Genomic DNA, 56814 nt, shown 5'->3' with positions numbered 1-56814 from the left:
TCTTGTCTCCCAGCCGGAGAATTGTTCGGCCGATGGTGCTTTTTCCGCAGCCCGATTCGCCCACGAGACCGAACGACTCGCCTTTGCGGATGTCGAACGAGACGCCGTCGACCGCCTTCACATACCCGACCGTCCGTTGAAAAACGCCGCCCCTAATCGGAAAGTACTTTTTTAACCGATCAACCCGTATGAGAGCTTCGCTCATGGATTTCCCTCTCTTCCTCGTACAACCAGCATGCCGTTTTGTGTTTGTCGTTGCCGTGCGCGCGAAACGGCGGCGGCTTGATTCGGCAAATCTCCATGCAATATTCGCAGCGGTCATGGAAATGACAGTTATCCTCGAGCTCGATCGGGTTCGGGACCTGCCCCGGTATCGAATATAAGCGCTCCCGCTTCTGGCCGAGAATCGGCTTCGCGTTGAGCAGCCCTTTCGTATAAGGATGCTGCGGATTTTGAAACAGCTCCAACACAGGCGCTTCCTCGATGATTTTGCCCGCGTACATGACGACCACGTAATCGGCCATCTCGGCCACGACGCCCAGGTCGTGCGTAATCAGCATGATCGCCGTACTAAACTTCTTTTTGAGATCCCGCATCAAATCCAAGATTTGCGCCTGGATCGTCACGTCAAGCGCGGTTGTCGGCTCGTCGGCGATCAGCAGCTTCGGATTGCAACTCAAGGCGATGGCGATCATCACCCGTTGGCGCATGCCGCCGCTCAATTCGTGGGGGTAGGCGTCGAAGATGGCTTCCGCGCGGGGAATGCCGACGAGCCGGATGAGCTCGATCGCTCTTTTCTTTGCCTCCTTGCGGTCCATCAGCAGATGGCGCGCCAGCGGCTCGGTGATTTGTTCGCCGATCGTCAGCACGGGGTTTAGCGAGGACATCGGCTCCTGGAAAATGATCGAGATGTCGTTGCCGCGCAAATTCGACATTTCCTTTTTGCTCAGCTTCAATACGTCCTTGCCGTCAAACCATATTTCGCCGGAGATTCGCGCCGGCGGCGATTCGACCAGCCTCATCAGCGACATGGCCGTCACGCTTTTGCCGCAGCCGGACTCGCCGACGACGCACAGCGTTTCGCCTTCCCGGATGGAAAAGCTCACGTTGTCGACAGCCTTTACGATGCCCGCGGGAGTATGAAAATGGGTTTCCAGATTGCGGAACTGCACGATCTCTTTCGCCATATCGCACCTCCCACTTTTATTTCTTCGATTTCGGATCGAGCGCGTCGCGAAGTCCGTCCCCGATCAGATTAATGGCCACGGTCGTAATCAGAATGCACATGCCGGGAGGAATCCAAAGCCACGGTCTTTTGCGGAAATCGATCAGGCTGTTGGCGTCGGCAATCATATTCCCCCACGACGGAGTGGGCGGCACGACGCCGATCCCGAGGTAGCTCATCGCGGATTCGTACAGGATGGCGCTGGCCACGCTTAGGGTTGCCGTTACGATGATAATCGGGACCGTATTCGGCAGCAGATGGCGGAATATTTTCCTTCGATCCCGGAGCCCGAGCGCCTCCGTCGCCTGCATGAATTCCTGTTCCCGCAGCATCAGCACTTGTCCGCGAACCAGCCTGGCGAGCGTCGTCCAGTTGAGCAAGCCGATGATCAGCATCAAAAAATAAATGCGGTAAGACGGATGCACTTTCAGATCCGACAGCACGGTGCCCAAAATGATAAGAATGGGCAGCGTCGGCAGCGACATAAAAATATCCGCCGTCCGCATAATGACCGTGTCCACAAACTTCCGGTAAAACCCGGAGAGCGCCCCCAGAATCGAGCCGATCAGCACGGTTACCAACGTGGCGACAATGCCGACCAATAAGGAGATCCGTCCCGCCAGCATGAGACGCAGCAGCACGTCGCGTCCGAGCTTGTCGGTGCCGAGCCAATAATGGGCGTTCGGTGCCAGGTTTTTGTCCTTTATGGAATAGTCGTACAAATTATAGGGCGAGAACAGCGGGCCGATGAAGCAAATCACCGCCATGACCAGCAGGATGATAAATCCGGCGACCGCAAGCCGGTTGCGGGAAAACTGCCGGAATGCCAGTCTCCACGGCGAATCCGCCGATTTGGCCAGGTTAGCTGCGGCTTTGGTTTTAACAGGCAAACTTTCCGTCGACATGGCCTCTCCCCCTCTACTTCAGACGGATTCGGGGATCCGCCACTCCGTAAAGCACGTCGGACAGCATATTCCCGAGGAGCGTCAGCGCGGCAAGGATGATGGTGAATCCCAGCATAAATGGATAGTCTCTCATCGAGATGGAGCCGAGATAGACCTGACCGATCCCCGGCCAGATGAAAATATGCTCCAGGATGATCGCACCCCCGAACAGGGCGGGCAATTCGAACCCAAGGAGCGTGATGGCCGGAATCATGGCGTTGCGAAGCGCATGCTTGAAGATGACGGTCCGCTCCTTGAGGCCTTTGGCGCGGGCCGTTCGAATGTAATCTTGACGGATCACTTCCAGCATACTTGTCCGGAAATAACGGGTCAGGCTTCCCGTGCTCAGCATCGTCAGCACAAGAATCGGCAGGAAACCGTGATAAGCGACGTCTTTGACGTATGCCCAGCCGGTGGCGTTCAGCCCCCCGGTCGTCATGCCGCCGACGGGAAACCAATTGAGCGTCAGCGCGAATATTTTGATCACGAGAAGTCCGATGAAAAAAGAAGGCAGCGACATGCACACGAACACGAACAGCGTAATCAGCTTATCTAATAGAGAATATTGGAATTTGGCTGAAAACACCCCGGCGATGATCGCGAAAAACCAGCTTAACACGAGCGAACAAAAAGCGATGATAAAAGAGTTCCAGACATACGTATTAATCACTTCCAGCACCGGTTTTTTATGCTGAAGCGAATCGCCGAATTTTCCCTGCAGCATATTTCCCGCCCAGATGAAGTACCGCTGGATATCGGGCTTGTCAAGACCGTACAGCCTTCTTAACTCCTCCGCTTTTTCGACCGTCATATTGGGGTTGTTGCGGGCCGTAATGTAATCCCCCGGAACCAAGGCGGTAATCGCGAACACCACAATGGAGATGCCGATCAACGTAGGAATCATCTGGAGCAGACGTCTGATGATATACTGCCTCATCCCTATTCCTCCCGGCTGTAAAGGGATATGTCCGGCCCGATGCGAGCCGAACATATCCCTCTGCCCTTATTATTGCTGCAGCTCCACCTGATACAGGCTGAACGGGAATTCCTTGTACGGCGAAATGTCAAAGCCTTGCGCGCGGGCGTTGATCGCCATCAAGTTCGCACGTTGATACAGGAGGATATCGGGAACGTCCTTGTTCAGCTCCTGATACATTTGTTTGTAAATTTCTTTTCTTTTCTCGATGTCGAGCTCTTTCTTGCCGGCGGCCATCAGCTCGTCGACCTTCTTGTTGGAGTAGCCGGTGTCGTTTTGCGCTCCGTTGGTGATATACACGGTGTTGTCGGGATCGGGCGTCAAGCCCCACGCCGCAAAGAACATTTCGAAATCGCCTTTGTCTTTCTTATCCATAATCGCGTTGAAATCGAGCGTTTCGGACACGACTTCGATGCCCAAGTCTTTGTAGTTCTTGGTCATAATCGGGAGCAGCGCGTCGACGACCGGATTGTCGGCCGTTGCGGAGAAGTTGATCTTGAACTTCTCTCCGTCCTTCTCGCGGATGCCGCCCGAGCCGACGACCCAGCCGGCTTCATCGAGGAGCTGCTTGGCTTTTTCCGGATCGAATTCGTATTTTTCGATATTTTCTTCCGTATAAGCCCAGGATACGTTCGATTGCGGAATGTTGATCACCCGGGCATACGGCCCGTAAATGCTTTCGACGATTTCGGCGCGGTTCAGCCCGTACGTGAGCGCCTGGCGAACCTTCGCATCCTGGAATTTCTTCAGCTTATGATTCATGGCGATATAGCCGTATCCGTTGTTCGGCAAAAGGCTGAGATCGACAAAGCCGAACGCTTTCAGTTCTTCCACGTTGTCTTCCGTTACCGTAACGCCTTCCTGCGCATCCGTTTCGCCGTTGCGCAGCATTTCCAGCTGGGTTGCTTCGGTCGTCGGCTTGTAGATCACCTGCTTGATTTTCGGCGCGCCTCTGAAATAGTTTTCGTTCGCTTCGAGCACCACTTCCTGACCGGGTTTGTACGAAGCGAGTTTATATTGGCCGCTGCCGAGCGGTTTGTCGTTGAGCGCCTTAACCGTTTGAAGGTTGCCTTGTTTGTAGCCTTTACCGTAATAAGCCTCCGGCAAAATATAAATATTGCCCAGTTCGTCCCGCGTCAGCGCCGATTTCTCGGTTACGGTCACTTCGACGGTATAATCGTCGATGATTTTGACGCCCGAGATTTCGCTCGCCTTGTTTTCGTGATATTCTTTCGCGCCCACAATGTTATAGCTAAGCGGATCGAGTTCTCCGTCGTAACTCGAATCCAGCAGAAGTTTCAGCGTAAAATAATAGTCTTTGACCGTCATCGGCGTGCCGTCCGTGAAGGTGACGCCCGGTTTCAGGTGGAAGGTATATTTGAGGCCGTCTTCGGAAATATCGACCTTCTCGGCCAGACTTTCGGAATACGTACCGTCGGGGTTGACTTCGAGGAAAGAGTCAAAAAGAGCGTAGCATACGTAGAAATCGTAGGCGGTTTGCATGTAGATTGGATTGAAGATCCCTTGAGGGGCCTGCATGCCGATGATCAGCGTATCGGTCCGGTTTTTGGACACGGCGGGGATTTTGGACGTGTCGGTCGCTTTGATCAGTCCGAACGTCTGATCTTCCCCCGTCGCCGTCTCCGAAGGCGAAGAGCTTGCGCTTGCACTTGGGCTTGCGTTTTCCGAGGGCGAGGCGCTCGGGCTTTCCGACGCGGTATTGTCGTTCTTGTTGCCGGTGCATGCGGCAAGCATCATGGATAACGCGAGAACGACCACCATCAACCAATTCCATTTCCTTTTCATCCTCATCTTCCTCTCTCCTTGCATTTCAATATTGAAACGCAATATATTAATTAATAAGTAAAACACAATATTGTGGATGCATAGGAAAATCTAGGATGTATAGTTGAAAAAGAAGACCGCCAAGCGCCCTTAAGTACCAAAAAGCCCAGAGATTTTTTTAATTTTTAGACAATTATAGGAAGACTCTGGTTGAAAAGTAGGAAGGAAGTCGTATGAAGGAAAACTGAGGTGTTATGGGATATTATAAGTAAGAAGTAATTTTATGTAAAGATATTATTTAAAAAACAATTGTTCCATTCATTCTCCCCGATTCATTTGCTTCGCTCGGATCGGGAGCAATTTCGGAGTATACGATAAACATATCAGAAATTCCGTATAAAGGGAAAACATTTCCGCAACCTCGCGCGCATTTTCTTATCGGCGGTTTCTTTTTTTGGCCGCGAGCAGCCGGCTCATGGCATCCGTAGAATCCGCAGCTTCCGAAGAATCCGAAACGCTCGCAGTTTCCCTTTTCGCAGGCTCCGGGGTCGGCGGAGTTGCCCGGATAGAGGGATGGCTCCGCGCCGGATGCGCAGCAGGCTGAGAGGAAGAAGATTCCTCCCGCTTGGCTTTGACGGTTGACGGCAACCCGCTGCGAAGATGCGCAACGATCCGGCTCCAAGGCAGCGAAATCCGCCGAACGGCGATATCGATCAGCCACAGCAGCAGCGCCGTCAGCTCTCTTTTTCCGTCCAACGTCGTCCCCCTCCTGCCTCCCGCTACGCCTAAACTCCATGCCGATAATGATTAACGCAATAAATCATTAATTGCGCAAATCATCATGGAGTCCTTTTCGGAATCCAAGGAATTTCAAGGGTTTCGCCTTTGTTTAATGCCATTAATTTTCTCAGACGATCAGAGTGCCGCCTTGCTGAATCCAGGTGAGTACCGCAGCGATTCGGTTCTCGTTCCAACCGGCCGTCGCCGGATCGTTCAGGACGAAGAAGCCTATAGTTACGAATACAGCCCCTCTCGCTTCCGCCTGTCTCCGAATGAACACTTCAATCAAAGTCGACGTATAGAAGATGTAAAATCCCCTAAATTCTATATAAACGAAAAGAATATACGATAGATTATATATTTTATGCATATAATGACAAAATTATATTTTTACATAATAAATATTATGTAAACTTAAACTCGAAGAACAAAAAAACCTCCGATGCCGCCGTCAAAGCGGGATCGGAGGTTCCTCAAGCCTGCTTTCATTTCAATCCGTAATACTGTTTTAGCGCATCGGCGACCCCGAGCGGGTTGCGGAGCAAATCTTTGGCGCTGAAAAAGACGTCGCCCTTTACTTTCGGCACCGATTCGTTGTACTTCAACTGATTGACAATTTCCTGAGCCGTCTGCCAGCCCGCCTCCGACGTTCCGAGCTTGTACGGGGCATGCCCGATGTACAGGTCGACGTTCGTCCCCTTGACCTCGTTGGCCCACCAGTCGGTCAAAATATCGTATCTGGCGGCGGAAAAGGACAAGCTCCAGTAAATTTGCGGAACGACGTAGTCGATCCATTCCTCGCGAATCCACGTTCGGACGTCGGCGTACATATTGTCGTACGCGGAGACGCCGGCTTTCGTATCCGATCCGGTTTTGTCCGCGCTTTTGTTGCGCCATACGCCGAACGGACTGATGCCGAATCTCACCTGCGGTTTCGCCGCGTGAATCGCCTCTCCGAGCTCGCGCACGAACCGGTTGATGTTGTCGCGCCGCCAGTCCGCCTTGTCGGCGAAGCCGCCGCTGTTATAGGCTGCAAAAGCGTCGTCGTCCGCAAAGGCAACGCCTGACGGATAAAAATAATCGTCCAGATGCACGCCGTCGATCTCGTATCCGTTCACCACTTCCATGATGACATCGATAATATGCCGACGCGCTTCGGGAATGCCGGGGTTGATGTAATCTTTGCCGCCGGCTTTAACGATCCACTCCGGATGCGAGAGCGCGACGTGGCTCGGGTCCAGCGCGGATGTGTTGCCGTCCGTCGTCGCCCGGAACGGATTGAACCAGGCTTCGAATTTCATCCCGCGGAGATGCGTTTGCTCGATCATGTACGCCAGCGGATCGTAGCCGGGATCGGCTCCCTGAACGCCGGTGAGCGCTTTCGACCAGGGAACGAGCCTGGACGGATACAGGGCGTCCGCCGCCGGACGAACCTGAACGAACACGGTATTGACCCCCATGGCCTGGAGCTTGTCAAGCAGAGCGGCAAATTCCGCCTTCTGCATTTCGGCATTTCCGTACGAGGCTGCGGAAGGCCAGTCCAAATTATAGACCGTCGAAATCCAGGCGCCGACGACGCCTCCGGATCGGCCCGATCCCCCGCCGGCCGCTGCCGACAGCAGCGTAATGGTGCGCGAAGCCGAATCCCAGTTGACGGCAAGGCCAAGCTGCTCGCCGACAAAACGCAGCGGCACCATCGTCCGTCCCTGCTTCGTCTGCACGGTGATATCCAGCATAATGTTGCCGCCGTTGACCGTGGCGTATTTTTGGCCTGTGCGCATGACGATTGTCGTCCCCGACATCCGGATGGTCACGGACTTGGCGCTTGGGTTCCAATCGACCGCAGCTCCGATGCTCTCGCTGATGACCCGCAGCGGAACGAGCGTCACATTGGCTTTGGGTACGATGTACGGAGCGACGTCGCTCGTCAGCCGTTTTCCATCCAGAACAATGGCGATCGGCGATGAAGCGGCCTGGACGGAAGCTGCGAGCACCCCCGTGCACCACAATAACAACGCCATGACCCATACCGAACTTCTGTAAACCCGTTTGCGAATGTTCATGAATGCGATCCTCCAATACCGGCACCGAAATGAAGCGTCTTCCCGACGCCTCCGTTCATTAGACGCCGATTCGCCGCGATGGTTCCGCTGCTTGGACGCATGAGACGATTTTTATTTTCGGAAAAACGCGCGGGATCGATAGATGGACATTCCCGTTTTGCCCCCGCGCCAAGCGGACCATCCATGCTATACTATTCTATGGTTATACCGTTTTTTGCCGCATACGCGGACGTAAATATACATAACAATAATTATGTAAACTTAACCGACTTCACTTTTTCAAACGGGTGATCTTATGAATCTTCAAAAAAAGAAAGACCGCGAAGAACTCGAACGGCGAATTCCCGGCATGCCTTGGTATGTGGAGAAGTTCGTCAACTATAAATTGCCCGACCTGTCCCCTTCCTCCCTGCTCGAATATGTGCGGGACTACGAGACGTTTTTCTCCTGGCTCATGGCGGAAGGCCTCACGGAAGCGAAAAGCATGACCGCCATTCCGCTCGAGGATCTGGAAAAGCTGCACATGGACAGCATCGACAACTACCGGATGTTCCTCGCCACGCGCAAGGAGCAGGCCAACAGCCGGACGACGATCTCGCGGAAGCTTTCGTCCCTCCGTTCGCTGTTCCATTATTTGAGCCAGATCGCGGAGGACGAGAACTTCTATCCGCTGCTGAAGCGCAATGTCATGGCCAAAGTGTCGATCAAGCGGACGCACAAGCCGAAGGATACCGCGGCCAAGCTGGAAGGCAAGCTGCTCCAGGACGAAGAAATCGCGGAGTTTATCGCGTATATCAAGCACGATTACGCGGCGGACGTTGCCGGCAACAAGCAGGCGCTGCATGCGCACGAGCTGAACCGGACGCGGGACGCCTGCATCGTCAGCCTCATCCTGAACTCCGGGCTGCGCGTGTCCGAGGTGGTGAATCTGAACGTCGACGATCTCGATCTGAAAAAGAAGCTGGTTCACGTGTACCGCAAAGGGAAAAACGACGACACGTTCAAAACGCCGGTATACTTCCGCCAGGATGCGGTGGCCGATCTGGAAGCGTATTTGCAGCAAAGAGAAATCCGGTACAAAGCCCCGAAACGCGAAAAAGCCCTCTTTCTCGCCCTGGCGAACGGCAAAAAAGAAGGCTCCCGCATGACGAAGCGCGCGATTCAGGAAATGGTCGTCAAATACGCCAAGCGGTTCGGCAAGCCGTATTTGTCCGTGCATAAGCTGCGCCATTCGTTCGCGACGGATTACTATCTGCGCAACGATCTGTACAAAACCCAGGAGCAGCTCGGCCACGCCTCGCCGGAGACGACGCAAATTTACGCGCACTTGACGGACAAAACGATGGAGGAAGCGATCGACCGCAAGCGTCCGGCCGGAACCGAATAATCGGCGTTACGGCGGCCCGATCAGCTCCCGGCACCGTGCCGCCAGCTTGCCGCGGCGGCGGCGCAACGTTTCGAGGCCGGCAGCGGCGGAGTCGATCTGCTCGCGGAGCGTATCTTCCGTATCCACCCCGTCCAGCAGCCGGCCGAGAAAGTGCACGAACACATCCAGCTTGCGCAGCGTCATCAAGGGAACAATCGCTTCCGCTTCCGCTTCGGTTAGCCGGACATGCCGGCCAAACCCGCGGACGAACGAGGCGACGGCCTCCTCCCAATCCCCGCCAACCTCACGGGCTTCCGCCGATTGAGCAGCGGCTGAAGCCCGTCCGGACCTCTTCTCCGTGCCAAGCAATCCGGATAGAACGACGGCCGGTTCCATCGCTCGCGCGTCCCATGTGCAAAACTCGAAGTCGAGCACGGCGGCGATCCGTTCGGGATCGTCCGCGGCTGCAAGCAGATTCGAGTCGTTCACGTCGCCGTGGATGAGCTGATGCGGCAGCTTCCGCAGCTTAGGCGCGTATCGGCGGAATTGCCGGAGTTCTTCGGCAAGCATGGCCAGTTCCGCGCGCTGGCCGCGGAACGCCGGCGGCGGCGAGGCGCAGAACGCCTCGATCCGCTCCTGCGGGCAGGACGGATGCGCCGCGTCCATCTCGTAATAGGGCGCGTAGGCCGGCCGGACGCTCACTTTGACGGCGCTCAGTTCCCGGCACAGCGCGCCCACCGCTTCCCCGACGGCGCCCGCGACGCGCGGCACCGAGCTGTCGGGCCGATTCCCTTCGATGTAGCGAAACAGGCAGCCGAATCGGCCCGAGCCGTCCGGCACGGGCACGAACGTTGCGCCGGACGGCAGGCGCATCGGAACCGGCACCGCAAACGGCAGGTTCCGCCGCGCAAGCTCGAGCAGAACGGCATGCTCGAACCGGATTTTGTCCGCGTCCCGATGCGTTTCGTAGACGCGCAGCACCCATCGATTGCCGCCTGCCGTCACATAGCGGGTCGTATTGTTCCATCCCGAAAGCCCCGTTTCGACGTTCCGGGCGCCGCCCGGGAAGAAGGTCTCCAAAAGAGCGTCGAAAGCATCGAAAGGCAAAGCCGGCTTACGCTCCTTCCTTCGTGACGGACGCGTCGATCGCGGCCATTTCGGCTTCCGACATCAGGCCGAGCCGCCAGAAGGAGACGCCCTTCAGATCGTACCGTTTGGCGAGGCCGATAATCGGCACGATTGTTTTTTCGTTTTCGTTAAAGAGGTTGATGCCCAGCAGCAGCTTGCTTTTCGGCACGCCTGCGTTCAGCGTCAGCCGGATCGCTTCGTCGATTTTGCCGATCGGGTCCGGCGTCCCCTGCCGGATGTAGTCGTAAGCCATCAAGACCAGGTGGTCGGCGAGCCGGCCGAGCGTTTGATAGTCGTAGCCTTTGTAAGAACCGTTGGGCGGCGGCACCGCCAGGGCGATCTTGAGGCCGTCCGGCGCGGCTTTAGCCGCCAGCAGCTTCACGTAATCGTTCAGCGCCTTTTGCGCCGCCAGCGGATCGTCTTTTAGCGCCAGCCCTTCGAAGTCCAGCATGATGCCGCCGAAGCCGCTGTCCTTGGCGAGCGCCGCCAGCTTGTCGATCGACCGGGCGCGCAGCGTTTCGTCCGTCAGCATCTTCGTCAGTTCCCGGTTTCCGTCCACGGCGAACGCCATCAAATACGTTTCGCCGTTGACCCGCTGCACGATCGATTCGGGCGTCACGTCTCCGTCCGGCTTCGGCCACGCGAAATCCCGGCCGTCCGTAACGAGCTCGCCGTTTTCGTCAATCCGCGTCCATCCGAACGCGGCCGAATTCAGCGTCTTGAGCCGGTCGATCTGCGGATAGGAGCGGAGCGCGTAGAACGCCTGCACATACATCGCCCGTTTCGGCGACTTGATCTCGACGGTGCGGTTCGCCGCATCCCACGCGACGGCGGCGCCGAACTGCCGGCTGAAGAAGGCGAGCGGAATCAGCACCCGCCCGCCGCTTTCGACCGGCGCCGCCGACAGCGCCACCGTGCTGCCGTTCACTTGCGTCGTCTTCTGTCCGACGCGCAGCACGACCTTCGCGTCCGCTCCGTCCGCGCCGCTCCCGACAGCCGTCACCGTCTTGGTCTTGGCGTCCCATACGACCGAAATGCCGAGCGCTTCGGCGATGGGACGAAACGGCACGAGCGTCGTTCCCCGCTCGGTTCGCGGCGCCGCGTCAAACGGAAGGTTGTAGCCGTCCAGCACGATGCGGACGGCCGGGCCGGGGAAGCGCCGGCAGCCGACGCCGCAGGCGCGCCGAATCCGCCGGACGCGCCTGCGAGAGACGCTCCCAGCAAGATCGCCAGAGCCCTTTTTCCCCATAAGCTCTTCATTCTATGAATCTCCCATTTTTCCGTCTTCGAATCTACTCTTTTGCAAAGACGCTTGGCAGGGCCATGCGCCGCGACGCCTTCGAGCCGCGGGTCAGACCAAATCGCAGGCTTCGGCGGGCATCCAGTGCTCGTCCTGGCCGTCCCATTTTACGTTGCAGCCGATCGGGTTCGTCAGGGGCACGGAGATCGGCTTGCCCTGAACGAATTCGGCCAGCGCATTGTCCAGATCGTTGACGGTCATCTTGCTGACATCGCGCGGATTGTCCACTCCGCGGCCGGTATAGATCAGCTTGCGGTTCTCGTCGAACACGTAGAAATGCGGAGTCCGCAGCGCCCCGTACGCTCTGGCGACATCCTGGCTTTCGTCCCGGAGGTACACCCAGGGGAACTTTTGCTCCTCCATCATTTTCACCATATGCTCAAACGAATCGTCCGGCTTCGTGCGCTCGCTGTTGGAGTTGATGCCGACGAAACGAATGCCGTGAGCGGCGTATTTTTCCGCGGTCCGGCGGGTCACTTCGTTCGATCCCAGCACGAACGGACAATGATTGCAGGTAAAGAACACGACCAAGCCTTTGGCGTCGGCAAAATCCTGCAGCGAATAGGTTTTGCCGTCTGTTGCGGGCAAGCGGAAATCGACGGCGGATTCCCCCAACTGAAGCGTGAAAGCCATGCTCGTCTCCTCCTTGACAGAAATGCTAGATTTCGACTCTGTCAATCGAATCTGCAATTGAATCATACCAAATAAAGGAATCGGATGACAAATCCGTTTCAGTTTTTCCAGTCGATCCGCTCGGATTTGAGCAGCCCCATCAGAATCACGTCGGCGTAACGCCCGTTTTTGAACTGGCGCTGCCTGAGCCGACCTTCCTCCTTGAAGCCGCAGGCCGCGTAGCAGCGGCGGGCCCGCTCGTTGAAATCGAACACGTCCAGCTCCAGACGGTTCAGGTTCAGCTCGTCGAAGGCAAAATCGATCAGAAGCCGCATCGCTTCCGTTCCGTACCCTTTTCCGAAATGCTCGGGCGAGCCGATGACGATGCCGACTTTGCCGTACCGGTTTTTCCAATCGATAAAGTCCAGGTTGATCTGTCCGATGAACAGCTCCGTTGCGGCGTCGGCGATGACGAATCCGCGGTTGTCCTCCCGGGGTTCCATCTTGGACTGCAGATAGGCCTGGGTGTCTTCAAGTGTATGCGGAAAAAGAAAAATGTCCGACAGATATCTTACGACCTCCGGATTGTTGACCCATCTGCGGATCGGAACGAGATCCTCCTGGCGGTACTCCCGAAGCATGACCTTCCGCCCGATCAAATGCGGCATCGCTTACTCCCCCTCCGTCGCCGAATCGTCGGCGAGATATCCCCGGTCGACCGCCCGCTGCAGCAGTTCCAGGGCGAATGCCCACAGCGTGTCGGACACCTCCCGGATCGGATAAAGCCGCTTCAGCACCTGCGAGCGCTTGATTCCGTATTTCTGCCAACTGTGGCCCCGGGTAAAGTAATTGTGCACCACCGGCTGAAGCCGGTCAAGCGCGGCCGCGTACTTGGCCTCGGGCGTCGCTCCGTCCTCGAATTCCTGCCAGAGCCCGCGGAACGCCGCCGCCTGATCGCCGGGCAGCAGCCCGAAGATGCGGTCGGCTGCCGCCGCCTCCTTCGCCGCCTTGCCGCTTAAGCCTTGGGAGTCGTATGCGAACGTGTCGCCCGCGTCGATCTCCACCAGATCGTGAACGAGCAGCATCTTCAATACCCGAAGCAGGTCCGGCTTCGGCTCTCCCGCATGTTCCAGCAGCACGGCGGCCATGACGGCGATATGCCAGGAATGCTCGGCGTCGTTCTCCCGCCTGCTCCCGTCCAGCAGCAGCGTGCGCCGCAGCACGGTCTTCGCCTTGTCGATCTCGGCGAGAAACGCAAGCTGCCGCGCCAGCCTCGGGTGGTTCCAGTCCTCCATGTTCAAGCGCCGCCTCTCCTTCAAGGTCCGTTAAGCCCCGTCCAGCATTTGCCGCCAATTGTCGGGCAGCCTTACCGCTTCGCGTGGAATGCGCTTCAAAGAGAAAGCATCCGCAAGCTCGCGCGGCCGCACCGGGTCGGGGCGTTCCGCGGCTCCCGTAAGCCAAGCCAGCAGGCCGACAAGCCGCTCCGGCTTTACGCCCTGTTCCCGCAGCGCGGCGAGCGTGACCGCGCCGTGGCGCTTGGACAGCCGGCTGCCGTCGGGGCCGAGCAGCAGCGGACCGTGCGCAAAACGCGGCGGGCCGGCGGAAAGCGCCGAATAAAGCGCAAGCTGCCTCGGCGTCGAATCGAGCAAATCCCAGCCCCGGAATACGTCGGTAATCCCCATCGCGATATCGTCTACCACGACCGCAAGCTGATAGCCGAAGATCCCGTCCGCCCGCTTGACGACAAAGTCGCCTCCCGCGCCGGGCGGAAACGACTGCGGACCGGCCACGCCGTCCGAAAAGCGAAATTCCCGTTCCGGCATGGCGAACCGCAGCGACGGCATCTTGCGGCGCTCCCGCTCCCGCCGCTCTTCGGGACTCAGCCTCCGGCACGTTCCCGGATACGCACCGCCCTCGGACGCAACGCCGTGCGGCGCGCTGGCCGCCGAGAGCAGATCGGCCCGGCTGCAGTAGCACGGATACAGCTTCCCGTCTTCCCGCAGCCGGTCAAGCGCGCGTTCATAAAGCGCGGTTCGCTTGCTTTGCGCATACGGGCCGCACGGGCCGTCCTTGTCCGGTCCTTCGTCCCAATCCAACCCGAGCCAGCGCAGGTCGTCCGGAATGGCCGCCGAATATTCCGGCTTGCAGCGGGGCGTGTCCAAATCTTCCATTCGCAGAATAAACGTGCCGCCCGCCGATCGGATTTGCAGCCAGGCGAGCAGCGCGGTCGCCGCGTTGCCCAGATGCAAATGTCCGGAAGGCGTCGGCGCAAACCGCCCTCTCGGCGGTTGACGTCGTGCGATCAACTGGCCTCGATCTCCTTTCTTCCCACCCATTATAGCACAAACGGGCCGGCCGCTCGTTGGACGGACTATGGCAGACCAAGGCGGGCGAAAGGCAGACGAAAGGCGGGCGCGCGCAAAGCCGGCTCCTTCGAAAAAAACGCGAAAGGCGCCGCGTAGCGAGAAAGGCCTGACGGTTGTTTCAATTTTCGGTGTCGGAAGCAAGGCGCTCGTTCGAGAGACGGGAAACGCAAGAGAATGCGGACGGGAACGGTGAAAGCGCGGCCAGGTCGCGCACGATATCGCGGATGGGTGTTGAAACGCGGATCGGAACAGCCGGACGAACAGCCTTTATGCGGTCGTAATCAGCGTCTGCATCGCATAGTTGAAAAATTTCGCTTGAAGCTCCCTCGACGAGCTGGTTCGCGTTTTTTTCATCATGCAGGCCAGATGGTTTTTCAACGTTTTCGGCGAAATATGTAGAAACGCGGCGATTTCGTCGTTGCGCATGCCTTCGGTGACCAGCACCTTCATCACCTGCGTCTCGCGCGGCGTCAGCTTGTGATTTCGGGCGAACGACAAAAAAATCGGGTTCAGATAAGCGGTTGATTTGTGCATTCCGTCCGTAACGATCGAGCTTGAGTACATCAGAACGATTCCCCATTTCATCATGATAAAATGTTTCGGTTCCCGTCCGGCCTCCCTGATTCCGGCGCATTCCGGAGCGGCGGCTTCGCGGACAGGCTGCTGCAGAACCCAGCCTTTCCATCCGATTAAGGTCTTGTCGATATCTGTCGTAAAGCTTATGCTGTTTTATCATAACGGCAAAGCATTAAATTTGTTACCTAAATGTTGTTTGACAAATATTAGATTCTCTCATACTTCTTGCGGGGGATTTGCATGATGCGGTCGATTCGCATTACAATGATGGCGGTTCTCGTTCCGCTGTCCTCCCTGTTTTTACTTGCCGTCGGTGTGGAATTGGGGCGTATCGGTTGGAAGATGTACTCCTGGTACGGACTGCTCGCCATGATCGTCGCGATGCTTCCGGTCTATATCGGGTTCGCTCTTTTTCTCGGCCGCTTCTTCATAAGAAAGCTGGACCAACTGGACACGGCGGTTCGCTATTACCATTCCTCTGTGGCGCAATTGTCGAATTATGCGGATTCGTCGCGGAATCTGATCGCCGAGATTCGCTATGACGGGCTGATTTTGTCGCTCAATTCAGCCGGAAAGCGAATGTTGGGGGTTGACGACAAGACCGAAGAACAATTGTTTATCCACCGTTTTTTGCCCGGGGAACATGGCGAAGCGCTGCGGCGCGGCATGCAGGAGGCCCGGCAATCGGGACTTTGGACGGACGAGCTTGAGCTTCTCGATGCCGACGGCCGGCGGGTACCGGTATCGATGACGCTGGCGCATCGGGTTTCCGTTCGGGACGGAACCGGTTGCTTCGGTGCGATCGCAAGCGATCTTTCGGATCGGCGCAGCATATCTTCCGAGAGGACGGACGAGCGGCAGGTTGAACGTTCGGCGCGCGCCAAAATCGAATGGCTCGCCAAAGTGGGCCACGAGCTGCGGACGCCGCTGCATGCCGTCATCGGACTTGCGAATCTGATCGATCGTTCGGAGCTGTCCGATACGCACCGGGAATACTTGGACCAGATCGACGCCTCTTCCCGGCACTTGCTCAGGATGCTGAACGATTTGCTCGACTTTTCCAAGCTGGAAGCGGGCAAATTGGCTTTGGAACGCACGCCTTTCAGCCTCGAGGAACTCGTTCGGCGAATGAACGACACGGTCCGCGTGCTGCTTGGCTGCAAGCCGGTGGACCTGCTCGTTTCCGTGGACCCGGACATCCCCGCCACTTTGATTGGCGACCCGGGGCGCCTTGAGCAGGTGCTGCTGAATTTGCTCGGCAATGCCGTCAAGTTTACCGAGCGGGGAGAAATCGAATTTTCCATCGCACTGGAGGAAAATAAGGAAACCGAAACAGGGATCGTCTTTACGGTTCGCGATACGGGAATCGGAATGACGGAACAACAGATGGCCCGGATGTTCGAGCCGTTCGAACAATCCGACAGTTCCATCGGCCGCAAATACGGCGGCACGGGTCTTGGTCTTGCCATTGCCAAATCGATCGTGGAATTGATGGGAAGCCGCCTGGAAGCAACGAGCGCGCCCGGCGTCGGCACGGAATTTCGCTTTCGGCTTCGGCTCAAGACGGACCGGACTTCTTCCGCGCCCCTGCCCCGGCTGCCTTGCCGAGTCCTTGTCGTCGAGGACCATTCCGCGGCAAGGGAACGTCTGCTGGCGGACCTCGCCCCGCTTTGCGCGGCGGCCGATGGCGCGGCTTCGCTTGCAGCGGCCTTGGCCGCGACCCGGAACTCGCGGTACGATGTGCTGATTCTGGACATGGAGTCGGACGAGATGCGAAGGCCCGGCGCTTGGACCGCGTGCCGAACGTTATGCCGCGAGCGCGGTATCCTCGTCGCCGCCTATACGACCCTGTACGGACAGCAAGCGCTGCAGAAGCTGGACGACGCGTCCAAGCCGGACGCCGTTCTGATCAAGCCCGCGGACCGGCGCACCCTCCATCGCACGCTGCGGCAACTAATCGCGCCCGAATCCCGGCCGCATGAAGCGCCGGCCCTCCCGCAGCGCAACGCGGTTAACGAACCGCTCCCCTTGTCCCGCGTGCTGCTGGTGGACGATCACGAAATCAGCCAAACGGTCGCATCCAAAATGATGGAGCGATTGGGCTGCCATGTCGTTGTCGCCAGCAGCGGTCTGGAAGCGCTGCATATTTTGCGCGGGCATCGTTTCGATCTCATCGTCATGGACTTACATATGCCCGAGATGGACGGGCTGACGGCCGTCCGGCTCATTCGCCGCAAGCCGGGTCTGGATTCGGTTCCCATCGTGATGCTGACCGCGGATACGACGAAGGAGCAGCATCAGGATTGCCTGAACGCGGGGGCGCAGGACGTCCTGATCAAGCCGGTCGAGACCCGGCAGCTGCGGGCCGTGCTGTCCCGCTGGCTCGGCCCGGGCAGGCAGGAACAAGACGCGCGCGGCGCGGTTTCCTCTTCTTCCATCCCGCCGCTGGAAGGATTGGATATCCGGACAGCGCTCTCCCGTCTTGACGGCAGAGAGGATGTATATCTGCATCTTCTTCGTAAATTCAGGGACAATTACGTTAACATTACAGACACCTTGGCAGTAGACATCGAAACGGGAAACTTTAAAATGGCGGCTCAACGGCTCCATACGCTGCGCGGCTCTTCCAGCCACCTGTCCGCGACCGAAGTGTACGAAGCGGCCACCCGTTTGGAGACGGCGCTGAAGGAAGCGGACGAACGGGCGGATTTGGCGGCGTATGTCCGCGAGCTTGAGGAGCGCCTGCAAGTGGTATTTTACTCTATTTCAAAGTTTGAGAAAAGTATTAGCTTAGCTAACAATTAAGATTAGGTGGAGATTTCCGTTGACGAAGATTTTGGTCGTTGAAGATGACCCGATCATCGGAGAGATGTTAACGTTGTATTTGGCGGAAGAAAAATTCGAAGTGGAACGCGTCGAAAGCGCCGGCGAAGGCTTTGACGCCTTGCGGCGGTTCGAACCGGACGTTCTGATCCTCGACCTGATGCTGCCGGACGCCGAAGGGGCCAGCCTCTGTTCCGCTTTCCGCGAGCGGTCGAAGCTTCCCATCATCGTGACTTCGATGCGCAGCGCCGTTGCCGACCGTATTCAGGCGATTAGCGCGGGCGCGGACGATTACCTGTGCAAGCCCTACAGCATGCAGGAGCTGAAGGTGCGCATCCAGGCGGTGCTAAGGCGCATGTCCTCCTCTTACCAGCAGCCGGGAACGGCGGACAAGCCCAAGCATCGCATTACGCTGGATATCGACCGGAGAACGATCGTGCTCAACGGCAAGCCGATCGAAACCACTTTTTCCGAGTACGAGATGATGAAGCTGTTCACGCAGAACCCCGGACGGGTCTTCAGCAGGGAAGAATTGCTCAATGCCGTCCGCGGGATCGATTCGTTCGTCAATGAGCGCGCGATGGACGTGCACATTACGAATCTGCGCAAAAAACTGGAAGTCAATCCGAAGGAACCGCAGCATATTAAAACGGTATGGGGTGTCGGTTATAAGTTTGAAAACTAGCCAAAAGGCTGCCTCATCAGGTCTCGCGGACCTAAGAGGCAGCCTTTTGGCTAGTTGTTCAGCGCCCGTTCGGCGCTTTGCGGAATCGAAGTCCCGTCACGCTTTACGCTTCGGGCAGCGCGGTCAAAAACGGCTTGTTCGGCAAATAATGCAGCGACCGGATGAAGCGGATCGTTCTCGTCTTGGCGCGCATGACAATCGAGAACGTCTCCGCCCTTTCGCCGGAAATGTAGCGGACGCCCCCGAGAAATTCCCCCGGCGTAACGCCGGTAGCGGCGAAAATCACGTCGTCGTTGCCGACCATATCTTCCATGGTCAAGATCTGATACGGGTTGGAAATGCCCATCCGAATGCAGCGTTCGTATTCCTGGGCGCCGGCGGGCATCAGCCTGCCCTGCAACTCGCCTCCCAGGCATTTGAGCGCGGCGGCGGCAAGAACCCCTTCGGGCGCTCCTCCCGACCCGACGTACAGATCGATGCCCGCTTCCGGAAACGCGGGGGCCATCGCGCCGGCCACATCCCCGTCGGACAGGAATTTGATGCGGAGTCCGGCCTTGCGCAGCGCTTTGACGAGCGATTCGTGGCGGGGCCGGTCCAAGATCATGACCGTCAGCTCGGACATCTTTTTGTTCAGCGCTTCCGCTGCCTTCTCAAGCGTCGTCTCGATTGGGTCAAGCAAGCTCAGCTTGCCGACAAGTTCGGGTCCGACGGCGAGCTTCTCCATATACATGTCCGGAGCGTGCAGCAGATTGCCCTTGTTGGCGATCGCGATAACGGACATGGCGTTGTTCAGGCCCTTCGCGACAATCTCCGTGCCCTCCAGCGGGTCGACCGCCACGTCCACCTCGGGCCCGTTCATGCTGCCGACTTCCTCTCCGATATACAGCATCGGCGCTTCGTCCATTTCGCCTTCGCCGATGACGACGGTCCCGCGAATGGACACCGTGTCGAACATGGCGCGCATGGCGGCCGTTGCCGCCCCGTCGGCCCCGTTCTTGTCGCCCCGTCCCATCCACGGCGCGGACGCGAGCGCGGCCGCTTCCGTCACGCGCACGATTTCCAGTGCCAGCTCCCTTTCCATGCTTACCCCCCGAAATCGTTATTGGTCAACCGCTCGATAATCAGGCCGGCCGTCTCTTCGATCGCCCTTTCGGTCACATCGATGACCGGGCAATTCAGACGGCGCATGATCCGATCGGCAAATTCCAGCTCCCGCTCGATCCGCTCGCGCGACGCATAATGGGCGTGAACGGGCAGTCCGAGCGCGCGCAGCCGCTCCGTGCGGATTTTGAGCAGGCGGTCGGGATTCATCGTCAGGCCGACGATCAGCCTGTCCGCAGGTTGAAACAATTCCTCCGGCGGCTTCACTTCCGGGGTGATCGGATAGTTGGCGGTTTTGATCCCTTTGTGGGCGAGGTAAATGCTGAGCGGCGTCTTGGAGGTGCGGGAGACGCCCACCAACACGACCTGCGCCTGAAGCAAGCCGCGAACGTCTTTTCCGTCGTCGTAACGGACGGCGAATTCGACCGCCTCGATTTTGCGGTAATAGTGGTCGTCCATCTCGTGAAGGAGACCGGGCTGGTATTTGGGAGAATCGTTAAACGTATCGATAAAGGCCTGCATCATCGGTCCCATGACATCGATCGCTTTCACGCCCGAACGGATCGCTTCCTCGCGCATCGTCTCCCGCAGTTCGGGCTGCACAAGCGTATAAACGATAAAACCGCCCGTCCGGGACGCTTCGCGAATGAGTGTCTTGACCTCGTCTTCATGCTTGATGTTGCCGTAACGCTTGATCTTGACGCGCTCGGTGGCGAATTGGCGGACGGTCGCTTTCGCCACGGCCTCCGCCGTTTCCCCTATCGCATCCGAGCAGGCGTAAATGATCTTTTGGCTGTCAAGCGCCAAACGCATCTCCCCCTACCCGCTTACAGTTCCGAGGCCAATTCGACCATCGCCTGCGTAATGTTCGTTTTCGTAATCCGGCCGATTACTTCGAGCCCGCTCCCTCCGTCCTCGCCCGATCGGGCCGGAACGACGACCGGCAGGCAATTGACCTGCCGGTCGATCATTTTTCGGGCGGCGTCCAGCAGCGGATCCTCGGGGGAGACCGTGACAAGCTGCGCGAACTTCGTCATCACCATCCGGATCGGTATCGACGCGGCATTCGCGTTGCCGATCGTAAACTTCAGCAAATCCTTCGGCGAGACCATGCCGGCCAGCCTGTCCTGCTCGTCGATGACCATCAGGCTTCCGACATTGTCCAGAAAGAGGCTGATCACGGCATCGTGAACCGTCGCGTTGTCGCGGATCACCACCGGACGGCTCATCCGTTCCTTGACCTTCAGCTTCAGGAACGAAGCTTGGACCGCGCGTTCGGGCTTGAGCTCTTTGCCCAGAAAGTAGCCGACCTTCGGCTTGGCGTCGACAAGGCCGAGCATGACCAGCACGGACAGGTCGGAACGGATCGTCGGACGGCTTACGCCAAGGAGCTCGGCGATTTGCTCGCCGGTAATCGGAGCGTTGCGGGTAACCAGCTCGATAATTTCCAATTGCCTCGACGTCAGTTCGATTTGCTCCCTCTCCTTTCGCGAGACGGTGGCAAAGCGGACTTCAAGCGGCGGCGGCTCAACCTTTCGGAACCTTCTCCCAGTCTTTCAGGAAGCGTTCGATGCCGATATCGGTAAGCGGATGCTTCCACAGCGACGGCAGCAGCGAGCCGGGGATCGTCGCGATGTGCGCGCCGGCCAGCGCCGCGGCTTCCACATGCCCGATGTTGCGGATGCTGGCCGCGATGATTTCCGTCGGCAGCTTGTAGTGCGCCAGCACTTGCGCCAGATTGCGCACAAGCGCGAGGCCGTCGACGCCGATGTCGTCCAGACGGCCGACGAACGGGCTGATGTAGGTCGCGCCCGCCTTGGCCGCCATCAGGCCCTGCGCTACGCTGAAGACAAGCGTTACGTTGGTCTTGATGCCTTCCTTCGAAAGCTGGTACGTCGCTTCCAGGCCGGCTTCGGTAAGCGGCAGCTTGATGACGACGTTAGGCGCCCAGGTCGCGATCTCGCGCGCTTCCTTCAGCATGCCTTCCGTATCGAGACTGATGACTTCGGCGCTGACCGGACCGGAGACGATCGAGCAGATCTCCTGGATTACTTGTTTGAAATCGCGGCCTTCCTTGGCGATCAGCGACGGGTTCGTGGTCACGCCGTCGACGAGGCCGAGCTTCACGATGCGTTTGATTTCTTCGACATTGCCGGTATCGAGGAAAAACTTCATGGCAAAGTCACTCCTATGTCTTATTTATTGGAATATACCCATTTATGGTATAACACATCCGGATTTATGACACAATATATATTTCGATTAGTATATCATATTTAATCAAATCTTCATTTGCGCGATAAATCCGCGAACCGGAAGCGGGCATTCCTTATGGTGAACCAAAAGCCGGGCATTTACGCCCGGCTTCCTCTTAATTTCAAATATTGTGCGTACGCCGCGTTCCAAGCCGCCGCGTTCGACGGTTCGTACGTTTTGACCGGAAACGACCGGGCAACCAGCCGGCGCCCTTCCCGCAAATCCCGGCATTTGCCTGCGGCGATCAGCTGGACGAGCATGTTGCCGATCGCGCTCGCCTCGACCGGACCGGCCCATACGGGCCGTCCGGAAGCGTCGGCCGCAAACTGGCAGAGCAGTTCGTTCTGAATGCCGCCGCCGACCATGTGCAGGCCGGAGAAGCGTTGCCCGGTCAAGCGCTCCGCCTGCTCCAGCGCCTGCCTGTAGCGCAAGGCCAGGCTTTCCAGGACGCAGCGGACAATCTCCCCCCGCGTCTGCGGAACGGGCTGGCCGGTTTGCCCGCAGTAGTCCCGTATCGTTGCGATCATGTCGGCGGGAGCGTAAAACCGCGTGTCGTCCGGATCGATCAGGCTGCGGAACGGCTCGGCCCGCCTCGCCGCTTCGACCAGCTCCGGGTACGCCGCGGCGCCCTCACGCTCGTCCCACTCCCGCTTGCATTCCTGCAAAATCCACAAGCCCATGATGTTTTTCAGCAGCTGGTATGTGCCGCCGACGCCGCCTTCGTTGGAAAACTCCAGTTCCATCGTCTCCGTGGTCAGCAGCGGCCGCTTCAGCTCCGTCCCGAGCAGCGACCAGGTGCCGCAAACGATGTAAGCGAACGCTTCCTCCTGTGCGGGCACGGCCGCGACCGCCGACTCGGTATCGTGCGTGCCGACGGCAACCGCCTCGAGCGCGGGGACGTCCAGCTCTTCGCAAACGGAAGGCCGCAACCGTCCCGCCCGCGTTCCGGGAGGCACCGGCGGCAGAAAGATCCGCTCCGGAATCCCGAGGCGGCGCATCAGCTCCACGTTCCAGCGCTGCTCTTCCGGATGGTAAAGCTGCGTCGTCGTCGCCATCGTAAATTCGCATATTTTCACGCCCGTCAGCCAGTACAGCAGCAAATCCGGCGTCAGCAGCAGCGTCTCGGCGGCGTCCAGCTTGGGCGAGCCCGCTTTGCGCATGGCATAGAGCTGATAAACGGTGTTGAAGGGCATAAACTGCAGCCCTCCCTGACGGAACAGCTCTTCCTTGCCCACAAGCGCTATGACCTCCCCGATCAAGCCTTCGGTCTGGGGATCGCGGTAATGGTACGGATTGCCGAGAAGCTCGCCGCCGGCGTCCAGCAGCCCGAAATCGACGCCCCACGTGTCGATGCCGAGCGTAGCGGGCCGGTAGCCTTCCCTGAACGCCTGGCGGATGCCTGCCTTGACTTCCTGAAACAACCGCAGCATATCCCAATGCAGATGATCCCCGATACGGACGGCCTCGTTGGCGAAGCGGCGAATTTCCTTCACGCGCAGAACGTCCGCTCCGTCCGGGCCGGCCGCAAGCTGTCCGACCAGGGCCCTTCCGCTGCCCGCCCCGAGGTCGAAGGCCAGAACCGTCGACGAATCCATAGACATCCGTTGCTCCGCTGTCATGTCCATCCTCCCGTCCTGTAACGGCCGCAAGCGGTGTTACTTCATCTTTTGCAGCAGTTCGATGCGGTAAGCCTCGCTCTCCAGAGACGCGATTTCCTCGTATTCCGCCTCCGTTAACGCTTTCGGCTTTCGGATCGAGCTGGCGATGAGATAAATTTTGGCGCTTTCCTCGACAACCTCCGTGCGGTAATACGCCTCCCGCAGGTTGCGGCCGGTCGTCACCAGCCCGTGGTTGCCGAGCAGCAGCGCGCTGAAGTCGTTCACTTTCGCCGCGACGGCGTCCGCCAGCCGATCCGTCGTCGGCAAGACGTACGGAATGTAGCCGGTCGTGCCGACCAGCGCCGCCTGATCGGGGAACATGACCGGAAGGTCGCGTTCCACCAGCGTGAAGGCGATGCAGTAAGGCGGATGCGTATGCACGATGGCGCCGATATTCGGATTTTGCCGGTAGGCGTATAAATGCATTAATACTTCGGAAGACGGGCGCAGACCGTTGTCGGCGATCGCTCCGGTCCCGATGTCGACCTCGACCCACTGCTCCGGCGCGATCTCGTCGAGCGCGAAACCGCTCGGAGACAAGTACATTTTGCCTTCATGGCGCGCGCTGATGTTGCCTCCCGGGCCGACGACGAGCTTGTTGGCGACCGTTTTCCGCGCGTATCGGCAAAGCTCGTTGCGAATGTCCGTGCTGCTCATGGCACCCTCCCGAATCCTTATTTATAGAGCGGTCCGAAATTGGCGCAGGCGCGGAAGTCGGCGCTCTCCAAATTGTCGGTTCCGAACAGTCCCCAGGCGCGCGGACGGAAGATGCGCTCTTCGGCGACATTGTGCATGCTGACCGGAATCCGCAGCATGGAGGCAAGCGTGATCAATTCGGCGCCGATATGGCCGTAGCTGATCGAGCCGTGGTTGGCTCCCCAATGGTTCATCACTTCGTAGACGCTGCGGAAGGCGCCTTTTCCGGTCAGGATCGGGGCAAACCAGGTCGTCGGCCAAGTCGGGTCCGTCCGTTTGTCGAGCGTGTCGTGCACATGCTCCGGCAAATCGACCGAGTACCCTTCCGCGATTTGCAGCACCGGACCGATACCTTTGACGAGGTTGAGGCGCGACATCGTCATCGGCATGCCGCCGCGCGTCAGGAAGTCCGACGAGAAGCCGCCCCCGCGGAAATATTCGAGCGACGCCGGACGCCATGAAGTCGCTTTCAAGCATTTGTCCGCCTCTTCCTGCGTAATCGCCCAGAACGGCTTCATCGCCGGTTTTCCGTCAAGCGACTGCTCGCCCGTCCCGTCGAGCGCGGCCGCGCCGGAGTTAATTAGATGCAGCAGGCCGCCCGCGGCAACCCCTTCAAGCCGGTAACCGGTTACGCGTTCGACCGATTCCGGGCTCCAATACGTCCGCACGTCCGCGAAGATTTGCGCGGTATGGGTAAGCAAATAGCCAAAAAGCATGGAGACGCCGTTTAAGCTGTCGTTCTCCGTTGCGACAATATAAGGAGCGCGGATGCCGTTCCAGTCGAACGACGAGTTCAAAATCGCCTCGAGGAAATCCCCGTTCGGGAAATGATCCGTCCACTGCCGCTGCCCCTGAAAACCCGCGACGATCGCGTTGTGCCCGAGCGCCTCTTCGCCGAAGCCGAGCTCGGCCAGACGCGGATTGCCGATCATCAGATCGCGGGCGATCAGGGTCATTTTGACGACGGTCTCCCAATCCTTGTCCTTTTTCTCGCGGGATAAGCGCAAATGCGGCGGATTGTTGTCCGGACCTTCCTTGCAGTGTTCCTTCACCCATGCAAGCGCTTTCTCAAATTCCGCGGGATCGTAGATGTTTTCGTCCATGCGCCGCACGAATTCCGACATGTCGACATATTCGTTGCGCATGCCTAGATACTCTTGGAAAAACGCTTCGTTTACGACCGAGCCGGCAATCCCCATCGAGACGGAGCCCATCGACAAGTACGATTTTCCGCGCATGATGGCAACGGCCAGACCCGCTCTGGCGAACGCAAGGAGCTTGCTTTTCACGTCCTCCGGGATCGTCGTGTCCCCCGCATCCTGCACTTCTTCCCCGTAAATCCCGAAAGCGGGCAGCCCCTTCTGGGCGTAGCCGGACAGCACGGCCGCAAGGTAGACCGCTCCGGGACGCTCCGTACCGTTGAAGCCCCATACCGCTTTCGGAAGGGTCGGATCCATATCCATCGTTTCCGTGCCGTAGCACCAGCAAGGCGTTACCGTGATCGATACGCCGACGCCCTCGCGGGCGAACTTTTCGGCCGATGCCGCCGCCTCCGCCACACCCCCGATACAGGTGTCGGAAATGACGCATTCCACCGGGCGACCGTCCGGATACCGCAAATGTTCGGTCAGAAGCGCGGCGACCGATTTGGCCATGTTCATCGTCTGCTCTTCCAGCGACTCCCGCACGCCCTTGCGCCTGCCGTCGATCGTCGGGCGGATGCCGATTTTGGGAAACCCGTTTTTCCAGCGATAGCTTTGATCTGCCATAAAAAGACCTCCTGTAACTCTCAATTTGTGTTACCGATAACTCTAAAGTAACAACGAAGACGCTTGCTGTCAATCCTCCTTTTTTGTAAGATGGAAGAAAGTTTTTGCGGCAAAAACCGGAGCGGCAAACGGCGGGCAAGGCCGAATCCTCTAAGTTTTTCAGAGGAGGCATCGCTCGTTCGGACAAACCGTGCCGGTCAAGGACGGATGAAGGAGCAAGCCAGATGGTGACCATATACGATATAGCGAAAAAAGCAAATGTTTCGGCGATGACGGTTTCGAGGGTTATCAATAACACCGGGCGGATCAGCGAAAAAACGCGGGCAAAGGTCAAGCGCGTCATGGACGAGCTGGGCTACGTCCCGAACCAGATGGCGCGCAGCCTCGTTTTGCAGCAAACCCATTTGCTTTTTTTGCTCATTACGGACATAACCAATCCGTTTTACACGACGCTCGCGCGCGGAGCCGAGGACGCCGCCCAAAAACACGGGTTCCGGTTGCTGTTCGGCAACAGCGACGAGAAATTGGCCAAAGAACGGGATTATATCGACACGATCCTGAAGACCCGCGCGGACGGCGTGCTCGTGGCGCCTGCGGGAGACGCTTCCCTGCCCCATCTGGAGGCGCTCCGCAAGCATGGGGTTCCGTTTGTGCTTCTGGACCGGGAAGTGCCGGGCGTGGACAGCGATATCGTGCTCGGGGACAGCAAGGAGGGCGCGCACCGGCTTGTCAAGCATCTGGCCGACATGGGCCATCGCCATATCGCGCTGATCAACGGCTCGCTGACCGCCTCTACGGCAAGATACAGGCTGGAGGGGTACCGGGAAGCGCTAAAGCTGTACGATTTGGAATACGCGGAGGAAAATGTGCTGGAAACCAGCTTCGAGCCGCGCAACGATCTGACGGAAATCGAACATTGGCTCGACCGGCTGCGGCCCGAGGTGACGGCCATCATCGCCGGCAACAACGTGCTCGCCGTCGAGGTGATTCGGACGCTCTCCGCCCGCGGTCGCAGGGTGCCGGACGACATGTCGATCGCCTGCTTCGACGAATGGGCGGCTTACGCCGAGATCGACCCCTTCCTGACGGTCATTTCGCAGCAAGCCTACCAATTCGGCTACCTCGGCATGCAACTGCTGATCGACCGAATCCGGGACGGCGAAGCGGCGGGACCGTGGAAAAAAATCGTCCTGCCTTCCCAATTGATCGTCCGGCGTTCGGTCCGGCGTCTGGGCGCCGAAGGATGACGGTTCCCCGCCTCATTCTTCCAGCTTGCGACGCAAACAGACGAAGTTGGATATAAATCGACAGCTCTCTTCAATATATGGTAATATATAGGTATTGGAATGGAAAAAACTATCAGGGGAGAGCGGAATGAACCAACTGATCGGTCAAATTCTTACGCAAGATGTAGTTAATACCTATGGCGTAACCATCGTGCCCGCCGGCACCCGAATCACCTCCGACATCGTAGAGCTGCTCCTGAACCACAAGATCGATCCGACGTCCGTCAGGACCGAACCGGCCCGGTCCGAGACGGACAGAACGGCCGAATCCTGCGGCGCGATGGTCCGCGAGTCCGTCGCCGTTTCGAAGCCGCTTTTCGAATGGGTCCGGATGACCGGGGAAATTCCGGTGATGGAGTTTCGCAAACAGATTCTCCCGGCCGTCCAGGAAGCGGCCGACCACCCGAATATTTTTCAGCTTTTCGAGGCGGTTAAAGCGAGGCACGATTATACATACGAGCATAATATCGGAGTCGGCGTTCTCGCGACGATGATCGGCCGGTGGCTGAAGATCTCTGAGCCCGAATTGACGGTTCTGTCGCTTGCCGGTATGCTGCACGACATCGGCAACGTCCGCATTCCTCCGGAAATTTTGGACAAGCCCGGCAAGCTGACGAAGGAAGAATACGATCTGGTCAAAAAGCATACGGTCTACGGCTACGAGCTGCTTAAAGACCAGAAAGGCCTGCATCCCCGCATCGCGCTCGCCGCGCTGCAGCACCACGAGCGGGAAGACGGCAAGGGTTACCCGCTGGGGATCACGAAAGAAAAGATCGATTACTTCAGCTCGATCGTGGCCGTCGCCGACATTTTTCACGCGATGTCTTCCAAGCGGCCTTATCATGACCCGGTTCCGTTTTACGAAATCATCGCCCAGATGAAAGCCGGCCAGTTCGGCAAGCTGAATCCGCACATCGTATCGGTCTTTATTCAGAATATTACAAATAAAATCATCGGCCAGCAGGTCGTGTTGACCGACGACAGCGTCGGCGTCGTCGTCTACCGCAATCCGCATGACGAAGAACATCCGCTCGTGCAAGTGGACGGCCGGTTTATCGATTTGACCCGGGAACGGGACATTCAGATTAAGGAAATCATTATTTCTTGAATGCGGTTTCCCCGTCCCTTTCCGCTTAAGCGTCCGCGAACCGCATGCGGAGCACGACGATTTCCGCCCGGCTCGCCAGGCGGATCGGCGGGCCCCACGTGCCGAAGCCGGAGGAGACGACCGCGTGCAGGCTCCCTTTTTGCAAGTAGCCCCAATCCAGCTCGAACAGTCTTCGCGTCACCCAATGGTTGGGCGCGAATTGCCCCCTGTGCGTATGGCCGGAGACGAGCAGATCGACGCCCGCTTCCTCCGCCTCGTCGTATTGATAAGGTTGATGGTCCATGACGATAATCGGGCGCTCGGCGTCGAGCCCGCCGGTCAGGCTGCCGATCGGCAGCCTGCCGCCGGGATAAGCTTCGGCGGTCTTGTCTTTGCGCCCGACGATCTGCAGTCCCCCGGCGGTTTCGACAATTTCGTCGCGCAGCACCGGAATGCCGATCTCCTTCATTCTCCGCACGTATTCCTCGATATGCCCGCCGTAATATTCATGATTGCCAAGAACGGCGTACGTTCCGAGCGGAGCCTTCAGCCGGCTCAGCCGCACGTCCATCCGGTTGCGGACGAACGGCTCGATATCCTCGTCGATGACGTCACCGGCAAGCAGGATCAGGTCCGGCTTGATCTGCTCCATCTTCGCCAGCAGCCGGTCGAGATGGCGGTTGCCGACGATATTGCCCAGATGCAGGTCGGACGCGACGGCGACGGTCGCCTCCTTCATCCCGCCCGCCCGCTTGTTCACCCGGATCGCATAGTGGCGGACAACCGGGTTCCACGCGTTCCACGATCCCCTGGCAAACAGCGCCGCGAGCAACGCAAGAACCGCTATTCCGGCATACAGAACGTAGCGCTTGGAATCGCCGCCTGCAAGAAGCACGGCCAAAGCGCCCAGATCGGCCAGCGGCAGCAGCAGCATCGCGTATTCCATAACCCCAAAATAGAAGGCTCCGATCACTTTCAGCCCGCGTCCGAGCCAGCGCGGGCGAAACGGAAGCCTCCCCAGCAGATAACCCAAAGCGACGGCAAAGAAAACGGTCCAATAGATCGCGCGTCCCCATAGGGGCGCTTCCGCGAAGGCGGGCCACAGCGCAGAGATGAACAAGGCCAGATGCCAGCCGATGTACGCGTTGGCGACGATCGCGATGAGCAATACGAGACTTAGAAACAACAGCCGCGATTTCATAGATTCGGAGAGGCCCCTTTGTCTATTTTTGATAGATTATAGCACAGGCGGCCTGTGGTTCTCATCCTGTGCCAATAGAGGCGTCAACCGGTTCCGGTAAAGCAGCTTCAGCCTGTGCAGGGCCCGCGTGCAGGCGACATACAGAAGCTTGGCGTCCTGCGGCCCGTATTGGTCTTCGTCGGCGTCGGGAATGAGCACCGCGTCGAATTCCAAGCCTTTGGACAAATACGCGGGAACGACGGTCAGCCCCCCTTCGTAGTCCTGCTGTTTGGCCTTGACCAGCGTCGCCGCGATGCCGCGTTCCCCAAGCGCCGCGTGCAACCGCTCGCATGACGCCGCCGTGCGGCACAGCACCGCCACGGTATGCAGTTCCTTGTCCTGCAGCCATTGCCGAATCACGCCCGCAACGGCATCCGCCGGATCCGTCTCGCCCACCGCTTCCGTTTCGACCGGCCTGCCGCTGCGGAATACCGGCTTCGCCGGTTTGACGCCCCCTTCCATTCCGGCCAATATCCGGTTGGCGAATTCGATGATTTCCGTCGTCGAGCGGTAGCTCCGGTCCAGCTCGTAATAGGCGGTGTCGGCGCGGTCGAAGACTTCCGTCAGCTCATCCCAGTTCCGGATGCCGATATAGCCGTGAATGCCCTGCTGCAGGTCGCCCAGAACCGTCATGGAAGGAACGCGCTGTCTTTCCTTCAGCACGGCGAGCTGCAGCGGGCTGTAATCCTGGGCTTCGTCGATCACAATATGGTCGTAGAACGGCGTATTGCCGGCTCCGTACAGACGAAGCTGAATATAGGCCAGCGCCGGAAGGTCTTCCGCGGCGACAGCCGCAGGGCGCTTGCTTCCCTTTGCGGCCTTTCCGGCGGCGGAAACGGCTTCGCCCAGCACCTGCTTCGTGTAAAATGCGCAGGCGTCCGGCTGCGGGAGCTTGCGGACATACGCCTTCCATTTGGCCGTGGCGTTGGCCCTGACCGTCTTGTCGCTCCAGCGGTTGCGGCCGATTTCGATTTCCATCCACCGCCTGAGCCTTGCGGTCAGTCGCTCCCTCCGCTTCATGAGCGGTTCGTCCGCCGGCTCTTCCCGGAACCATGCGCGGATTTGTTCGGCCGGCAGCCAGAGATCGGGCGCGGGACGAAACGGCTCGTCCGGAATCAGATTCGTTTCCAGCGCAAGGAGAGCCGCATCGATTCGCCGGAGCATCTCCAGGCTGCCCTTCCGCCGGCCCGGCGCTTCGTCCAGCTCCCGCGCCGTCGTCTTGCGCTCGAACCAGCGCGCCAGCTCCGTGTCCGAGTCCTGCAGCTCGACTCCTTCTCCAAGCAGTTCCAGCGCCCATTCCGCAAAGGTCGTCTGGCGGATGTCGCCGACGCCGAGCTCCGGCAGCACGCCGGATATGTATTGGAGAAACATCCGGTTCGGCGCCAGAATCATCATCCTGTCGGCTCGGAGGCGGTCCTGGTAGCGGTACAGCAAATAGGCCAGCCGGTGAAGCGCCACGGTCGTCTTTCCGCTCCCGGCCACTCCCTGCACGAACAGAATTTTGTTTTTCTCCGTCCGGATAATGGCGTCCTGCTCCTGCTGAATGGTCGAGACGATGTCGCGCAGCCGGTTGTCTTTGCTTTCGCCCAGCCGATGAAGCAGGAACTCGTCCGTCACCGCTTCTTGCTCCTGCCCTTCCGCATAGCTGTCGACGACCCGCTGCAGCTCGCCTTGACGGATCAGCACGTTCCGTTTGAGCGAGACGGTCCCGTGGACGACGCCTTCCGGCGATTCGTACGCGACGCGGGGATCGCCGCCGGCAAACGAATAAAACAAACTGCCGATCGGAGCCCGCCAATCGATCACAAGCGGGGTCTGATCCGCCAAGTCGCTTACCCCGAATTTGCCGATATAGATCGGGTCGGTCCGCTCCTTTCCTTCCTCGCGAAAATCAAGCCTGCCGAAGTACGGCTCGCGGTCGGCCGCGGCAAGGCGCCGCTTTCGCTCCTGACGGTGCGAATCGAGCACCTGCTCCGTGTAATCGTTGCCGGCATACCGGGGGCCGATCCGTTCCATTTGGGCGCGTATCAACTCCCGCACCCGTTCGAGCCGCTTCGCTTCCTCGTCGAATTTCTCGTCGGGAGACACGTTTTGTCCCTCCTTCGGTTTAATGATTTTCCAAAATCATGCAATTTCACGGACTTATAATTCTAGCTTACCTGCCTCTGTAAATCAACCGGCGCCAAAACAAACAATCGGCCGCTTGATCCGCTTTTGGCGGAAAGGGGCCGATTGCTTTTTGCGTCCGCCGTTTCATTCCAGCGATTCTTGCGCCGCCGCCACGAGCCGTTCGAACAGTTCGTCGTTGCGGTCGATCTCCTCTTCCACGGCGATAATTTCGTTTTCGTCTCCTGATTCGTTCAAAAACAGCAGCGAGTAGCTCCACTCGGACCCTTCGTCGCTCTGCAGCGTCATTTCGTAAGGCTGCTTATGCCCCTTAACAGCGAACTGGACTTGTCCGACATACCCTTGCTGTTCGTCGTATTTCAACGTGGCGCCGAGAATTTCAACTTGCATGGATTGCGGTCACCCCTCTATTTTTGGAGATTTTTTCAAAGATTCGAAGATGAGAATTTTTTTATTTTATTTTCATTTACTCTTCATTTTCCTTGTCCGCCGAGCTTTCATTCTCTTAGAGGGAAATGGTGGTTAAAAAATCTGTGCTATAGTGGGGGCACATCCAGATATACAGGAGGTACCTAGAAAATGTTTAAAAATTCCTTTTACAAAACATTCGTTGCATCTTTCCTCGCCTTTGCCGTTTTGTTGACGGGCGCGTTCGAAGCGGTCCCGGCCAAAGCGAATGCGGCGACGGCTTCCGAGTCCAAGGCTAGCCAAATCATCGCCAAGGGCAAACAATACCTCGGCGTAAAATATAAGTTCGGCGCCAAAGTCGGCAATACGAGCTCGTTCGACTGCTCTTCGTTTACGAAATATCTGTACGGCTTGTACGGCGTCTACCTTCCCCGCACGTCGAAGGAACAAGCGAAAAGCGGCAAGTACGTGTCCCGCAGCAACCTGAAGCCGGGCGATCTCGTCTTTTTCTATTCCCCGATTCACCACGTCGCCATTTATATCGGCAACGGCAAAATTCTGCACACCTACGGCGCTCCGGGCGTGACGATTTCGAACCTGAATTCGGGCTGGTGGGACAAGCACTACACGACGGCAAGACGCGTGCTGTAACGAAGCGGCTTACGACCTTCAGGAAAGCGCGGCTAAGGTCAGCTCCGCAAGCTCCCGCTTGAGCCGTTCCGCCGGAATATCGTCGCCGATGAAAACGGCCACGTCGTGAACGGTTTTCTGCGGGGCGATCCGCATGAAATCCAGCGCGCGGTACGCATATTGGAACAGGAAGCGGCTGGCGGTGTCGCGGAACGTCACGATGCCCTTCGCGCGGTAGACGCCTTCCGGCAAGGCGCGCATCCATTGTTCAAAGGCCCGGCTGTCCAGCGGCCCGTCCAAATAGCAGGTCAGCGTGCCGATATGGCTGTGGCCGTGGTCGTGATGATCCCGGCGATCAGGCTCCTTCCCGATCCGATCGCACTCGTGACGGCGGCTTCCGACCAGCGAAAGATCGAACTCGCAGCGGACCGCCGGCACGACCTGCGCGGACGCGTTCCATTCGCTCAGCCATTCGATCAGTTCGTTTCGCTCGTCCTCGCCGACCAAATCCGTTTTGTTCAACACGATCAGCGAGGATGCGCGGATTTGCTCGATCATCAGCTTCAGCGTTTTACCCGAGCCGATTCTGACCCTGTCGAGCAGATGGCGGGCGTCGACGACCGTAATATTGTCGCGCAATTCGACTTTGGCATACATCGAAACGTCGGATACGGCATCGATGATTTCCAGGGGCTTGGCAACGCCTGTCGATTCGATCCATACCACGTCCGGGGAATGCCGCTCCACAAGCTGAAGCAGTTCCATTCCCACATCGGCGCGGATCGAGCAGCAGATGCAGCCCCCGAGCATTTCGGCCATCGGGACGGAGGCGTCAAGGACAAGCGCATCCAGGTTCACCTCGCCCGCCTCGTTCATCAGAACGGCCGGCTTCAGCCCTTTCGACTTGGCGTCCTCGACAAGACGCTTAAGCAGCGTCGTTTTTCCGCTCCCCAAAAAACCGGATAACAAATAGACCTCGACCGTCTTGTCCACGTTTCTCTCTCCTTCGTCAGCAAAGAGCCTCCGCGCCAGACGCGGAGGCTTCTACGTCTTATCTTCGAAGCGCCGCATAGACGGAGCGGATCGGCTCCACGCACGCCGGCGATTCGTAGGCGGTATCGTTCACGTATCCGCCGACGGGATACATGTCCATCTCCCGTTCGGGAAGCTCCCGAATGAGCGGAAAGACGCGCCTGTACTCCACGTTCCCTTCGCTCAGCCATTCGTCGATGCCGGCTTCGTCGAGCATGGCGGGCATCCGGTCGGCAAAGCCCTCGACAAGCCCGTTCGGCGTCGTCGTTACCATCGTGCATGCGCGGATCTCCTTGCCGTCCACGCGCGGCCATATTTCGTAAAAGCCGGGAACGGCGAAGGTTCGGCGATCCCGAAACACGAACCGGACCGGCTGATAAACTTTGCGGTTGGAAATCCAGCCGTAGAACCCGCTGCACGGGATGACGCAGCGCTGCTTGTTGACGATCCGCCTGAAGATCGATCGGTCGCCGACAGACCGCCCGTCGGCATTGACCGCGTCCTTCGACCAGTACGGGATAAAGCCCCAGCGCGCATCGACCAGAATGCGCTCCCGGCTCTCCTCCACGACGACCGATACGGTCTGGGTGGGGGAAATATTGTACCTCGGACGATATTCGCTCTCGAACCGGTGAATCCGGAAACGATCGCTTAGCTCCGGCCATTCGGCCGTAAGGGAAAAACGCTGACACATGGGACAGAGCACCCGCCTTTTCGCTGATCTCGTCCCAGTATCTGCTTGTTTTGCATTTTTATTCGCCGGTTTACGCGTCCTGCGGGTGACCGGGCTCGACCAGCGCGATCGCCGCGGCGTTGGCCTCGACCTGTGCGGCGTCTTTGCAGCCGGGGATGACGCACGTTACGGCCGGGTGCTTCAGGCACCAGGCAAGCGCCCATGCCGCCATATCGACGCCTTCCGGCACTTCGGTCGCGCGAATGTGCTCCACTTCGCGCAGCAGCCGGTCCTGCTCCTCCTCATTGCGGCGGGAGCGCACATCGTTGTCGCCAAACCGCGCGCCCGGGCGGTATTTGCCGCTCAGGAAGCCGCTGGCCAGCGGAACCCTGGCGAGAACGCCCAAATCCTGCTCGATGCAGGAAGGAAACACTTCCTCTTCCGGTCCCCGGTCCAGCCGGTTGTAAACGACCTGGATCGCCTTCGCCCCCACTTCCGTCGCCTTGGATGTCTGGTGAATGTTCTTGTTGGAGCCGATGGAAATGCCCAAATAGCGGATCTTCCCGGCTTCAACCTGGCGGTTGAGCGTGTCCCACAGCGCGTCCTGGTCGAAAGAGGCGTCGGGGCCGGAATGGAATTGATACAAATCGATATAGTCCGTTTTCAAAGCCCTTAGCGAATGTTCCAACTGCCGGACGACATCCTCGGGATCGTATACGTCGGTCCGCTTGAACGGTCCGTGAAAATGATGGCCGAACTTGGTGGCGACGATCCAATCCCCGCGGTTGCCGGCAATCGCGCCCCCGACGAGCGATTCGGACAAATGGTCGCCGTAGCATTCCGCCGTATCGATCAGATTGATGCCGAGCTCCTTCGCCCGGCCGATGATGGCGTCGGCTTCCTTTTGATCGTAGGCTTTGCCCCATTCCCCGCCGAACTGCCAGGTGCCGATGCCGACGACCGATACGCGCAAACCGGTACTGCCAAGCCTGCGATACTTCATGGCTCGAACGCTCCTTTTCGGTTATTCCACACGAACGGCCGTGCCGCTGACCGCCACCATCAGCATGCCTTCGCGAACGACTTCGTAATCGACGTCGACGCTGACAACCGCATTCGCGCCGAGCCGCTGGGCGTCGGCCACCATTTCGGAAATCGCGATGTCCCGGGCTTCCTTCAGCTTGTTCTCGTAAGTGCCGGAACGACCTCCGATCACGTCGGTAATCGAGGCCAGAAAATCCCGGACGATGTTGGCGCCCATAATCGCTTCACCCGTGACCAATCCGTAATAATTCGTGATGCGGTATCCTTCCACATTTGGCGTTGTCGTTACCAGCACTTCATTTCCTCCTCGCGATAAGATGGCATTCGCTTTATTTTACCATACTTCTCCTAATGGCAACATCGCCGCCGTCAAGCGCTTCTTGGCCCCCTAAACGAGAAAAGCCGCCGGACTTGCGGCAGCTGATCAATTGAAATATCCGTCGGTCGTCGGAACGTCTTCTTCCAACGCGAACTCAAAATCGTCGATGTCGTAAAGCAGCACCGGAATGCTGTTCTGGATCACTTTATCCTGGAACTCGATCTGATCCGTCAAAATCGGGCACTGCAGTCGCAAAGACGCAAGAACGAGCTCCGTCTCGATCGGGTCGAGCAACTCGCCGTACTGCATGTTTTCGACCGCGTTGACGACGACGAGCGTCACGTGTTCGTTGATCGGCAGAGGAGGGCTTTCCCTCCACGGCGCAACCAGCGCACGTTCCAGCTTTTTACGGTTAAACGTTTCTTCGAAAAAACGGATCATTTCCCCGATTTTTTCTTTGACGTGCCGGTCGTCCGCCGGTTCCGGCATGATCGGTTCCGGGCTGTCTTTCATATCGTATAGCTCCATGACCGTTGAATATGGAATCCTGTATTCGACAGGACGTTTCGGCAGAAGCAGTTGGCCGTATGTGGCGAGCATGACCGCCTCGATGACAAAACGCCGAACCATCAGTTGTTTCCCTCCCGCAGCGCAGCAGATCCAAGCGTACCTTGTCTCCCATTATAGCATAAAAAAACGGACGTGATGTCAACGATAAGCTATTATATAGGAAGAATATACGTTTGACCACATCCAAAGTTGCCCAAAATCACAGCATCCCCAACTTTTTTCCATCTTATCAGACAGGAGTCCTTTAATCATGGCATACGGCATCGGAGACTCGGCTTTGCTTGCGCTCGACGGGCGCATCCGTAGCGTCCGCATCGACGCCTGCCTCGTCTGGCAGCGCGGCAGCCTGGTTTATTCGTACTTTCGCAACCCCCAAGAGGAACGCGAGCTTCACAAAGTAAACTCCGTCACCAAAAGCGTGCTCTCGGTGCTTGTCGGCATCGCGCTCGGCCGGCGCGACCTGGTGACGCTGGACGCGTCGGTCGCCGAATACTTCCCGGAAGCTCCGCCGGACAAAAGGCCGGTCACGCTTAAGCATCTGTTGGGCATGACGCCCGGTTTCGAATGGCAGGAAGCCGGGGCGTGGGGCAGCTTGCCGCCGCCCTCGGAGCAAAATCCGAATTGGATCCGCTTCATTCTGGAGCGGAAGATGGTCGAACCGCCGGGAAGACGGATGGTGTACAATTCGGGATGCTCGCATTTGCTCAGCGCCATCCTCCAGAAGGCGACCGGCATGACCGCTTCCGAGTATGCGGGGCGTTATCTGTTCGCTCCTCTCGGCATCGATTGCTGGCGCTGGCCGTCCGACGCGGAAGGCATCTCGATCGGCGGATTCGGCTTGCTTCTGCGTCCTGCGGATTTGCTCAAGCTGGGCAGATTGATGCTGGAAGACGGCCGCTGGGAAGGAAATCAGGTTGTGCCGGCCGCCTGGATTCGGGAGTCGACCCTCCCCCGCCTGCCGGCTTCCGGACGGGACGGATGGTACGGCTACCATTGGTGGATTTACGGAAAAAGCTCCGAAGGCCCGGCTTCCCCCCGCGTCTATTACGCCCAAGGTTTCGCGGGACAATTTCTGATCGTCGTCCCCGAGGCCCAACTCGCGGTCGTCTTTACCGGCGATCTCGGCAAAAAAACATTAACGCCCTTACATATTTTCGCCGACACCTTATTTAACGACATAAAACAAAGCGGCGCCATCGGCGAAGAATGAACCCCATTGCTTTGTCGTCTTGCGATCGCTCCGGTTCCTATTCTTCGGCCTTAAGCTCGCCGTTCCTGAGAAAAAGCCTGGACAACGGCCGCCTCTCCAGCATCGCGCGCGCGAGGCGCGCCTGCGCCTCCTTCAGCTCGGCCGGCTGCCACCGGTTCATCTCCTGCACAAGCTCCCACTCCGCATCGTGGCGTCCCGACTTTACCTTCTCCTCCGTCAGCAGCCGAAACAGCCCGGCGCGTTCCAGCGCTTCCACCCGTTCGGCTTCGCCGGGCATCGTTGTCCACAGCGCCAAACCGCGGCGAAACGCATCGCCGCCGTTCGGCTGCAAATACGATAGCAGCTCTCCCGTCTCCTTGTGTTTCAGCACGTAAGGCATCCTGCCGCACCTCCTGAACTCGAATAATTTTGTTAATTCGAGTATATTTTCCTAATTCCTTCTATACGGCAAGTCCTGCATGCGCTTTCGCATTTTCGGGGAGCCCGGATTTTTAGCCTTCCTTAACGATGGAAGGACTGTTATAATAGCTACATTTGGAGATTTTTAACGCCACAAGGAGATGGATCGCATGTCAACCGGCGCGGCTGCCGTTCGGCCCGCAAGCCGCCTGGCCGCTTTGACCAGCGTCGTCATCGCCATGCTCGTGTCGTCGATGGACTCGACCATCACGAACACGACGATGCCGAAAATCGCCGAAGAGCTGGGCGGCATGGGCTTTTATGCATGGACTTTTACTTCATACATGATCTTCTGCACCGTTTTGACCCCGATCGCGGGCCGCATATCGGATCTGTTCGGAAGGCGTCTTGTCTTTTCTGTCGGATTGATCGTATTCATGACCGGCTCGCTGCTGTGCGGGCTTGCCGACAGCATGCCGATGCTGGTGCTGTACCGGGCCGTTCAGGGGATCGGGGCCGGATTGATTACCCCCTTCCCGATGATCATTGCCGGCGATCTGTATCCCGTCGAAAAGCGCGGCAAAATCCAGGCGCTGTTCACCGGCATGTGGGGACTTTCCGCCGTGCTTGCGCCGCTGGTCGGCAGCCTGTTCGTCGAAACGGTCGGCTGGAGATGGATTTTCTGGATCAACATTCCCCTTTGCCTGGTTTCCTGCGCGCTTCTGTTTGCGTACAAGGAAGTTTACGAGCCGAAAAAAGCCGCCGTCGATGTCAGCGGAGCCGTTCTGTTCACGATCGGGGTCAGCCTTTTGCTTTCGGTTACGGTCGTCGAGCGGATGCCCTATCTGGTCGCTGCTTGCGGCCTCCTGTTTATCGTCTGGTTCGTGCTGTTCGAGCGCAAGCATCCTTCCCCGATCGTGCCGCTCGCGCTGTTTGCGATCCGCCCGATCCGCTGGATGGCCGTCAACATCCTGATCGCCTGTACCGCGCTGTTCGGAACGTCGAGCTTCGTGCCGCTGTTTTTGCAGCATGAAGGGTACTCGATTTTCGTCAGCGGCCTGTCGCTGCTCGGCATGTCGGCGGGCTGGATGCTGTCGGCGGTGCCGGCCGGCAAATGGGTGTTGAAGTACGGCTATACCCGGCAGATTATCATCGGAAACGCCATTCTCGTCGCGTCCGGCCTTTTGCTGATGTTCCTGCGCGAAGGCACGGGATTCGCCTACGTGACGTTCGCAATGTTCGTGCAAGGCGTCGCCTACGGCCTGCTGTTTACCGTGACGACGATCGGCGCCCAGCAATTTGTCGGCCCGCACGACAAGGGCGTTTCGACTTCGTTGCAGATGTTCGTGCGCAACATCGGCACGTCCGTCGGCGTCACCATTATGGGAGGGCTGCTGAACCGGGCGGGAGACGACGTGATGGGCGGAATCGCGAACCTGTTCCTGTTCGGAGCCGCCATGAGCGTCGTGGCGCTGCTCAGCGCTTTCGGCATGCGGGACCCGAAGGAAATCCCGAAGGGCTGACGGAATCGGCAACGGGTGCCGGCGACCGTAGTCCCCTCGTCCGGTCCGGCGGCCGGATGCCCGATTGAATTGCCTTTTTGGCACTTAAATCGAGGAGTCGCACGAGAACGGGCTTTGCAGTTGCTGTTATAGCAATTTGCGAAAACAAAAATGAACCTCCAGTTCCACTTTTACAATGGTTTTGGAGGTTCATTTGTTCTTATATGGGCACGATCCTGGACCTGGACCGGATTATCGGCGGAAAAACCCCCGATTTTCCAAAAAGGCTTTCATATGCATTCTTACCGGCTGCACCAACCGGTCGGCCATCAGCCGCGACCAGGGCGTATCCTGTTTCCCGCCGGTGCGCTCCCGCAAATAAGCCGACATCGTCTCGTCGTACCGCGCGACTTCCGCGGCATGCTTCCGCCCGTCGTAACGGTTCCGGTGCAGCACGGCTTCCACCGGCAGGCGCGGGCGGAGCATCGGCTCCTGAGCGGGCACGCCGACGCACATGCCGAACACCGGGTACACCCGGTCCGGCAGCTCAAGAAGCTGCGACACTTCCTCGATCCGGTTGCGGATGCCGCCGATGTATACGATGCCGAGGCCGAGCGATTCGGCGGCGACCGCCGCGTTCTGCGCCGCAAGCGCCGTGTCCACCGTGGCCACGATCAGGTTCTCGGCCGTATCCTCGTAGGTCGGCTGACCGGGAGCGTGCAAGTCGGCGCAATATTTCAGACGGTGCAAATCGGCGCACCAGACCAAGAACACGGGACATTCCTCGACATAAGCTTGATTGCCCGACAATTCCGCAAGCCGCTTCTTTAGCCCGGCTTCCGTGACGGCTATGACGCTGTATGCCTGCACATTGCTCGAGTTGGAAGCCATCTGCCCGGCCGCGATGATCGTTTTGAGCTGATCTTCGCTCACGGGCTTGTCTGCGAATTTGCGGATGGACCTGTGGTTCATCAGCAGCGCCAGCGTTTCGTTCATCTTGCCCCCCCTTTATCCGGCAATCACGATCGCCTTCATCTTCCCCATCAAGGCTCGTAAATCATTTTCCGGGTCATGCCGCCGTCGACGAACAGATTGATGCCGGTCACAAAGGTGTTCGCCGGATCCGTCAAATAAAAGCAGGCGCGCACGATGTCCTCCGGTTTCCCCACGCGGCCGGCCGGATGCTGGAGATGGTCTACGTCTCTCAGCGCGCCGTAATCCCCGGTTTCGATCCAGCCGGGGCTGATGGCGTTGACGCGAATCCCGTCCGGACCGAGCGACACCGCGAGCGCATGCGTCAGCGAGGCGATCCCGCCCTTCGATGCGGCATAGGCTTCCGAATTCGGTTCGGACATCGCGTGCCGGGTGGAGCAGATGTTGACGATCGCGCCGCCCTTGCCCCGCTTTTTCATCCGCTTGGCGGCCTCGCGGGAGCACAGAAACGTTCCCCGCAGGTTGACGTTCAGCACCCGTTCCCATTCTTCGAGCTCAAGCTCCAACGGAGATTTCCAGATGCCGATTCCCGCGTTGTTGATCAAAATGTCGATTTGGCCGAACGTCTTCTCGGCTTCGGCCATAAGCTCCGCCGCCGATTCCGGACGGGTAAGGTCGGCCGCGACAAACCGCGCGCTTCCTCCCGCCTCGGCGATGCTGCGCGCCAGCGCTTCGCCGCCGCTTTCCGCCAGATCGCTCAGCACGACGTTGGCTCCTTGCTCCGCGTAAGCCCGGGACAGCGAGCGGCCGATGCCGCCCGCCGCCCCGGTTATGACAACCGTCGAATTCCGAAACATTCGATCACTCCGCTTTCCTTTTTTCCAACCGGCGCCTCAGCCTTTCCTTCCATCCTTCCGACAAGGCCTGGATGGCCAGCATTTGGCGGATGCCATCTTCATCGTCCTTGTCGATAAACAGGATCCGGTTCGCCTCGGCGACGGTCGCCGTGTCTTTGGGCCTTTCGATCAGAACGAGTTCGCCTTTGGATACGGCGCCCGGCTCCAGCACGCGAAAATAAAATCCCGTCGCGCCGGACTGGAGCACGAGCGAGGGAAGCTCGTCCAGTCCCCACTTCATGGCCAGCTTCCAGCAGGGCTGGCGGGGCTGGCTGACCTGCAGCTTCACCTCGCCAAGCCTGAAAACGTCGCCGATGCACACTTCGTTTTCGATCCGCCGGTCCACCGTGAAATTTTCCCCAAACGCCCCGTAGTCCAGCTTCTTGCCGAGCACCCGCTCCCAATGCCCGTAGTGGGCGCAGCTGTAAACGCATACGGCCTTGTCGGGACCGCCGTGATTGACAAGATCGGCCTGCTCGTCGCCCGCAAGCCCGGCCGGCCCGAGTGCGATCGGGCCGGTGACCGGCTTCTTGTTGATGCCCGACCTCGTTTCTTTGTTTTTGTAAATTCCCGGCTCCGCCAAAGATACGTTGACGGACAGCAGCGGGATGGTCAGAGCGTCCGCCGCCATTTGCCAAAGTCACTCCATCCGTTTTTCGTTTGCATAAGCCTTTTGCCCGTGCGCCACGCTATGAACGCAGCCCATCCAAACCGAACGGGAGGTATTCGCCGTGAGCTCGTCCAAACGCAGAAGGGAAAGCGCCTGGAAAAGCCGCAAGCAAGCCCGCAACCCGCACGGGCCGATCTCTTCTCTGCACGAGTTGGCTCAGGAAGACGGCCCGCCTGAAGAAAAACCGTAATCGTCCTGCACCCGCTCCGCCGGCCGGACCGGCTCCCTCACCGGGGCTGAGCCAGCGGCAACACCATCTCATGCCAGCGTATGCCGCCATGTTCGTCGTAAACGGCGCCGGTTTCCCGGAAGCCGGCTTGCCGGTACCAGCCGATCAGCGGCCGCTGGCACATCAGCATGACGCCGCGGCGCCCGCCGGATGCGGCCGCATCCGGCGGGCGCCCGCAAAAGCGCGGCTCCGATTCCGCGTCCTCGCCGTTCGGCGGCCACCGCGACCGTGAGAATGCACAGCCGTTCTCCGTCCGGAGTGCCGCCGTGCGTTTTTTTGAGGCCGACGTCCGAACAATCGCGAGCGTTCGTCAGCACGCCGTTGGCGATGCCTGTAAGCTGCGGCCCGTCCCATGCGGAAAGAAAGTAGGAAGGAAACCGTTCCCACCGATAGCGGAACGCTTCCGGCGAGGCCGCCGCTGCCGGGGGATAGCACGACGCCTCCAACCGGATCGCCAGCTCCAGCTCCTCTTCCGTACGGAGCGGACGGATTTCGACCGTCAAGACAGCTTCGCCTTCTCGGCTGCCGTCAGCCGCCGCCCTCTCGCTTCAAGCACCTGTTTTCCGCCGCTGAGCCCCCAGATTTCGTCGGCGAACTTCTCCGCAAGCTCAAGCCGGTGCAGCGCCGCGATGACGGTCGTTCCCTTTTCTTTGCAAAGCTTTCGGAGCAGCGCCATTATCTCCTCCGACGAATGCGGGTCGAGTCCCGACACCGGTTCGTCCGCAAGCAGCAGCTTCGCCCCGTGCGCAATCCCTCTTGCGATGGCGACGCGCTGCCGTTCCCCCCCGCTCAGCTTCTCGGCCTGCTGATGGGCGCGGTCGATCAGGCCGACGGCTTCCAGCGTATCCATGGCGCCCATATAGTCGTCGTTGCGGACCATGCCCGTAAACCGCCGGATGGCCGACACTTGCCCGACGGCTCCGATCAGCACGTTTTTGAGCGCCGTTTTTTTCTCGTAGAGAACCGGTTTTTGCTCCAGATAGGCGATCTGGCGGCGCAGCCTGAACTTGCCCAGGGCGCCGAGCCGGCCGACGTTTTGCCCTTCGAACCAGTATTCGCCGCCGGTCCACGGATCGCGCAAGCCGAGGCAGCGGAGCAGAGTCGACTTGCCGCTGCCGCTCGGTCCGACCACCGCCAGAAACGTTCCCGCCTCCAGCCGGCCGTGAATATTTTCCAATATCGTTTTTCCTTGCGGAAGCTTGCGGGACAATCCCTTTATCGTAATCATCGCTTGCCGAAACTCCTTCTGCCGCGAAAAACGCATTCGCTTTTTTCTATAAATCTAGTTTATTTCATTACGGAACTCCTTTCCATACGAACAAATGTTTGCTATAATGGAAATAAGAACATTTGTTCCCCACAATTCGGGTAAAGGTGGAATGATGGATGGTAACCTGCGAGCACTTCCGGTACTTGGAGCCTTCAAGGGGAAACCGCCCGTCACGCGATCTGACCTTCAAATTTTACTCCGACGGGAAACTGACGATTATCGATAACGATACCGGACGCACGATGAACCCCCGCGACTTGAGCGGGGGCAGCTACGATTTTTATGTCCGCCAGCGGCTTGCGTTCATCAGGCGCGATCTGCAGGCCAAACTGGTCAAGTACGCTTGAACGGAATTACGGCACGTTCTTGTCGATGTTGTTCAAGCTGGGAGGACGCCGCGACATCTTGTTCGATTTGACCGTTTCGGCTTCCTCCCTCAGGCTGGAATCGTTTTGCCGGTCGTCCGTTTTGGTGCTTTTGTTTTTCGGCATGGCCCCGCACACCTCCTCCCGTGTCCTTCCAAGGATATCGACCGCGTTGCGCGTCGCGATTCCTAGTATGCTTCAACCCATTCATTTACAAACGGGAAAATCAAAGCGATAATGATTACATCCCCTTTCCCGGCGAGCCGTCACTTTCCGTTCGGCGGAAGGATATGCTGAATCAGACATGCAATGGGTCGAAGGAGTCGAAGGACATGAAGCAAAATATTCTGTTCGATCTGGACGATACGTTGATCTACTGCAACCGGTATTTTCACGAGGTGTTGAACCGTTTTGGGGAGATCATGCTCGAATGGTTCGGTCCTTTCGGGGCGACGCGGGAGGGCATTATGGAGAAGCATACCGAAATCGATATTGCCGGCGTGAACGTGCTCGGCTTTCAAAGCGAACACTTTCCGCAGTCGTTCGTCGATACGTACCGGTATTACAGCCGTTTGTACGGAAGGAAGATCTCAAGCGAAGAAGAACGGTGGTTATGGGAGCTCGGAATCGGCGTTTACGATCACGAGGTCGAGCCTTATCCGCACATGGAGGAAACGCTGCGGCAGCTGATTGCCGAGGGGCATCGCCTGCATTTGTATACGGGGGGAGAACCCGCTATTCAGCGTCGGAAAATCGAACGAATGAACCTCGAACGCTTTTTCGAAGACCGGATTTACGTCCGTCAACATAAAAATACGGAAGCTCTGCGAAGCATTCTGAAACACGGAAGATTCGATCCGGAGCATACCTGGATGATCGGCAATTCCCTTCGGACCGACGTCATGCCGGCGCTCGAATGCGGCATTCATTCCATCTATCTGAAGCAGGAAGAAGAGTGGGCCTACAACGTCATCCCGATCGAGACGGCCCCCAAAGGCGCGTTCATCACGCTGACCGCCTTAAACGAAGTGCCGCCGGCCATCCATCATTATTTGATGCAGATGAAGGAACCGGGCTGATGCGGCTATTGCCCTTTCAATTTCTCGAACAACTTGCGCACGCCGTCCGACCATTGCGGATCTTCGGCATAGGTGCGATTGAACCACTCGAACGGATCGTAGCCTTCGGGCCTGCTTTGGCCGAGCTTCGCGATCAGCTTGGCCGCGATGGCGGAGGAATCGGCAATATTGGTGTTGTATTCTTGCCAGCTATGGAATACGTTAAACGGATTGTTGGCGATTTTCTCGGCCTGCTCGTGGGATTTGGGGACAAAGCCCTGCTCCTGGCCGGTTATGGCAAAAAGCAGCAGCGGATGCACGTCGTAGGTGCGGGCGCTCTCCACGATCGCGCCGAAATAAGGCTCGTCCGCGAGCAGGGAATCGCGGCTGCGCAAGTACGCTTTGACCGCCTCGACGTCGAATGCTTCATAGCGAAGCCATTCCGGCATTCCCGCATCCTGCGCTTGCCCGGATGCGGCAGCCGCCGGCTTAGGCGTTGCGGTTTCGGTCTTCACGGATGAAGGGCTTTCCGTGCCCAGTCCGGAAATGACGCCAATCGCGATGCCCCCGGCCAGCACAAGAAGCGACAACGCCCCGACGGCAGATCGGCGCAAGGGAAAAGAAGGCCGTTCCGCCGTTGCCGACGGCGCGTCGGCCGATGGAGACGGCAAGACCGCTATAGCGCTCCGTTCCGCGGAGCCGGCCGTTCTGCCGCCGGCATCGCCCGCGCCCTGCGGCGCGTTGCCCTCGCTTGAGCCCGAGCGGATGGCTTCGGACGGCTGGCCGCGGTTAAGCCAATCGCCGAGCCGATCCGCGCTCCCCCATCCGGGCAGCCGTTCGCCTGCCCAATCGAGCAGCGACGCCCACGCCTCTTCCGTCAGCAGCTTCAGATCGGCGCAGGCGTCCAACACGTCCTCCAAGCGAACTTCCCGTCTTTCCTTAATCAAGCAGCGCCGGATCAATTCATCGGTTAACCGGTCGCGCACCGCTTCGGGCAACTCGGGCAAGCGGCGATACAGCGCATCGCGGATGGCGGCCGCCACGATTTCGGCCTTGCGGCTGCCCGGAAGAGGCGCATACTTCGTTTGCACATAACGGCGTATGACGTTCACATCCGTCGGCGACAACAACGCGGCGCGTTCCATCTATTGATCCTCCTCGCCCGTTCTTCTCTCCGCATTTAAGTGTAGCACACAGGAAAGGATCGGAGAAAGCGGCTTCATCGCCAAGCCGAAGTTCAATCCGAAACGGCTTCCGCGATCGCCCGCTGTACCGGTTCGCTGCGTATAAACGCTTCGATCTGCTCCTTTTCGCCCGCCGTGAATTGGTACTCGCAGTCGGTCCCTTCGTCCTGCGGAACGATCTGCACCGGATCGCCCGCATGCGTGCAAATCACCAGCGCCGTCAAATCGATCAGGTCGGCCGGAACGAAGGAATCCTCCGACAGTTCGAAACGCAGGTCGATGTCCACCCACATGTCGTCCCGGCGCTCGATCGTCGGCGAAAACGAAACAAAACGCAGTTCATGCACCTTGTCATCCCCGTAACGGATCAATTCAGGCACACCCCCTAGATTCCTATTTTTCTGCTCTCTATCCCGCCCCGAAATCGCAATAAAGGGGCTGTATCCGGAGCATCGTCTGCCCTCCGGAACAACCCCTTCACTCCCGGCGTTTCACGTATCGCTCTTCGGCCGTCTTACGGAAGCAGCGTCGAGCCCATCAGGTATTTGTCGACTTCGCGGGCAGCCTCGCGTCCTTCGTTGATCGCCCATACGACGAGGCTTTGTCCGCGGCGCATGTCGCCGGCGGCGAACACTTTGTCGACGTTGGTTCTGTATTTGCCGTAAGCCGCCTTCACATTCGAGCGGCGATCGGTTTCCAGGTTCAGCTCGTCGATAATCGTACGCTCCGGACCTTCGAATCCTACCGCCACGAGGACGAGATCGGCGCGCCAGACTTTCTCGGTTCCCGGAATTTCTTCGTAAATTTTGCGCCCTTGCTCGTCTACGTAACGGCGGATTTGAACCGTATGAAGTTCCTTGACGTTGCCGTTCTCGTCGCCCACAAATTTCTTCGTCAGCACCGAGAAAGCCCGCGGGTCTTCGCCGAACAGCGCCTTTGCCTCTTCGTGCGCGTAGTCCAGCGTATAGACATTCGGGAATTGCGGCCAAGGATTGTTTACCGGATCGCGGGTAAGCGGCGCCTTCGGATGCGTGCCGAATTGGGTTACGCTCGCGCATTGGTGGCGCAGCGCGGTGGCCACGCAGTCCGTTCCGGTGTCGCCGCCGCCGATGACGATGACATGTTTATCTTTGGCGGAAATATAAGTGCCTTCAGCCAGCCCGGTATCGAGATAGCTCTTGATCGTCGAATTCAGGTATTCCATTGCCGGGTAGATGCCCTTCAGCGTCGCGCCTTCGATATCGCCGAGGCCGCGCGCTTTGGTTGCGCCGCCGCACAGCACAACCGCGTCGTATTCTTCCACCAGCTTCTTCGCGGGAATATCCTTGCCGATCTCCGTGTTGGTCACGAAGTTGACGCCTTCCGCCGCCAGCAGATCGACGCGGCGCTGAACGATGTGCTTTTCCAGCTTCATCGTCGGAATGCCGTAGGTCAGAAGGCCGCCGATCCGGTCCGCCCGTTCGTAGACGGTAACGGTGTGGCCCGCTTTGTTAAGCTGCGCGGCGGCAGCCAGGCCTGCAGGACCTGAGCCGACGATGGCTACCTTTTTCCCGGTGCGCGTTTTGGGCGGCTGCGGTACGACCCAGCCTTCCTCGAAGGCGCGGTCGATGATCGCCTGCTCGATCGTCTTGATCGTAACCGGTTCGCCGATCAGGCCGACCGTACAGGAGCCTTCGCAGGGAGCCGGGCAGACGCGTCCCGTAAACTCGGGGAAGTTGTTCGTTTTCGACAAGCGCTCATAGGCTTCCTTCCACAGCCCCCGGTAAACGAGATTGTTCCATTCCGGAATCAAGTTGTTGATGGGGCATCCCGAAGCGCTGCCGGCCAGTTCCATTCCGGTATGGCAGTACGGGGTTCCGCAGTCCATACAGCGGGCACCCTGGGTACGAAGCTGCTCTTCGGAGAGCATCTGATGGAATTCGTTCCAGTCCTTGATGCGCTCCAACGGATCGCGATCGCCCGGAAGCTCACGTTTATATTCCATAAATCCCGTAGGCGTCGACATCTTCTTTTCCTCCATCTATCGATATGTCGCATATGCAAGTTGCCTTAATGATAGAAAATCGTATCAAACATTCCGGCAGGCCAGAATGGACTATCCTCTCAATAGTTTGCACTATTCTTCCTTAGCGCCTTCCCGCGAATCGGCGCGCTCGTATTCGCAAAACGCGAACGCAAACGCGTGCTTTTCGTCGGGAGCAACCGGCGTGCGGGAAATAAGACGCCACTTGCGCCGGTCGAATTCGGGGAAAAACGCGTCCCCTTCGACCTCGGCCTCCACCTCGGTCAGAAGCAGACGGTCGGCGTAAGGCAGCATCTGCCTGTAAACGTCCGCTCCCCCGATCACCATCAAAGGCTGATCCCGGTAACGTTCCAGCGCTTCCGCGATCGACCGGACCAGCACGCACCCCGGAGGCGCCTCCGTCATCGACCTGGACAGAATGACATTCGTTCGTCCGGCAAGCGGCCGCTTCAGCGACCGAAACGTCTTGCTGCCCATCAGTACGGGCTTGCCCATCGTCTGCGCTTTAAAAAAAGCCATGTCTGCGGGCAGGCGCCACGGCAAATTGTTGTCGGCGCCGATGACGCCGTTGCGGGCCACGGCGGCAATCATCGTGATCGGCATCCGCGCGCCTCCTTGCATTTGCAATAGTTCTATCATACCATAAACCGCCTAAACGGCGACAGGCGCCTTGATGGCGGGATGATGCTGGTAACCGACAAACTCGAAATCTTCGAACGTATAATCGAAAATGCTGTCGGGCTTGCGTTTGATCACCAGCTTCGGCAGCGGGAACGGCTCGCGGCTGAGCTGCAGCTTCACCTGCTCCAGATGGTTGCTGTAAATATGAACGTCGCCGCCCGACCAGATTAATTCGCCCGCTTCGAGATCGCACTGCTGCGCAACCATGTGCGTAAGCAGCGCGTACGACGCGATGTTGAAAGGCAGCCCGAGGAAGGTATCGACGGAACGCATCGTAAACATGCACGAAAGCTTGCCGCCCGCGACGTAAAATTGAAACGCGAAATGGCAAGGCGGCAGCTTCATCCGGTCGATCTCCGCCGCGTTCCAGGCGCTTACGATATGGCGGCGGGAATCCGGATTGCGCTTAATCGCTTCGATCACGGCCGCAATCTGGTCGATGCGCCGTCCGTCCGGCGCCTCCCAGGCGCGCCATTGCGAGCCGTATACCGGCCCGAGATCGCCGTTCTCGTCCGCCCATTCGTCCCAGATCGACACGCCGTTTTCCTTCAAATAGCGAATATTCGTATCTCCGCTCAAAAACCAGAGCAGCTCGTGAACGATCGACTTCAGATGAAGACGCTTGGTCGTCACCAGCGGAAACCCTTCGGACAGATCGAAACGGAGCTGCCGGCCGAATACGCTGATCGTCCCCGTTCCCGTCCGGTCTTCCTTCTTCACCCCGTGATCGAGAATATCCTGCAGCAAATCCAAATAATTGCGCAAACCGAACACACCTTTTATCGTCTTTTATCGTTCATTGTATCATTTATTGCGGTCTTCTGTCGACGAATAACGAAGCTGCCGCCGTTTTTTCCGGGCCTCGTAGCGCTCCGGCGCGCTCTCGAACAGCTTGCGCTCCTCTTCCGTTTCGGGGATGACTTCCGGCACCGGAACCGGACGCCCTTCTTCGTCCACCGCGACGAACGTGCTGAAGGCGGTCACGGTTACGCGCCGCTCGCCGGTCTCCAGATTTTCGGCCCTGACGACACAGTACAGCTCCATCGAGGTGCGGTGCGTCCAGGTGACGAACGCCTCCAGTTCGATTGCTTCGCCCATCCGGACGGGAGACATAAAGTCGAGGCTGTCCGTCGAAGCCGTAACGACCCTGCGGCCGCAATGCCGCATCGCGGCGATGACGCAAATCTCGTCGATGTCCTGCATCAGCGAACCGCCGAACATCGTGCCGTGGTAATTCGTATCTCCTGGAAACACAAGCCTCGTCTTGATGGAACGGGACATGCTCATTTTTTTGGCTGGAAGCGCCATTCAAATCCCTCCTTCGAAATGCCGGTTATAGAAAAACCGCCCTACCGTAGCGGAATTCGGGCGGTTTTGAAGCATGGGCGATTATTTGCGGGGAGCGATCGTGTGGATCGGATGTCCGAGCGCGAGCTCCGCCGTATCCATCGTAATTTCTCCGAGCGTCGGATGCGCGTGAATCGTCAGCGCGATATCCTCGACCGTAGCGCCCATCTCGATGGCGAGGCCGAGCTCGGCAATGATGTTCGACGCTTCGACGCCGGCGATTTGGGCACCGAGGACAAGCCCCGTATCGGCATCGGAGATGATCTTCATGAAGCCGTCCGCGCCGTCGAGCGTCACCGCGCGTCCGTTGCCCCCGAACGGGAACTTGCTCGACTTGACGTTCAGGCCTTTCTCCTTCGCTTCCTTCTCCGTGTAGCCGACGCTTGCGCATTCCGGATCGGAGAACGCGACGGCGGGAATGCACTTGTAGTCGACTTTGGACGGCAGTCCCGCGATCGCTTCGGCCGCGACCTTCGCTTCGTAGGAAGCTTTATGCGCCAGCGCAGGGCCGGGCACGATGTCGCCGATCGCGTAGATGTGCGGGATATTCGTGCGGCATTGCTCGTCGACTTCGATCAGGCCGCGCTCGTTGACCTTGACGTTGATCAGGTCGAGTCCGAGCTCGCCGTCGGTGTTCGGACGGCGTCCGACCGTCACGAGCAGATATTCCGCCGTAACCGTCTTCGTCTCCCCGCCCACTTCGTACGTGACGGTAATGTCCTTGTCGGTTTGCTCGGCGCTCTTGGCCAGCGCGCCGTTGACGATTTCGACGTTGTTTTTCTTCAGCTTCTTGACGACCAGTTGGCTCATGTCCTTGTCGAAGCCGGGCAGGATCGTATCCGCGCCTTCGAGGATCGTCACCTTCGTGCCGAACTTCGCGTACATTTGGCCGAGCTCGACGCCAATGTAGCCGCCGCCGATGACGACCAGGCTCTTCGGCACTTCCTGCAGCGACAGGGCTTCCGTCGAGGACAGAATCCGTCCGCCGAACGGGAACGCCTTGAGCTCGATCGGGCGGGAGCCGGTGGCGATGATGCAGTTTTTGAACCGGTAGCGCGGAGCTTCCTGATCGTTGAACAGGCGGGCTTCGTTTTCGCTGATGAACATGACTTCGCCGTTGAACATTTGAACCTTGTTCGCTTTAAGCAGCATTTCGACGCCGCTGGTCATCTTGTTTACGACGGAGTTTTTGTATTCTTGAACCTTGGCGAAGTCGACCGTCACGTTGCCGGCGGACAGGCCGTATTTGTCGGCGTGCAGCATTTCCTCATAATGATGCGCGGCGTTGATCAGCGCCTTGGAGGGGATACAGCCGACGTTCAAACATACGCCGCCCCATTTCGCCTTGTCGGCGATCATGACCTGCTGACCCAACTGCGCGGCGCGAATCGCGGCCACATAGCCGCCGGGTCCTGCGCCGATGACAAGCAGATCGATATCGATTGAAGCGTCTCCTACTACCATGGTTTATACCTCCATTACGAGCAGCTCGGGATCGGCCAGCAGCTGCTTGATGTAGTTCATGAAATTTTGCGCGGTTGCGCCGTCGATGATCCGGTGGTCGAAGCTGAGCGACAGAGCCATGACGGAAGCGGCGACGATTTCGCCGTTCTTGATGACCGGTTTTTCGGAAATACGGCCGGTGCCGAGGATGGCCACTTCCGGGAAGTTGATGACCGGAGTGAAGAACATGCCGCCGGCGGAACCGATATTCGTAATCGTAATGGTGCTGCCTTTAAGCTCGTTCGGAGCGAGTTTGCCTTCGCGGCCGCGCGCGGCGAGGTCGCGGATTTCGTTCGCGATCGTCCAGATGTTTTTGCGGTCGGCGTCGAACACGACCGGAACGAGCAGGCCGTTGTCGGTGTCGGTTGCGATGCCGACATTGTAATATTTCTTGTACACGATTTCGTTGGCCGCTTCGTCGATCGTCGCATTGAGCGCCGGGAATTCGCGGCAAGCGGCAACGAGCGCCTTGACGATAAACGGCAGGTACGTCAGCTTGACGCCTTTCTTCTCGGCGATCGCCTTGGAACGGTTGCGCAGCGCGACAAGCGCCGTGACGTCGACTTCGTCCATGATCGTCACGTGCGGCGCGGTATAAACGGACTTGACCATGGCGTTTGCGATCGCCTTGCGGATGCCTTTGAACGGAACGCGCTCTTCGACGCCCGGACCGGCTTGGACGGCTTTCGCTGCCGGTGCTTGAGCCGCCGCAGGAGTTGCAGACTCGGCCGCTTGAGCTGCCGCCGGAGCCGCTCCGCCGAAGTTCAGGACGTCTTCGCGGGTGATGCGGCCGTTCTTGCCGGTGCCGGTTACTTCGGCGATGTTGATGCCCTTCTCGCGCGCCAGCTTGCGGACGCTCGGCGTGGCCAGCACGAGCTTGTTCGCCTCGGCTGCCGGAGCTTGAGCCGCCGCGGGTGCCGGAGCGGCTTCGGCAGCGGGCGCTTGCGCGGGCTGGCCTTGCGTGTCGGCGCCGCCCGTCGCCGCGTTGCCGTCCGGAGCCGATACCGCGTCGGCCGGCAGATCGCCTTCCGCCTCGATGATGGCGACGACTTCGCCGACGTGCATAACTTGTCCGTCTTTGGCCAGCACTTCAAGCACTTTGCCGTTTACCGGACACGGCACTTCCACGATCGCCTTGTCGTTTTGCACTTCCATAATGATGTCTTCATCGGTTACCGTCTGGCCGGGGGAAATCAGCATTTTGACGATTTCGCCTTCATGCAGCCCCTCGCCCAGCTCGGGAAATTTGTATTCGAATCTTGCCACGAAGCAAAACCTCCTGTCCGATTAGAACTCCAGCACTTGATTGACCGTTTTGACGATGCGGGCCGGGGTCGGCAGCCACACGTCTTCGATCTGAACGAACGGATACACCGTATCCGGACCCGCGCAGCGAAGAACGGGCGCTTCCAAGTGCAGAATGGCGTTCTCGTTGATTTGGGCGATGATTTCGGCCGCGGCTCCGGCCGACTTTTGCGCTTCCTGGACGACGATCGCGCGGTTCGTCTTTTTGATCGATTCGACGATGGTGTCGATGTCGAGCGGCGACAGCGTTCTCAGGTCGATAACCTCCGCCTGGACGCCGTTTTTCTCCAGTTCGGCGGCCGCTTTAAGCGCCGTATGCACCATCAGGCCGTAAGCGATAATCGTCACGTCCTTGCCTTCGCGGACGACTTTCGCTTTGCCGATCGGCACCGTATATTCGCCTTCCGGCACTTCTTCCCGGAACGCGCGGTACAAGTTCAAATGCTCCATGAAAAAGACCGGGTCGTTGTCGCGGATGGCGGAAATCAGCAAGCCTTTGGCGTCGTACGGGTTGGACGGAACCACGACTTTGATCCCCGGCGTTTGAATCGCCAGGCCTTCGAGGGAGTCCGTGTGCAGTTCCGCCGCCTTGACTCCGCCGCCGAACGGCGTGCGGAATACGATCGGGGCGTTGTAGCGTCCGCCGGAACGGTAGCGCATCCGCGCCGCTTGGACGAACATTTGATCCAGCGCCTCGAAAATGAAGCCGACGAATTGAATTTCCGCAATCGGCCGGAAGCCTTGAATGCCCAGACCGACAGCGAGACCGCCGATGGCGGATTCCGCAAGCGGCGTGTCGAATACGCGGTGTTCGCCGAATTCCGCCTGCAAGCCTTCCGTAGCGCGGAACACGCCGCCGACATGGCCGACGTCCTCGCCGAAGATGACAACGTTCGGGTCGCGCTTCAGCTCGACCCGCATCGCGTCTTTAATCGCCTCAATCATAGTCATTTGAGCCATGTTGCAAACTCTCCCATCTTCGTCACGATTTATTGGAAATCCGCTTTTTGACGTTCAAGATCCGGCGGCGTTTGCTCGAACATGGAGTCGATCAAGCCGGCCACGGTCATTTTCTCTGTCTGTTCGGCTTTCTTGATGTGCTCGGCGACCGCCGCTTTCGCTTCTTCCTTCACGCGAGCGGTGTCTTCCTCGGACCAGAGGCCTTTGGCTTCGAGGTATTTGCCGAAACGGACGATCGGATCCTTAAGCGCCCATTCCGCTTCTTCTTCCTTCGTCCGGTATTTCGTCGCGTCGTCGGACATGGAGTGCGGACGGAAACGGTACGTCAAGCCTTCGATCAGCGTCGCGCCGCCTCCGTTGCGGGCGATTTCGGCCGCTTCCTTGACGGCGGAGATGACGGCCAAAACGTCCATGCCGTCCACTTGGACGCCGCGAATGCCCGCAGCCAGCGCCTTATGCGCGATCGATTGCGCGGCCGTTTGCTTGCTGTAAGGCGTCGTAATGGCGTAACGGTTGTTTTGCACAAAGTAGATCGCCGGGAGCTTGTAAACGCCGGCAAAGTTCAGGCCTTCGTAGAAGTCGCCTTCGGAGGAGCCGCCGTCGCCCGTGTACGCGATCACGACTCTTTTCTCGTTTTTCAGCTTGAAGCCCATCGCGATGCCGGTGGCATGCAAAATTTGCGCGCCGATAATGATTTGCGGCATGAGCACGTTCACGCCTTCCGGAATTTGGCCGCCGTGCTGATGGCCGCGGGAATACAGGAACGCCTGGTACAGCGGAAGCCCGTGCCAAACGAGCTGCGGCATGTCGCGGTAGCCGGGACAGATAAAGTCCGTCTTCTCGAGCGCATATTCGCTGCCGACCATCGTCGCTTCCTGGCCGGATACCGGGGCGTAGAAGCCGAGACGGCCTTGGCGTCCGAGATTGACCGCACGATCGTCCCAAGTCCGCGTAAACACCATGCGGTACATGATTTCCTTCAACTGATCGTCCGTCAGATCGGGGAGGCGTTCCGGATTGACGATTTCGCCTTCCGGAGACAATACTTGGAGTGGAACGACATCTTCCGACCGCACTTCGTGCGCATGAGCTTGAATCGGCTTAGCCGGAGCATCCAAAGAACCTTTACTCATCTCGATCACCTCGTCTTGAATTGTGGAAGAGGGCTTTCTGTTATAGAATTATTATATCTCTGTTAGAGTGATTTGGTCAAAGAAAAAAAGCCATGTTCCCCGATTCTACTTGTTTTTTATGTATTCCATGTTTGTAGTACAGACTGTTTTCATTAGTATAACAGGATGATACAAACATGCGGCAACCGTTGGTTTTACAGCTTTTGCGGCTGCCTTGGAAACGGGGTGAACCGGCTTTGCCCGCGGCCGATTTTCATGAATCGACGAAGGACGCCCTCCCTATGGTGTTCCCATCCGCCGAACCGGCCATACCCGAAGAACGCGGCTGAAAGCCGCTGCAGAAAGGATGACTGTCGCCATGAACGACGCGCATTTGTTCAAACGAACCATCGTCCGGCACGAGGTGCCGAGCCGAATTTTGCCTGAAGGCAAACGCGAAACGCGGATCTATCTGCCCCCCGGTTATCAGGAGACGCTCAGCTACCCCGTCGTCTATTGCCAGGACGGCCAGGACTTTTTCCAGTTTGGAAGGATCGCCACCATCGCGCAAAAAATGATTCTCGACGAAGGCTGGGAGCCGTTTGTCGTCGTCGGCGTGGACGTGGACAAAAAGGTCCGCACTTCCGAATATATGGCGGGCGGCGAGCGCAACGAGCGGTACATCCGTTTTTTTGCCGAGGAGCTGATCCCTTACGTGGAAAACAACATCGCCGTCCGCCGCGCTCCCGACCAGCGGGTGGTGGCCGGCGATTCGCTCGGCGGAGCCGTCAGCCTGTCGCTTGCGCTTTGGTATCCGCAGCTATTCAACCGTGTGCTGTCGTTGTCCGGCGCTTTCTATGCGGGCTCCGTGCTGGAATTGGAAGATCAGGCATCGCTGGAAGGATTAAGCGTCTGGATGACGGTCGGGCTGCAGGAAACCGCGTTCGCAACGGACATGGGCACCTTTAATTTTGTCGAGCTGAACCGGGAAGCGCGGCGGCTGCTCGAAGCCAAAGGCGCGTACGTCGATTACCGCGAAAAGGACGGCGAGCACAAGTGGGGCTTCTGGCAGTCGGAGCTGCCGGAGGCGCTGGGGGCGTTTATCGGTCCGAATGCGCATATGTAAGGCGATCCGGAACAAGCCCGGGATTCGAAAAAGGAGCGTCCCCATAAGGGCGACATCCCAAAAGCCGGCTCCGGACCCGCATAAAAGCGAATGAACCTCCGACCCCCTGTTATGCGGGCCGGGGGTTCATTCTATTTCATCAAAAGCATTTGTTTTATATCCGGCCCGCCGGAACGGGAGACGGCGCTGCAGTTGCTTTAACAGCAATTGCAAAGTCGCTTTGGATCACTGTCAAGAAAGTGGACACAACTTTTATCCTGCCTGGAGTTGCTCATAGTACCTTTTTTCGTACAAATACGGAGTCAGATAACCGATCGACGAATGGATACGGATGCGGTTATACTCCAATTCAATGTACTCGTAAATCGCATCATACGCCTGTTTACGAGTGTTAAATTTCGTTTGGTAAATGAGCTCTTTCTTGAGAACGCTGTGGAAAGATTCGATGCAGGCATTGTCGTAACAGTTGCCCTTGCGACTCATGCTGCCAATCATTTGGTTCGACTCCAGTCGCGC

General features: G+C 58.5%; 59 protein-coding genes (1 of these 59 only partly in view). 12 read left to right on the top strand and 47 right to left on the bottom strand.

The genetic code is table 11. The annotated features are described in order from the left end of the window. The 7 genes from F560_RS0116260 to F560_RS0116225 form a co-directional block, all read right to left on the bottom strand. Positions 1 to 205, bottom strand: partial view of an ABC transporter ATP-binding protein gene (locus F560_RS0116260; protein ID WP_019006817.1) — the 5' end (the start) only. Its footprint begins 761 nt before the window's first position; 205 of the gene's 966 nt are visible here — the first part of the coding sequence; it begins with the start codon at positions 203 to 205; its stop codon lies off the left edge, out of view. Continuing rightward, on the bottom strand, positions 180 to 1187 hold the full coding sequence (locus tag F560_RS0116255; protein ID WP_019006816.1) for an ABC transporter ATP-binding protein: 1008 nt from the start codon (positions 1185 to 1187) through the stop codon (positions 180 to 182). The genes F560_RS0116260 and F560_RS0116255 overlap by 26 nt, the downstream gene beginning before the upstream one ends. A gap of 16 nt (positions 1188 to 1203) precedes the next feature. Next, positions 1204 to 2130: an oligopeptide ABC transporter permease gene (gene opp4C / locus F560_RS0116250; protein ID WP_019006815.1), complete on the bottom strand. Its 927-nt coding sequence runs from the start codon at positions 2128 to 2130 to the stop codon at positions 1204 to 1206. Positions 2131 to 2143: 13 nt separating this feature from the next. Then, entirely contained in the window at positions 2144 to 3106 is a 963-nt protein-coding gene (locus tag F560_RS0116245) for an ABC transporter permease (protein WP_019006814.1), read from the bottom strand. 69 nt (positions 3107 to 3175) lie between these two features. Further along, complete coding sequence (locus F560_RS0116240; RefSeq protein ID WP_019006813.1) at positions 3176 to 4957, bottom strand: ABC transporter substrate-binding protein; 1782 nt, start codon at positions 4955 to 4957, stop codon at positions 3176 to 3178. 408 nt (positions 4958 to 5365) lie between these two features. After that, positions 5366 to 5686: a hypothetical protein gene (locus F560_RS0116235; protein ID WP_019006812.1), complete on the bottom strand. Its 321-nt coding sequence runs from the start codon at positions 5684 to 5686 to the stop codon at positions 5366 to 5368. 509 nt (positions 5687 to 6195) lie between these two features. After that, complete coding sequence (locus F560_RS0116225) at positions 6196 to 7773, bottom strand: family 10 glycosylhydrolase (RefSeq protein ID WP_019006810.1); 1578 nt, start codon at positions 7771 to 7773, stop codon at positions 6196 to 6198. 295 nt (positions 7774 to 8068) lie between these two features. On the opposite strand from F560_RS0116225, the gene xerS reads away from it, so the two are divergent. Then, on the top strand, positions 8069 to 9160 hold the full coding sequence (gene xerS / locus F560_RS0116220; protein ID WP_019006809.1) for a tyrosine recombinase XerS: 1092 nt from the start codon (positions 8069 to 8071) through the stop codon (positions 9158 to 9160). A gap of 6 nt (positions 9161 to 9166) precedes the next feature. Here xerS and F560_RS23490 read toward each other — a convergent pair whose 3' ends face one another. The 7 genes from F560_RS23490 to F560_RS0116185 form a co-directional block, all read right to left on the bottom strand. Next, positions 9167 to 10246, bottom strand: a complete 1080-nt coding sequence (locus F560_RS23490) for a phosphotransferase (protein WP_019006808.1) — start codon at positions 10244 to 10246, stop codon at positions 9167 to 9169. Between the two features lie 7 nt (positions 10247 to 10253). Beyond that, positions 10254 to 11516, bottom strand: coding sequence for a stalk domain-containing protein (locus tag F560_RS24260; protein WP_051088351.1), 1263 nt, complete (start codon positions 11514 to 11516; stop codon positions 10254 to 10256). A gap of 102 nt (positions 11517 to 11618) precedes the next feature. Further along, entirely contained in the window at positions 11619 to 12200 is a 582-nt protein-coding gene (locus F560_RS0116205; RefSeq protein ID WP_019006807.1) for a thioredoxin family protein, read from the bottom strand. A 98-nt stretch (positions 12201 to 12298) separates the two neighbouring features. Beyond that, positions 12299 to 12847 carry a GNAT family N-acetyltransferase gene (locus F560_RS0116200; protein ID WP_019006806.1) on the bottom strand — a complete coding sequence of 183 codons (549 nt, stop codon included), beginning with the start codon at positions 12845 to 12847 and terminating at the stop codon, positions 12299 to 12301. Between the two features lie 3 nt (positions 12848 to 12850). Continuing rightward, entirely contained in the window at positions 12851 to 13474 is a 624-nt protein-coding gene (locus tag F560_RS0116195) for an HD domain-containing protein (protein WP_033396297.1), read from the bottom strand. 30 nt (positions 13475 to 13504) lie between these two features. Beyond that, on the bottom strand, positions 13505 to 14485 hold the full coding sequence (gluQRS, locus tag F560_RS0116190) for a tRNA glutamyl-Q(34) synthetase GluQRS (protein ID WP_019006804.1): 981 nt from the start codon (positions 14483 to 14485) through the stop codon (positions 13505 to 13507). Positions 14486 to 14812: 327 nt separating this feature from the next. Further along, on the bottom strand, positions 14813 to 15133 hold the full coding sequence (locus F560_RS0116185) for a helix-turn-helix transcriptional regulator (RefSeq protein ID WP_019006803.1): 321 nt from the start codon (positions 15131 to 15133) through the stop codon (positions 14813 to 14815). Positions 15134 to 15361: 228 nt separating this feature from the next. On the opposite strand from F560_RS0116185, the gene F560_RS23480 reads away from it, so the two are divergent. Then, on the top strand, positions 15362 to 17926 hold the full coding sequence (locus F560_RS23480; RefSeq protein ID WP_019006802.1) for a response regulator: 2565 nt from the start codon (positions 15362 to 15364) through the stop codon (positions 17924 to 17926). 19 nt (positions 17927 to 17945) lie between these two features. Then, on the top strand, positions 17946 to 18629 hold the full coding sequence (locus F560_RS0116175) for a response regulator transcription factor (RefSeq protein WP_019006801.1): 684 nt from the start codon (positions 17946 to 17948) through the stop codon (positions 18627 to 18629). A 103-nt stretch (positions 18630 to 18732) separates the two neighbouring features. On the opposite strand, the gene glpX is transcribed toward F560_RS0116175, so the two are convergent. The 7 genes from glpX to F560_RS0116140 form a co-directional block, all read right to left on the bottom strand. Then, positions 18733 to 19710, bottom strand: coding sequence for a class II fructose-bisphosphatase (gene glpX / locus F560_RS0116170; RefSeq protein ID WP_019006800.1), 978 nt, complete (start codon positions 19708 to 19710; stop codon positions 18733 to 18735). Positions 19711 to 19712: 2 nt separating this feature from the next. Continuing rightward, positions 19713 to 20543, bottom strand: a complete 831-nt coding sequence (locus F560_RS0116165) for a pyruvate, water dikinase regulatory protein (RefSeq protein WP_033396288.1) — start codon at positions 20541 to 20543, stop codon at positions 19713 to 19715. Positions 20544 to 20557: 14 nt separating this feature from the next. Further along, positions 20558 to 21181: a helix-turn-helix transcriptional regulator gene (locus F560_RS0116160; protein WP_019006798.1), complete on the bottom strand. Its 624-nt coding sequence runs from the start codon at positions 21179 to 21181 to the stop codon at positions 20558 to 20560. 76 nt (positions 21182 to 21257) lie between these two features. Continuing rightward, positions 21258 to 21905: a fructose-6-phosphate aldolase gene (gene fsa / locus F560_RS0116155; protein WP_019006797.1), complete on the bottom strand. Its 648-nt coding sequence runs from the start codon at positions 21903 to 21905 to the stop codon at positions 21258 to 21260. A gap of 179 nt (positions 21906 to 22084) precedes the next feature. After that, complete coding sequence (locus F560_RS0116150; RefSeq protein WP_019006796.1) at positions 22085 to 23605, bottom strand: rhamnulokinase; 1521 nt, start codon at positions 23603 to 23605, stop codon at positions 22085 to 22087. A 36-nt stretch (positions 23606 to 23641) separates the two neighbouring features. Then, a complete protein-coding gene (locus tag F560_RS0116145) occupies positions 23642 to 24301 on the bottom strand; it encodes a class II aldolase/adducin family protein (RefSeq protein WP_019006795.1) in 660 nt (219 codons plus the stop codon). A gap of 17 nt (positions 24302 to 24318) precedes the next feature. Beyond that, entirely contained in the window at positions 24319 to 26109 is a 1791-nt protein-coding gene (locus tag F560_RS0116140; protein ID WP_019006794.1) for an L-fucose isomerase, read from the bottom strand. A gap of 224 nt (positions 26110 to 26333) precedes the next feature. Here F560_RS0116140 and F560_RS0116135 point away from each other — a divergent pair, with 224 nt between their 5' ends. Together F560_RS0116135 and F560_RS0116130 are read left to right on the top strand one after the other, a co-directional pair. After that, entirely contained in the window at positions 26334 to 27356 is a 1023-nt protein-coding gene (locus F560_RS0116135) for a LacI family DNA-binding transcriptional regulator (RefSeq protein WP_019006793.1), read from the top strand. Between the two features lie 127 nt (positions 27357 to 27483). Continuing rightward, complete coding sequence (locus tag F560_RS0116130; protein ID WP_019006792.1) at positions 27484 to 28503, top strand: HD-GYP domain-containing protein; 1020 nt, start codon at positions 27484 to 27486, stop codon at positions 28501 to 28503. Between the two features lie 25 nt (positions 28504 to 28528). On the opposite strand, the gene F560_RS0116125 is transcribed toward F560_RS0116130, so the two are convergent. The 3 genes from F560_RS0116125 to F560_RS0116115 all read right to left on the bottom strand — a co-directional run bounded on the left by F560_RS0116125 (position 28529) and on the right by F560_RS0116115 (position 32239). Beyond that, positions 28529 to 29683: a metallophosphoesterase gene (locus F560_RS0116125; RefSeq protein WP_019006791.1), complete on the bottom strand. Its 1155-nt coding sequence runs from the start codon at positions 29681 to 29683 to the stop codon at positions 28529 to 28531. A gap of 36 nt (positions 29684 to 29719) precedes the next feature. Beyond that, positions 29720 to 31810, bottom strand: coding sequence for a HelD family protein (locus F560_RS0116120; RefSeq protein WP_019006790.1), 2091 nt, complete (start codon positions 31808 to 31810; stop codon positions 29720 to 29722). 165 nt (positions 31811 to 31975) lie between these two features. Continuing rightward, entirely contained in the window at positions 31976 to 32239 is a 264-nt protein-coding gene (locus tag F560_RS0116115; protein ID WP_019006789.1) for a hypothetical protein, read from the bottom strand. 189 nt (positions 32240 to 32428) lie between these two features. Between F560_RS0116115 and F560_RS0116110 the strand changes: the two genes are divergently transcribed. Further along, positions 32429 to 32908, top strand: coding sequence for a C40 family peptidase (locus F560_RS0116110; RefSeq protein ID WP_019006788.1), 480 nt, complete (start codon positions 32429 to 32431; stop codon positions 32906 to 32908). 18 nt (positions 32909 to 32926) lie between these two features. On the opposite strand, the gene F560_RS0116105 is transcribed toward F560_RS0116110, so the two are convergent. The 5 genes from F560_RS0116105 to F560_RS0116085 form a co-directional block, all read right to left on the bottom strand. Next, complete coding sequence (locus F560_RS0116105; protein ID WP_019006787.1) at positions 32927 to 33880, bottom strand: CobW family GTP-binding protein; 954 nt, start codon at positions 33878 to 33880, stop codon at positions 32927 to 32929. A 58-nt stretch (positions 33881 to 33938) separates the two neighbouring features. Next, a complete protein-coding gene (locus F560_RS0116100; RefSeq protein ID WP_019006786.1) occupies positions 33939 to 34613 on the bottom strand; it encodes an SOS response-associated peptidase in 675 nt (224 codons plus the stop codon). A gap of 70 nt (positions 34614 to 34683) precedes the next feature. Continuing rightward, the gene (locus F560_RS0116095) at positions 34684 to 35595 is read right to left on the bottom strand and encodes an aldo/keto reductase (RefSeq protein WP_019006785.1); all 912 of its coding nucleotides are present in this window, start codon (positions 35593 to 35595) and stop codon (positions 34684 to 34686) included. Positions 35596 to 35616: 21 nt separating this feature from the next. Beyond that, complete coding sequence (locus F560_RS0116090; RefSeq protein ID WP_019006784.1) at positions 35617 to 35931, bottom strand: YbjQ family protein; 315 nt, start codon at positions 35929 to 35931, stop codon at positions 35617 to 35619. A gap of 129 nt (positions 35932 to 36060) precedes the next feature. Continuing rightward, the gene (locus tag F560_RS0116085) at positions 36061 to 36585 is read right to left on the bottom strand and encodes a hypothetical protein (RefSeq protein ID WP_019006783.1); all 525 of its coding nucleotides are present in this window, start codon (positions 36583 to 36585) and stop codon (positions 36061 to 36063) included. A 190-nt stretch (positions 36586 to 36775) separates the two neighbouring features. On the opposite strand from F560_RS0116085, the gene F560_RS23475 reads away from it, so the two are divergent. Then, positions 36776 to 37735 carry a serine hydrolase domain-containing protein gene (locus F560_RS23475; protein WP_019006782.1) on the top strand — a complete coding sequence of 320 codons (960 nt, stop codon included), beginning with the start codon at positions 36776 to 36778 and terminating at the stop codon, positions 37733 to 37735. A gap of 37 nt (positions 37736 to 37772) precedes the next feature. Here the strand turns inward: F560_RS23475 and F560_RS0116075 are convergent, their stop codons facing one another. Continuing rightward, positions 37773 to 38114, bottom strand: coding sequence for a hypothetical protein (locus F560_RS0116075; RefSeq protein ID WP_019006781.1), 342 nt, complete (start codon positions 38112 to 38114; stop codon positions 37773 to 37775). A 190-nt stretch (positions 38115 to 38304) separates the two neighbouring features. On the opposite strand from F560_RS0116075, the gene F560_RS0116070 reads away from it, so the two are divergent. Then, the gene (locus F560_RS0116070; protein ID WP_019006780.1) at positions 38305 to 39657 is read left to right on the top strand and encodes an MFS transporter; all 1353 of its coding nucleotides are present in this window, start codon (positions 38305 to 38307) and stop codon (positions 39655 to 39657) included. A 231-nt stretch (positions 39658 to 39888) separates the two neighbouring features. On the opposite strand, the gene nfsA is transcribed toward F560_RS0116070, so the two are convergent. The 3 genes from nfsA to F560_RS0116055 are packed head-to-tail and all read right to left on the bottom strand — an operon-like array spanning position 39889 to position 42096. Then, on the bottom strand, positions 39889 to 40632 hold the full coding sequence (gene nfsA, locus F560_RS0116065; protein WP_019006779.1) for an oxygen-insensitive NADPH nitroreductase: 744 nt from the start codon (positions 40630 to 40632) through the stop codon (positions 39889 to 39891). Positions 40633 to 40679: 47 nt separating this feature from the next. Then, positions 40680 to 41426, bottom strand: a complete 747-nt coding sequence (locus F560_RS0116060) for an SDR family NAD(P)-dependent oxidoreductase (RefSeq protein ID WP_019006778.1) — start codon at positions 41424 to 41426, stop codon at positions 40680 to 40682. Positions 41427 to 41430: 4 nt separating this feature from the next. Further along, positions 41431 to 42096 carry an MOSC domain-containing protein gene (locus F560_RS0116055; RefSeq protein WP_019006777.1) on the bottom strand — a complete coding sequence of 222 codons (666 nt, stop codon included), beginning with the start codon at positions 42094 to 42096 and terminating at the stop codon, positions 41431 to 41433. Between the two features lie 100 nt (positions 42097 to 42196). Here F560_RS0116055 and F560_RS26285 point away from each other — a divergent pair, with 100 nt between their 5' ends. Then, the gene (locus F560_RS26285) at positions 42197 to 42325 is read left to right on the top strand and encodes a DUF6254 family protein (RefSeq protein ID WP_019006776.1); all 129 of its coding nucleotides are present in this window, start codon (positions 42197 to 42199) and stop codon (positions 42323 to 42325) included. 68 nt (positions 42326 to 42393) lie between these two features. Here F560_RS26285 and F560_RS0116045 read toward each other — a convergent pair whose 3' ends face one another. After that, on the bottom strand, positions 42394 to 42867 hold the full coding sequence (locus F560_RS0116045) for a GNAT family N-acetyltransferase (RefSeq protein WP_026298335.1): 474 nt from the start codon (positions 42865 to 42867) through the stop codon (positions 42394 to 42396). After that, entirely contained in the window at positions 42864 to 43592 is a 729-nt protein-coding gene (locus F560_RS0116040; protein ID WP_026298334.1) for a phosphonate ABC transporter ATP-binding protein, read from the bottom strand. The genes F560_RS0116045 and F560_RS0116040 overlap by 4 nt, the downstream gene beginning before the upstream one ends. 158 nt (positions 43593 to 43750) lie before the next feature. Between F560_RS0116040 and F560_RS0116035 the strand changes: the two genes are divergently transcribed. After that, positions 43751 to 43981, top strand: a complete 231-nt coding sequence (locus tag F560_RS0116035; protein ID WP_019006774.1) for a hypothetical protein — start codon at positions 43751 to 43753, stop codon at positions 43979 to 43981. A gap of 6 nt (positions 43982 to 43987) precedes the next feature. On the opposite strand, the gene F560_RS25975 is transcribed toward F560_RS0116035, so the two are convergent. Further along, positions 43988 to 44125, bottom strand: coding sequence for a hypothetical protein (locus F560_RS25975; protein WP_019006773.1), 138 nt, complete (start codon positions 44123 to 44125; stop codon positions 43988 to 43990). A 206-nt stretch (positions 44126 to 44331) separates the two neighbouring features. On the opposite strand from F560_RS25975, the gene F560_RS0116025 reads away from it, so the two are divergent. Then, positions 44332 to 45078 carry an HAD family hydrolase gene (locus F560_RS0116025; RefSeq protein ID WP_019006772.1) on the top strand — a complete coding sequence of 249 codons (747 nt, stop codon included), beginning with the start codon at positions 44332 to 44334 and terminating at the stop codon, positions 45076 to 45078. Between the two features lie 5 nt (positions 45079 to 45083). Here F560_RS0116025 and F560_RS24690 read toward each other — a convergent pair whose 3' ends face one another. The 10 genes from F560_RS24690 to pdhA form a co-directional block, all read right to left on the bottom strand. Then, positions 45084 to 46202: a serine/threonine-protein kinase gene (locus tag F560_RS24690; RefSeq protein ID WP_019006771.1), complete on the bottom strand. Its 1119-nt coding sequence runs from the start codon at positions 46200 to 46202 to the stop codon at positions 45084 to 45086. 92 nt (positions 46203 to 46294) lie between these two features. Then, entirely contained in the window at positions 46295 to 46621 is a 327-nt protein-coding gene (locus F560_RS0116015; RefSeq protein ID WP_245554864.1) for a hypothetical protein, read from the bottom strand. A 134-nt stretch (positions 46622 to 46755) separates the two neighbouring features. Then, on the bottom strand, positions 46756 to 48246 hold the full coding sequence (locus tag F560_RS0116010) for a glutamate synthase subunit beta (RefSeq protein ID WP_019006769.1): 1491 nt from the start codon (positions 48244 to 48246) through the stop codon (positions 46756 to 46758). 111 nt (positions 48247 to 48357) lie between these two features. Next, positions 48358 to 48867 carry a dihydrofolate reductase gene (locus tag F560_RS0116005; RefSeq protein ID WP_019006768.1) on the bottom strand — a complete coding sequence of 170 codons (510 nt, stop codon included), beginning with the start codon at positions 48865 to 48867 and terminating at the stop codon, positions 48358 to 48360. A 48-nt stretch (positions 48868 to 48915) separates the two neighbouring features. After that, positions 48916 to 49710 (bottom strand): thymidylate synthase, encoded by a 795-nt coding sequence (thyA, locus tag F560_RS0116000; RefSeq protein ID WP_019006767.1) that lies wholly within the window; start codon positions 49708 to 49710, stop codon positions 48916 to 48918. 39 nt (positions 49711 to 49749) lie between these two features. Further along, positions 49750 to 50253, bottom strand: a complete 504-nt coding sequence (locus tag F560_RS0115995; protein WP_019006766.1) for an acyl-CoA thioesterase — start codon at positions 50251 to 50253, stop codon at positions 49750 to 49752. A gap of 81 nt (positions 50254 to 50334) precedes the next feature. Then, on the bottom strand, positions 50335 to 51756 hold the full coding sequence (gene lpdA / locus F560_RS0115990; RefSeq protein ID WP_019006765.1) for a dihydrolipoyl dehydrogenase: 1422 nt from the start codon (positions 51754 to 51756) through the stop codon (positions 50335 to 50337). Between the two features lie 3 nt (positions 51757 to 51759). After that, positions 51760 to 53061: a dihydrolipoamide acetyltransferase family protein gene (locus F560_RS0115985; protein ID WP_019006764.1), complete on the bottom strand. Its 1302-nt coding sequence runs from the start codon at positions 53059 to 53061 to the stop codon at positions 51760 to 51762. Between the two features lie 21 nt (positions 53062 to 53082). Beyond that, the gene (locus tag F560_RS0115980; protein WP_019006763.1) at positions 53083 to 54060 is read right to left on the bottom strand and encodes an alpha-ketoacid dehydrogenase subunit beta; all 978 of its coding nucleotides are present in this window, start codon (positions 54058 to 54060) and stop codon (positions 53083 to 53085) included. A gap of 29 nt (positions 54061 to 54089) precedes the next feature. Then, positions 54090 to 55193, bottom strand: coding sequence for a pyruvate dehydrogenase (acetyl-transferring) E1 component subunit alpha (gene pdhA, locus F560_RS0115975; protein WP_019006762.1), 1104 nt, complete (start codon positions 55191 to 55193; stop codon positions 54090 to 54092). Positions 55194 to 55551: 358 nt separating this feature from the next. Here pdhA and F560_RS0115965 point away from each other — a divergent pair, with 358 nt between their 5' ends. After that, a complete protein-coding gene (locus F560_RS0115965) occupies positions 55552 to 56298 on the top strand; it encodes an alpha/beta hydrolase (protein WP_019006760.1) in 747 nt (248 codons plus the stop codon). 252 nt (positions 56299 to 56550) lie between these two features. Here F560_RS0115965 and F560_RS0115960 read toward each other — a convergent pair. Continuing rightward, a partial coding sequence (locus tag F560_RS0115960) for an integrase core domain-containing protein (RefSeq protein ID WP_019006759.1) occupies positions 56551 to 56814 on the bottom strand: 264 nt, incomplete at its 5' end.

Source organism: Cohnella laeviribosi DSM 21336, assembly GCF_000378425.1.
Lineage (GTDB): Bacteria > Bacillota > Bacilli > Paenibacillales > Paenibacillaceae > Cohnella > Cohnella laeviribosi.
The sequence above is the reverse complement of the archived record's forward strand: the minus strand, read 5'-3'. Positions and strand labels throughout refer to the sequence as shown.

Coding starts and splice junctions, on each gene's coding strand:
- F560_RS0116185 (WP_019006803.1), bottom strand. CDS start 15,133: ATGATGAAATGGGGAATCGTTCTGATGTACTCAAGCTCGATCGTTACG.
- F560_RS0116255 (WP_019006816.1), bottom strand. CDS start 1,187: ATGGCGAAAGAGATCGTGCAGTTCCGCAATCTGGAAACCCATTTTCAT.
- F560_RS0115980 (WP_019006763.1), bottom strand. CDS start 54,060: ATGGCTCAAATGACTATGATTGAGGCGATTAAAGACGCGATGCGGGTC.
- fsa (WP_019006797.1), bottom strand. CDS start 21,905: ATGAAGTTTTTCCTCGATACCGGCAATGTCGAAGAAATCAAACGCATC.
- F560_RS24690 (WP_019006771.1), bottom strand. CDS start 46,202: ATGGAACGCGCCGCGTTGTTGTCGCCGACGGATGTGAACGTCATACGC.
- F560_RS0116100 (WP_019006786.1), bottom strand. CDS start 34,613: ATGTGTCAGCGTTTTTCCCTTACGGCCGAATGGCCGGAGCTAAGCGAT.
- lpdA (WP_019006765.1), bottom strand. CDS start 51,756: ATGGTAGTAGGAGACGCTTCAATCGATATCGATCTGCTTGTCATCGGC.
- F560_RS0116245 (WP_019006814.1), bottom strand. CDS start 3,106: ATGAGGCAGTATATCATCAGACGTCTGCTCCAGATGATTCCTACGTTG.
- F560_RS0116035 (WP_019006774.1), top strand. CDS start 43,751: ATGGTAACCTGCGAGCACTTCCGGTACTTGGAGCCTTCAAGGGGAAAC.
- F560_RS0115965 (WP_019006760.1), top strand. CDS start 55,552: ATGAACGACGCGCATTTGTTCAAACGAACCATCGTCCGGCACGAGGTG.
- xerS (WP_019006809.1), top strand. CDS start 8,069: ATGAATCTTCAAAAAAAGAAAGACCGCGAAGAACTCGAACGGCGAATT.
- F560_RS0116135 (WP_019006793.1), top strand. CDS start 26,334: ATGGTGACCATATACGATATAGCGAAAAAAGCAAATGTTTCGGCGATG.
- F560_RS0116060 (WP_019006778.1), bottom strand. CDS start 41,426: ATGTTTCGGAATTCGACGGTTGTCATAACCGGGGCGGCGGGCGGCATC.
- F560_RS0116005 (WP_019006768.1), bottom strand. CDS start 48,867: ATGCCGATCACGATGATTGCCGCCGTGGCCCGCAACGGCGTCATCGGC.
- F560_RS0116140 (WP_019006794.1), bottom strand. CDS start 26,109: ATGGCAGATCAAAGCTATCGCTGGAAAAACGGGTTTCCCAAAATCGGC.
- F560_RS23475 (WP_019006782.1), top strand. CDS start 36,776: ATGGCATACGGCATCGGAGACTCGGCTTTGCTTGCGCTCGACGGGCGC.
- F560_RS0116110 (WP_019006788.1), top strand. CDS start 32,429: ATGTTTAAAAATTCCTTTTACAAAACATTCGTTGCATCTTTCCTCGCC.
- glpX (WP_019006800.1), bottom strand. CDS start 19,710: ATGGAAAGGGAGCTGGCACTGGAAATCGTGCGCGTGACGGAAGCGGCC.
- F560_RS0116200 (WP_019006806.1), bottom strand. CDS start 12,847: ATGCCGCATTTGATCGGGCGGAAGGTCATGCTTCGGGAGTACCGCCAG.
- F560_RS0116075 (WP_019006781.1), bottom strand. CDS start 38,114: ATGCCTTACGTGCTGAAACACAAGGAGACGGGAGAGCTGCTATCGTAT.
- nfsA (WP_019006779.1), bottom strand. CDS start 40,632: ATGAACGAAACGCTGGCGCTGCTGATGAACCACAGGTCCATCCGCAAA.
- F560_RS0116130 (WP_019006792.1), top strand. CDS start 27,484: ATGAACCAACTGATCGGTCAAATTCTTACGCAAGATGTAGTTAATACC.
- F560_RS0116025 (WP_019006772.1), top strand. CDS start 44,332: ATGAAGCAAAATATTCTGTTCGATCTGGACGATACGTTGATCTACTGC.
- F560_RS0116010 (WP_019006769.1), bottom strand. CDS start 48,246: ATGTCGACGCCTACGGGATTTATGGAATATAAACGTGAGCTTCCGGGC.
- F560_RS0116165 (WP_033396288.1), bottom strand. CDS start 20,543: ATGCGTTTGGCGCTTGACAGCCAAAAGATCATTTACGCCTGCTCGGAT.
- F560_RS0116205 (WP_019006807.1), bottom strand. CDS start 12,200: ATGGCTTTCACGCTTCAGTTGGGGGAATCCGCCGTCGATTTCCGCTTG.
- F560_RS25975 (WP_019006773.1), bottom strand. CDS start 44,125: ATGCCGAAAAACAAAAGCACCAAAACGGACGACCGGCAAAACGATTCC.
- F560_RS0116085 (WP_019006783.1), bottom strand. CDS start 36,585: ATGGTTCGGCGTTTTGTCATCGAGGCGGTCATGCTCGCCACATACGGC.
- F560_RS0116240 (WP_019006813.1), bottom strand. CDS start 4,957: ATGAGGATGAAAAGGAAATGGAATTGGTTGATGGTGGTCGTTCTCGCG.
- F560_RS0116125 (WP_019006791.1), bottom strand. CDS start 29,683: ATGAAATCGCGGCTGTTGTTTCTAAGTCTCGTATTGCTCATCGCGATC.
- F560_RS0116040 (WP_026298334.1), bottom strand. CDS start 43,592: ATGATTACGATAAAGGGATTGTCCCGCAAGCTTCCGCAAGGAAAAACG.
- F560_RS0116195 (WP_033396297.1), bottom strand. CDS start 13,474: ATGGAGGACTGGAACCACCCGAGGCTGGCGCGGCAGCTTGCGTTTCTC.
- F560_RS24260 (WP_051088351.1), bottom strand. CDS start 11,516: ATGGGGAAAAAGGGCTCTGGCGATCTTGCTGGGAGCGTCTCTCGCAGG.
- F560_RS0116070 (WP_019006780.1), top strand. CDS start 38,305: ATGTCAACCGGCGCGGCTGCCGTTCGGCCCGCAAGCCGCCTGGCCGCT.
- pdhA (WP_019006762.1), bottom strand. CDS start 55,193: ATGAGTAAAGGTTCTTTGGATGCTCCGGCTAAGCCGATTCAAGCTCAT.
- F560_RS0116225 (WP_019006810.1), bottom strand. CDS start 7,773: ATGAACATTCGCAAACGGGTTTACAGAAGTTCGGTATGGGTCATGGCG.
- opp4C (WP_019006815.1), bottom strand. CDS start 2,130: ATGTCGACGGAAAGTTTGCCTGTTAAAACCAAAGCCGCAGCTAACCTG.
- F560_RS0115995 (WP_019006766.1), bottom strand. CDS start 50,253: ATGGCGCTTCCAGCCAAAAAAATGAGCATGTCCCGTTCCATCAAGACG.
- F560_RS0116055 (WP_019006777.1), bottom strand. CDS start 42,096: ATGGCGGCGGACGCTCTGACCATCCCGCTGCTGTCCGTCAACGTATCT.
- F560_RS0116150 (WP_019006796.1), bottom strand. CDS start 23,605: ATGACAGCGGAGCAACGGATGTCTATGGATTCGTCGACGGTTCTGGCC.
- F560_RS23480 (WP_019006802.1), top strand. CDS start 15,362: ATGATGCGGTCGATTCGCATTACAATGATGGCGGTTCTCGTTCCGCTG.
- F560_RS0116145 (WP_019006795.1), bottom strand. CDS start 24,301: ATGAGCAGCACGGACATTCGCAACGAGCTTTGCCGATACGCGCGGAAA.
- F560_RS0116115 (WP_019006789.1), bottom strand. CDS start 32,239: ATGCAAGTTGAAATTCTCGGCGCCACGTTGAAATACGACGAACAGCAA.
- F560_RS0116095 (WP_019006785.1), bottom strand. CDS start 35,595: ATGAAGTATCGCAGGCTTGGCAGTACCGGTTTGCGCGTATCGGTCGTC.